This window comes from Streptomyces sp. NPDC050263 (assembly GCF_040655955.1).
GTDB lineage: Bacteria > Actinomycetota > Actinomycetes > Streptomycetales > Streptomycetaceae > Streptomyces.
Genome location: NZ_JBFAKW010000046.1, coordinates 1 through 55752 on the forward strand (window position 1 = coordinate 1; position 55752 = coordinate 55752).

The window sequence follows — 55752 nt, forward strand, 5'->3', positions numbered from 1 at the left end:
GCCCGTGGCAGATTCGCCACGGGCAGAGGGTGTGCCCCGGTCCTTCTTTTTCCTCGGGCGAGCGATGAGTTCCGGGGGCGGGAGCGGTCGACACTGATGACCGCGTTCCACGCCCAGGAGGTACTCATGACCACCGACGGATTCACCGCGTCTCTCTGGTTCGACGGCCAGGCCGAGGAAGCCGCCCACCACTACGTCTCGATCTTCAAGAACTCCAGCGTCGGCAGGATCAGCCGCTACAACGAGGCCGGACCCGGCGTTGCAGGCTCCGTGCTGGCCGTGGAGTTCACGGCCAACGGGCAGCGGTTCGTCGGCATCAACGGCGGCCCGCACTTCACGTTCAGCGAGGCGATCTCCTTCCAGATCCTCTGCGCGGACCAGGAGGAGATCGACTACTACTGGACCAGGCTCACCGAGAACGGCGGCGAGCCCGGTCCCTGCGGCTGGCTCAAGGACAAGTACGGGCTGTCCTGGCAGGTCGTCCCCGAGGGCCTGATCGACATGGTCACCGACGCCGACGCCGAGAAGGCAGTCCGCACCACCCAGGCCATGTACGCCATGGGCAAGCTCGACATCGCCGCCCTCAAGAAGGCCTACGAGGGCGAGTAGGACAGGTCCTGGGCCTCGGCCAGAATCTCCTTGATCACATGCCGGGAGTTCTCCGCCAGCGTGGGATTGGTGTCCCAGTAGAACGGCAGCTGGATCAGGGAGATCGACAGTGCCCAGCCCCGGCCGCGCGCCCACTCGGCGTCGTCCGCGCCCACCGCCTCGCGGAAGACGCCGCGGGCCGACGCGGGCAGCAGGTTCCAGGCGACGATCAGGTCGACGGCCGGGTCGCCCACCCCCACACAGCCGAAGTCGATCACCGCGGCGAGCCGTCCGTCCTCGACCAGCACATTGCCGGGCGAGAGGTCCCCATGTGCCCAGGCGGGCGGCTCCGAGCGCCCCGGCACCCGCAGTGCCCTCTCCCAGAGGGCGGTGCCCGCGGCGGTGTCGATCCGCCCCCGCAGCTGGGCGAGGGCGTCGCGCGTGGGGGCGTCCCGCTCGGCCAGCGGCACGCCCCGGGGGTTGGGCGGGCCGTCCTGCGCGTCGATCCCGCGCAGGGCGGCCACGAACGCCCCCAGGTCCGCGGCCAGTCGCTCCGGCTTGGCGAGGGCGCCCGCGACCGGGTTGCGGCCGTCCAGCCACCGGTAGACCGACCAGGGCCACGGGAAGCCCTCGCCGGCCGCGCCGGACGCCAGCGGGACCGGCCCCGCGACCGACAGCATCGGGCCGAGCCGGGCCAGCCAGTGCTGCTCGTGGGCCACGCCGTCCACGGCCCCGGGATGGCGGGGCAGCCGTACCACCATGTCGGCGCCGAGACGGAACATCGCGTTCTCGGTCCCGGCGGACGCCAGCCGCCGCACGGGCAGTCCGGCCCACTGCGGGAACTGGGCGGCGACGAGGCGGCTCACCAGCGGGGCGTCGAGGTCGACCTCGTCCGGACGCATCTTGCGTGTCTTCGCAGCACACATGCGTCCCATTGCACGAGGCCGACCTCCGCGCTGTCCAACGGATTTCAGACGCGGTCCGCCGCGATCAGCAGGTACTGGAAGCTGCCGTTCTTGTAGGCGGTCAGGAACGTCTGCTCGATGCCGGTGACCAGATGGTCGGCCTGGCTGCGCAGCTCCCAGTAGGGCAGGGCCGCCTCCGTCAGGTCCTCCACATGGACCGGCACCAGCCGGTTCGCGGCCATCGCCCGGAAGTACGCCGAGCGCGGATGGATGTCGCAGATGTAGTGGGCGTTGATGAGCGACACCTCACGCGAGGCCTGCCCGTAGGTGTCGTTGTAGCAGCCGGTGACGACGACGTACCGGCCGCCGCGGCGCAACAGCCGGGAGTGCTCGGCGAACAGCAGGTCCAGCTCGACGTACATGGACGACTCGTTGTTCCAGGAGGCCGCGTACGCACCGGACTTGAGGCCGGTGTCGAGCATGTTGCGGTGGTGGTACCGCACCTTGTCGTCGACGCCCCGCTTACGGGCCTGCTCGCCTGCGAACTCGGCCTGTTTGGCGGAGATGGTGACGCCGTCCGTGTGGCAGCCGTGGCGCTGGTTCGCGACGATGCTGCCGCCGCCGCGTCCGCAGCCGGCGTCGAAGACGCGGTCGGCGGGGGTGAGCCGGCCCAGGTGGCCGGCCAGCAGTTCGGCCTGGGCGTGCTCCAGCCGGTGCAGCTCGGCGGTGACGGCCTCGCGGCGCAGATCGGCGTCGGGTTCGTCGAGCACCGACCAGTCGGCGTCGCCGATGCCGTAGTGGTGGTGGTAGAGGTCGTCGATCCTGCCGAGTTCGAGGTTGACCGGGTTCTCCTCGGCGTTCCAGTAGTCCGCGACGCGGTTCTGGTACGTGGACTGGGTGGGCACCGGGACGGTCTTGGTGCCGGCGTCGTGGGCTGTGGTCAACGGTGGCTCCTTGAGCTGCTGGATATGACGGTCTGTCAGCAAAGGCGGTCTGTCGGAAACGACGGTCTGTCGGAAACGACGGTCTGCCGGAAACGACGGTCTGCCGGAAATGGTGGAGAAGCGCTGGTCACCGGTTGCCGGTCACCAGTAGTCGGGCAGGTGGTAGCGGTGGGTGTTGGTGGAGTGCCACTCGTGGTTGCCGGCCACCCAGTCCGACAGCCCCTGGAGATAGCGCGCGACGAGCGGCGAGGTGGCGGCGAGCACGGCCGACTCCTCCTCGAACGTCTCCATGATCTGGTTGTGGATCTCGACCGACCGCAGATAGGCGGTCCGCAGACCGCACCGGTCGTTGGCGGCGACGACCTGCGGCAGATTGAGATGCGTGGGGTCGGAGGCCAGCTCCTTCGTGAAGGAGTACAGGTCGTTGACGATCGTGGTGGCGTTGCAGGCGAGCGCCGTGACCCGCTGGACCTCCGGACGGGCGTAGAGCTGCTCGGGCAGTTCGTAGCCGTCGACCGCGTCGACGATCGACAGACAGGGCCGGAAGTTGTTGAACTGCCGCATCACCAGGTACTCCCAGGTCCGCGGCTTGTACCCGGTCTCGCCCCAGGCCGCCTCGGCGAGGTAGCCGAGGTGCAGCCGGGACATGTCGTGCACGAACCGGTCCGTCTGGCTGGGCGTGGCGACGGCCGCGAAGTCCCTGAGCCCCCAGTAGTAGGAGCGCAGCGGACCGTCGGCCTGCATGCCCTGCTCCCACTGCTCCTGGAAGCCGGGCGGGCCGTGGTAGGGGTCGAGCGCCGACTGGGCGAGGACCAGTCGTCCGGCCAGGCCGCTGCGGGAGGCGCCCCGGCCTTCGTCCTCCTCGCAGTAGCAGCTGTCGACCACGTTCTCCGCCAGCAGCAGCTTGCCGGCCGCCGTCAGCCGGTCCAGGTCGAGCGCGGCCGGATGCTGGAGCACCACGGCACGGCCGACCTGGAACCCCGCGAAGTCCCCGTCCCAGGCCGGCGGGAACAGATCGAGACCGCGCGCCCACTCCTCCAGCCGACGATCGACCTCCGCCGCCTTCTCCGGGTCGGCCGGCGCGACCTGCCGGTGTCTGAGGCCCGGGACCGCCCCGCCGCGCCGGGCCCGCACCCCGCTCGCGAGGTCGGGCGGGCCGGGCATCGTGAACCCGGTGCTCATCGCGAACTTCCCGGCTTCACTCGGCGGTCCTGCCGACCTGGACGTTCTCCAGGACCCCGGCGGCGTCCGGCACCAGGACGGCCATCGAGTAGTAGGCGGTCACGAGGTAGCGGATGATCGAGTTGGCGTCGACCCCCATGAACCGTACGTTCAGGCCGGGCTGGAACTCCTCCGGGATGCCCGTCTGGTACAGGCCGACGACCCCCTGGTCGGCCTCGCCGGTGCGCAGCGCGAGGATGCTGCTGGTGTGCTGGGGGCTGATCGGGATCTTGTTGCACGGGAAGATCGGCACCCCGCGCCAGGCCGGGATCTCATGCCCCTCGACGGTGGCCGTGCCCGGCATCAGACCGCGCCGGTTGCACTGCCGGAAGAAGGCCGCGATCGCCTTGGGATGGGCCAGGAACAGCTTGGTCTTGCGCCGCATCGACAGCAGCTCGTCCATGTCGTCCGGGGTCGGCGGGCCGGTGAACGTGCTGGCGCGCTGCGCGTAGTCGACGTTGTGCAGCAGCCCGAACTCCCTGTTGTTGACCAGCTCCCACTCCTGCCGCTCGCGGATCTCCTCGACGGTGAGGCGGAGTTGCTGCTCGGTCTGGTTCATCGGGTCGTTGTAGAGGTCGGCGACCCGGGTGTGGACCTTCAGCACGGTCTGGGTCAGCGACAGCTCGTATTCGCGCGGGGAGAGTTCGTAGTCGACGAAGCCCGCGCCCAGCGTCGGCTCGCCGACATGACCGGCCCGGATCGGCAGGTCGGCCTCGCCCTTGCGGTTCATCGGCAGCCGCTGCCGGGCGGCGTAGGCCGTCAGATGGGCGGCGAGCGACGGCACGCGGCCCACGAACTCCATCAGCACCTCCCACGGCAGGGCCAGCAGCACGCCCGCGGTGTCCGCGCGCACCGAGCTCAGCCACAGCGGGTCGTCCTGCCCGACGGCCTCGTCGCCGAGCTGGTCGCCGCCGGAGACGACCCCGACGATCTCCTCCTCGCCGTACTTTCCGGCGGTGAAGCGGGTGAAGCGGCCGTGCACGACGAGGTACGTCTCCGTGACCGGTTGCCCGGCCTCGAAGACGACCTGCCCGGCCCGCACCTCGCGCACCTGGAAGCGCGAGGAGAGCTCCGCGAGGGTCCCGTTGTCGGAGTAGCCGCGCAGCACGGGCAGCTCGGTCAGGGTCTCCGGGATGGCCCGCACGTCGTTCGCGCCGTTGTGCTCGAACTGCACCCGCCCCCGGCCGACCTTGAGCTGTAGGCGCCGGTTGACGCGGTACGTGCCGCCCTTGACGTCCACCCAGGGCAGCATCCGCAGCAGCCAGCGCGAGCTGATCGCCTGCATCTGGGGTTCGGACTTGTGGGTCGTGGCGAGCTGGCGGGCGGCCCGGGTGCTGAGGCTGGTGAGCTGCCCGTCGGCGGACGGCTGCGGGGCGGGTTCGTCGAGGGCGGGACCGGTGGCGCTGTCCGGTGTGGACACATTCCCTCCAGGAAGGTGCGCGGAGATGAGCGGACCGACCGTCCCCGAAGATCGGGTCGATGATCCGCGGGGACCAGCCAAACACCGTGAGTGACGGGTGGGGTACGGCGTGAAGGGGGCGACTTTCGTGACGCAGAGGTGTAAACCGGTCGCCTGAGGCGGGCGGCGGTTCGTGGGGATCGGCCGCCGCCTTCGCGCGCTCCCGCGCGCCGGGGCGCTCGGGGGTTGCCGAGGGTTGGCTCCGGATTCGGCGCGCGAGTCGACGGCCGGGTGACTAGCGTGAGAAACCGGACAACTCATCTCATCGGGAGGGCCGTCGTCATGGCAGTGCGACCAGAGGGAACCCCTTGCTGGGCCGACGCGATGTTCAGCGACCTGGAGGGCGCCAAGAGCTTCTACGGCGACGTCCTCGGCTGGACCTTCGGCGAGGCGTCGTCGGAGTACGGGAACTACACACAGGCCTACGCCGACGGCAAGGCCGTCGCCGCCGTCGTCCCGCCCATGCCCGGCCAGGAGGGCCAGTCGCAGTGGTGCCTGTACTTCGCCTCGCCGGACGCCGCCGCGACCGCCGGCAAGATCCGTGCCAACGGCGGGGAGGTGCTGATGGAGCCGATGCAGGTCGGCGACTTCGGCACGATGTGCCTGGGGCGCGAGCCCAGCGGCGCGGTGTTCGGCGTGTGGCAGGCGGGCGTCCATGAGGGCTTCGAGGCGCAGTCCGTGCCCGGCGCCTACGGCTGGGCGGAGGTCTTCACCCGCGAGCCCGAGAAGGCGGACCGGTTCCTCACGGCCGTGTTCCCGTACACCGCGCAGCAGATGGAGGACGACGCGATCGACTTCCGCATGTTCAACGTCGGCGACGAGACCGTGCTGGGCCGGATGAAGATGACGGAGGAGTTCCCGCCCGAGGTGCCGTCCTACGTCAACCTGTACTTCGTCGTCGCCGACTGCGACGACGCCGTCGCCAAGGCGACCAAGCTCGGCGCGGTCCTGCGCTTCGGGCCGATGAGCAGCCCGTTCGGCCGGTTCGCGGCCCTCACCGACCCGCAGGGCGCGAACTTCTCGGTGATCGACCTCACGACCACCGAGGGCGAGGTCCCCAGGACCACGCCCGTCTGAGCGGGGCGCACGCGCGGCCATGGCATGATCGTGCGCATGCGTGAACGAGTGGTGGCCGCGTGCGACGGGGCTTCGAAGGGAAACCCCGGGCCGGCGGCCTGGGCGTGGGTGGTCGCGGACGACACGGAGGCGCCGGCCCGCTGGGAGGCGGGCCCGCTCGGCAAGGCCACCAACAACGTCGCCGAACTCACCGCCCTGGAACGCCTGTTGGCGGCGACCGACCCGGCCGTGCCGCTCGAGGTCCGGATGGACTCGCAGTACGCCATGAAGGCCGTCACCACCTGGCTGCCCGGCTGGAAGCGCAACGGCTGGAAGACCAGCGGCGGGAAGCCGGTGGCCAACCAGGAGCTGGTCGTCCGCATCGACGAGCTGCTGGTCGGCCGCTCGGTCGACTTCCGCTACGTGCCCGCCCACCAGGTCGACGGCGACCCGCTGAACGACTTCGCCGACCGCGCCGCCAGCCAGGCGGCGATCGTGCAGCAGCCGGCCGGCAGCGACCAGGGCTCCCCGGAGCCGCCGGCCTCGCCGGACACCCCGAAGGCGAAGTCCGGGGCGAAGTCCGCCCGCTCCGCCGGGGCCAAGTCGCCCCGGCGCGGCGGTGGTTCGTCGTCCCGCACGATCAAGGCCAAGTTCCCCGGCCGCTGTGTGTGCGGCCGCCCGTACGCGGCCGGTGAGGACATCGCCAAGAACGCGCAGGGCTGGGGGCACCCGGAGTGCCGTACGGCGGACGCCGACGCGAGCTGACCGCCGGGGCGACGATCAGTCGGCGTCGAACGTGTAGTGGGCGGTGTGATCGAGAAGGTCCGCCGGCGTGGTGTCGTTCCAGGGCTTCATCGTCTCGTGGAGGTCGACGACGTCCGGCGTCCCGCCGCCCGGGAGGTACGCGGAACCGGGGTGCCGGCGCTGCCACCGGGCCCACAGCTTGTCCACGTAGGCGTGGTGCAGCCAGAACACCGGGTCGTTGGGGGAGACCCCGGACGCCATCTGCCCGCCGACCCACACATGGACCCGGTTGTGCAGATTGACCCCGCGCCAGCCCTCCAGGTGGTTGCGGAAGCCGTCGGAGGCGCTGTTCCAGGGGGCCGTGTCGTACGTCGGCATCGCCAGCACCGACTCGACCTCGGCGCGGGAGGGCAGCTCGCGGATGCTCGCCCCGAGCGAGCGCCGCAGGTAAGTGCGGCCGTCCACCCGGACGTCGACGGGCCAGTCTCCCGCTGCCGCGGCGAACGGCCCGTCCATCACCCGGCCGTCCCGGCTGCGCCCGCTGCCGCCGAGGAAGTCCGGCGCCCACAACGTCGAACGCGTCGAACGGTCGGCGGACCAGTCCCAGTACGGCAGCGCCACCGACGCGCCCACCGACTGGAGCGCCCGCTCGAACTCCAGCAGGAATCTGCGGTGCCACGGCAGGAAGGACGGCGAACGGTGGCCGGTGCGCTCGCCGTTGTCGGTGTCGCCGAGGATGAACGCGTTGTGCGTGGTGACGAAGGCGTCGTAGCGGCCGGTGCGCTTGAGTTCGAGGACGGCGGCGACGAACCGCCGCTTCTCGTCGGCGGTCAGGGACGCCTGGTTCTTGCGGACGGTCATGTGCGGTGCTCCAAAGGTGCGCTGAAGTAGGACGTCGGCTTGTCAGTTGGCGGGGAACGGGACGAGCCGGGCGCCCTGGAGCTCGTCCACGGCGGCCCGGGCGGCGGCGCGTGGAGTGGGCGCCGGGTCGTAGTGACTGACCACGCTGATCCAGGTGCCGTCGGCGTTCCGCATCACATGCAGCTCGACCCCGTCGATGTGCACGGCGTAGCCGCCGCCGTGGTGATGACCGCCTCCCGCGGTGGGCCGGCCCTGTATCCGGCGTCCCTGGTAGACCTCGTCGAAGGAGTCGGGGGAAGGGGATGGGCCCGGGTGGCGGTCGGCTGCCTGGGCGGCGGCCGGTGGGGAGCCTGCGGCGAGGACGGCTGCCGCGGTGAGTGCGCGACGACGGCTGAGTTCCGGCATGCGGGACCTCCTGGGGTGCGTTCGGTTGACGACCCCGCATGCCTGTCGACCGGGAGGAGAAGGGGAGAAATCGCCCGTGACCGGTTGGCTGCGATCCGGACATTCGATTACATGTCGTGCAATCTTGAACGAAGATGATCTTGCCGCGGGCGGGGCTCGCGCGGGGCGGAAGCGGCAATTCCTTTCCGTCCGGCCGCTGCTTCCGGTGGTCTTTTGCGTACCGGTGCGGCCTCGGTGGTGTGGCTCACGTGCGGAAAGCGGCGCGAACGGGCAGGTGGGGCGTCGGCCGAGGGGCGTCGAGCCCTGCTACCCTGCGTCGTCAATCGAACACGTCTGGTAACTCCTGGGAGTGCGCGTGAAGGTCGCCTGTGTCGGCGGCGGGCCCGCCGGCCTCTACCTCTCGATCCTGCTCAAGCGGCAGGACCCGTCCCACGACATCACCGTCCACGAGCGCAACCCCGAGGGCTCGACCTACGGCTGGGGCGTCACCTACTGGCGGGCGCTCCTCGACAGACTCCACGTCTGCGACCCCGAGTCGGCGCGGGCGATCGAGGAGAACTCCGTCCGCTGGAACCAGGGCGTCGCCCACGTACGGGACCTCGCGACCCGTCGGCCCGGCGACGAGGGGCACGGCATCGGCCGGCACAAGCTGCTGGAGATCCTCGCCGACCGCGCCCGCGCACTCGGCGTACGACTGGAGTTCGAAAGCGAGATCACCGCCGAGCGACTGCCGGACGCCGACCTCGTCGTGGCCGGCGACGGGGTCCACAGCGCCCTGCGCACCCACCACGCCGACGACTTCGGGGCCGAACTCACCCCCGGCCGCAACTCCTACGTCTGGCTCGGCACCACCAAGGTCTTCGACTCCTTCACCTTCGCCTTCGTGGAGACCGGGCACGGCTGGATCTGGTGCTACGGCTACCCCTTCAGCGCCGAGCGGAGCACCTGCGTGATCGAGTGCGCGCCCGAGACCCTGGCCGGGCTCGGCCTGGACCGGGCGAGCGAGGCCGACGGCCTGGCCGACCTGGAGAAACTGTTCGCGCACATCCTCGACGGCCACCCTCTGACCGGCCGCGCGACGGCGGCCGACGGCGGCTCCCCGTGGCTGACCTTCCGCACGCTCACCAACCGCACCTGGCACCGCGACAACCTCGTCCTCCTCGGCGACGCCGCCCACACCACCCACTACTCGATCGGCGCCGGCACCACCCTCGCCCTGGAGGACGCCATCGCCCTCGCCGAGGCGCTGCGGGAGTGCGCCGACCTCCCGGACGCCCTCGCCCGCTACGAACGCGAACGCAAGTCCGCCCTGCTGACCCCGCAGAGCGCCGCCCGCTACAGCGCCCAGTGGTACGAGAACCTCGCCCGCTACATCCACCTCCCCCCGGAGCGGATGTTCGCCCTGCTCGGCCAGCGTCACTCGCCCCTGCTGCCTTATGTCCCGCCCCAGCTCTACTACCGGCTCGACAAGGCCGCCGGGCAACTGGAAGCCCTGCGCCGGTTCAAGCGCTGGCTGGGGCCGAAACTGGCCCGCGGCGCGCACACAAGGGCGCTGACCTCGCGCGACTAGCCGAGCGAACCTTGGGTGAATGACAATTCACCGCTACGGTGAATTGTCATTCACCCATTTTCGTGTCGCACCGGCCGCTGGAGTGTCCATGGCGTCGCCCGCTCCGATACCCGCCCCGACCAGGGGAGGCACAGGTCTGCGGACCCGGCTCACCATCCCGGTCCTGGCGTACTGCGGCATCCTCATGGCGGTCATGCAGACCGTCGTCGTGCCCCTGTTGCCCGATCTGCCCCGGCTGACCGGCGCCTCGGCGGGCGCGGTCTCCTGGATGGTGACCGCCTCGCTGCTGTCCGGCGCGGTCCTCACCCCGGTCCTCGGCCGGGCCGGCGACATGTACGGCAAGCGGCGCGTGCTGCTCCTGTCGTTCGGCCTGATGGCCGCCGGCTCGGTGATCTGCGCCCTCACCTCCGACATCCGGGTACTGATCGCGGCCCGCGCGCTCCAGGGCGCCGCCTCCTCCGTCGTCCCGCTGTCCATCAGCATCCTGCGCGACGAACTGCCGCTGGAGCGCCGGGGTTCCGCCGTGGCGCTGATGAGCTCCACCGTCGGGATCGGCGCGGCGCTGGGGCTGCCCGCGGCGGCCGTGGTCGTGCAGTACGCGAACTGGCACGTGATGTTCTGGGTGACCGCCGTCCTCGGCGCGACCGGCGTCGCGCTGATCCGGTGGGCGGTTCCGGAGTCACCGGTGCGCGAGCCGGGCCGGTTCGACGTGACGGGCGCGCTCGGGCTGGCCGCCGGGCTGATCTGCCTGCTCCTCGCGGTGTCCCAGGGCGGCCAGTGGGGCTGGACGAGCGCCCGGATCGTCGCTCTGTTCGGCGGTTCCGCGGTGGTTCTCGGCCTGTGGTGGTGGCAGCAGCTGCGCTCCGAACGGCCGCTGGTCGACCTGCGGTTGGTCTCCCGGCCCAGGGTCGGCCTGTCCCACGTGGCCGCGCTCCTGACCGGCTTCGCCTTCTACGCCAACTCGCTGGTCACCGCCCAGTTGGTGCAGGCCCCGGAGGAGAGCGGGTACGGGCTCGGGCTGTCCATCGTCCAGACGGGGCTGTGTCTGCTCCCCGGCGGCATCACCATGCTGCTGTTCTCGCCGCTCTCCGCGCGTATCTCCGAGGCGCGCGGTCCGCGGATCACCCTCGCCCTGGGGGCCGCCGTCATCGCCTCCGGGTACGCCCTGCGCGTCGTCGACAGCCACGAACTGTGGATGATCATGGTGGGCGCGACGGTCGTGGCGACCGGTACCACGCTCGCCTACTCGGCGCTGCCCGCGCTGATCCTGCGGGCCGTCCCGGCCGGGCAGACCGCCTCGGCCAACGGCGTCAACGTCCTGATGCGCACGATCGGACAGGCCGTCTCCAGCGCCGCCGTGGCCGCCGTTCTCGTGCACCACACCAGCCTGGTCGGTGGGGCCCCGGTGCCGACGCTGCACGGCTATCTGCTGGCCTTCGGCGTCGCGGGCGCGGTGGCCCTGGCCGCGTGCGCCGTGGCGCTCACCATCCCCGGCGACGCCGGCCCGGACGACGGCCCGGACGACGGCCCGCAGGACACGCGGCGTGGCCAGGGCCGGACCACCCGGTCCGTGAGCGGCGGGGTGATGGAGGGAGCATGAGCACCGTGAGCACTCCACCCGACGCCTCGGCCGTGAGCAACCCTCCGGCCCCCGCCCGGCGCGACGCCGAGGCGACCAAGACGGCCATCCTGCGCGCCGCCCGGTACCTCCTCGCCCGTCAGGCGCACGCCGACATCACCCTCAAGGCCGTCGCGGAGCGCGCCGGGGTGAGCGCGCCGCTGGTCCTGAAGTACTTCGGCAACAAGGACGCCCTGTTCGCCCGTGTGATGTCCTTCCAGGAGGACGCCGACGCCCTGCTGGACGCCCCGCTGGACGAGCTGGGCCGGCACATGGTCCGGCATGTGCTGGTCAGTCAGCGCGAGCGCGGCGCCGACCCGGTCCTGCGCATCGCGTTCGCGCCCCTGCACGGCGACCACGGCGATGTCCTGCGCGCCAACTTCCGCGCCCAGGTGACCGATCGCCTCGCCGCGCGGCTCACCGGCCCCGAGGCGGGCGTCCGCGCCGAGCTCGCCGTGGCCGCCCTGCTCGGCCTCGGCGTGATGTTCGGCATCGCCCGCGGGAGCGAACTGCGGGCGCTGCCGGTCGAACAGATCGTCGACCGGTACGCGCCGACGGTGCAGACACACCTGGACGGCCGGGACCCGGCCCAGGACGTGTCCTAGGAGAACAACCGCCCGTGCAGGGGCGCGCGGAACACCCGGTGCGGGTCCAGCCGTCGCAGTACGTCCGCCGCCTCGTCCCACGCGTCGCCGAAGGACTCCGGGACCACGGTCCCGAGCACCTCGTCGTCGCTCCCCGCGGCCTCGTCGGTGTACCCCCAGCCCTTCGACCACTCCACCCGGGTCAGGCCGAGGGCGCCCTCGTACGTCGTGAGCAGGAAGCCTTCCAGCTCACGGTAGAACGCGGCGGCGTGCTCAGTCCCCGGCAGCGTCAGGACGTCCAGCCAGACGGCCGTGTCCCACTCGGGGTGGTCCGGGTCGGGCCGCAGCGCGGAGAGCGACGGCGGCCGGGCGCCGTCGAGTTCGGTCTCCGCGGGATCGTCGAGACCGGTCACCCAGATCTCCACCGACCCGTTGACGGGGAAGCGTCCCAGAGCCGCGTACGCGGCCAGCCGCTCCCGGTAGAAGGCGGTGAACTCGGCCACGACGCGTTGCACTCGGTCCCGGCGGGTCAGGGCCCGCGGTGTCGACGAGCAGGACGGGCGTGTCCGACGGCGTGTCCTGCGGGACGGTGAGCGGCGACCAGCCGTGCGACGCGCCCCGGGGCCGGACCGTCCAGCCGTGCCGCCAGGCTCAGTCGACGACGTCGACGACCTGGTCCGGGTTTGCGGGCGCGCAGGCCCACAGGCCGGTCACGGTGATCTCGCCGTCCCAGTTCCGGTACCCCGTACGGGACAGGGACACCTCCGGGGGGAAGTCCGGCAGTCGCTCCGCCGCGACGGCCGGATCGGCGGCCACCAGGACGGGTCCGGCGGCCAGGGCGGCGGCCGTGGTGCGCAGGAAGCCGCGGCGGGTCCAGGAGCGGGTCCAGGAGGGGTCTCCCGGCTGATGGTTGCTCGGTGAACTACCAGTCACGCACTCACGCTGGGGGTCGGTTGGCATGTACGCCCGCCCTGTCGAACGGCATCACCCTTGTGGGTGAACGATTCACAGGTGGCGGCTCCGGAGCGGCCCGTTCCGCGGCACGCTGCGGCGGATGACAGACTGACGCCATGGACGAGCGCGAATTCGGTAGGTCTGGTCAGCACGCATCCGTCGTCGGTCTCGGCACCTGGCAGTTGGGGGCCGACTGGGGAGACGTCGACGACAAGGAGGCCCTGGCGGTTCTGGAGGCGGCGGCCGAGTCGGGAGTGACCTTCTTCGACACCGCCGACGTCTACGGAGACGGACGCAGCGAGCAGACCATCGCCACGTTCCTCGCCGGCCGGCCCGATCTGCATGTGCTGGTCGCCACCAAGATGGGCCGCCGCCTCGACCAGATCCCCGAGAACTACGTCCTGGACAACTTCCGGGCCTGGAACGACCGCTCCCGCCGCAACCTCGGCGTCGACCGCATCGACCTGGTCCAGCTGCACTGCCCGCCCACCCCCGTCTACTCCGGCGACGAGGTGTTCGACGCCCTCGACACGCTCGTCGAGGAGGAGCGCATCGCGCGGTACGGCGTCAGTGTCGAGACCTGCGCCGAGGCCCTCACCGCGATCGCCCGGCCGGGCGTGGCGAGCGTCCAGATCATCCTCAACCCGTTCCGGCTGAAGCCCCTGTACGAGGTGCTTCCGGCGGCCCGCGAGGCGGGCGTCGGCATCATCGCCAGGGTCCCGCTCGCCTCCGGCCTGCTCTCCGGCAAGTACACCAAGGACACCGTCTTCCCGGAGAACGACCACCGCACCTACAACCGGCACGGCGAGTCCTTCGACCAGGGCGAGACCTTCTCCGGCGTCGACTACGCCACCGGCGTCGAGGCCGCCGTCGAGTTCGCGGCCCTCGCCCCCGAGGGATGCACCCCGGCCCAGCTGGCGCTGCGCTGGATCGTCCAGCAGCCCGGCGTGACCACGGTGATCCCGGGCGCCCGCTCGCCCGAGCAGGCCCGGGCCAACGCGGCCGCTGCCAGGCTCCCGGAGCTCTCCGCCGAGACCCTCGCGGCCGTCCGCGACCTCTACGACCGGCGGATCAAGGAGCAGGTCGAGGGACGCTGGTAGGCCTACCGGGGCGGTGATCGCGGGACGCTCGCCGCCCACGGGGTACTCGGCCGGGGGGAGAGGGACCGAAGGTCCCTCGCACCGGGCGGAGGAGGCCACGTGACGGACACGGCGGGAGCCGAAGAACGCAAGGGGCGTGACGAGACCGAGGAGGAGAGAGCCGACCGCATGTGGGGGGAGCTCATCCAGGAGATCCGGGTCGCGCAGACGGGCGTGCAGATCCTCTTCGGCTTCCTGCTGACCGTCGTGTTCACCCCGCGCTACGCGGACCTGCGCGACTCCGACCAGGTCATCTACATCGTGACCGTCGTGCTGGGCGCCTGCGCGACCGGCGCCCTCATCGGTCCCGTCTCCCTGCACCGCCTGGTCTCCGGGCGCCAGGTGAAACCGCAGGCGGTGCGATGGGCGTCCCGGCTGACCCTCGTCGGCCTCCTGTTGCTGCTCGCCACCATGACGTCCTCACTGCTGCTGATCCTGCGGGTGGCCACCGACGACGACTACGTGCCGTGGTTGGTCGCCGCAGTGGTCATGTGGTACGGGCTGTGCTGGTTGGCAGTGCCGCTGTGGACCCGGTGGCGCTATACGACGGAATGACGACGGCTTCGGCGCCGGCGCGGGTCGCCTGCAGTGCCGTGAGCTGCCGGTCGTGCACCCGGCTCAGCAGCAGGACCGACACCGTGGCGCCGATCAGCGCGCAGAACATGTCCCACTGCGTGTCCCACACATCGCCCTGGGTGGCCAGGAACGCGTCCGCAGCCTGACCGCCGATCACGGCCGCCGCCCACTCGAACATCTCGAACACCGCGCTGAACGCCAGACACGCGCACACGGTCAGCGGGGCCAGCCAACGGCTGCCGCGCAGCGGCGACGTGCGGCTGAGCAGCTCCCGCACCAGGATCGCCGGCACGAACCCCTGCATGAGGTGGCCGAACCGGTCGTACGGATTGCGCTCCAGGCCGAACGTGTCCCGCACCCAGTCGCCGAGCGGCACCCGTGCGTACGTGTAGTGGCCGCCCAGCGCCAGCACCAGCGCGTGGAACGCGAGCAGACAGCACAGCAGACCGGTGAGCGGGAAGCGCCGCCAGGTCAGCACGATCACCGGCAGGCCCACCAGCGCCCACACCGTCTCCAGGAGCCAGGTGGTCGGGTCGTACGCGTGCCAGGCCGACAGGGCCAGGCCCACGACCACCAGCCCGGCGCACACGACGGGCAGCGAACCGCGCGGTGCGGGACGTACAGCGGACATCGGGGCGCTCCTTGAAAGATGAACGTCTTGGGAGCCCCCATCGTCCGGCCGTGCGCCGGGCGGTGGCATGAGTACGGCTACTCAGCCCCGGCTGCGTTGCCGCGCGCACCCCGCAGCGCGGAGATACAGCTGCCGATCGCCTGCTGGAGTTCCTCCAACTGCTGCACCATGTCGTCCTCGTAGAACTCCTGCGCGTCGTCGAAGGTGAGCTCCTCGAACACCTTCGTCGCCCGCGACAGGCTGCTGTAGAACTTCGTGCGCCGCTCCTGGACGCGCAGCTCGGGATCGGCCTCCACCGTCTCGACGACCAGGTTCTTCATCGTGTCGTAGGCCTCGGTCGCCCACTCGCCGGCGTCCTCGCCTTCGTCCAGCTCGTCGAGCAGGGACAGATGGCGTTCGGCCTCCTGGCGCAGCTCGACCGGCGCGTCCACCGTCTGCCCGGCGGGCGTCTTGATCTGGCCGGACTCGGCGATCTGCCGCACATACCCGATCCGGTCGGCCGAGCGGCTCTCGCTGGCCACGGCCTTCTTCAGGTCGTCGGTGCGCACGACGTCCCGGGCCAGCTCGGTCTGGAGGTCCGGGTCCTCCTTGATGCGGTCCAGCAGGGCGGCGCGGGCCGCGCGGGCGGTCGAGGGGTCGGCGAGGATCGCGGCGCGCAGGGCGGTGGGGTTCTCCGCGACCTCCAGCGCCTTCGTCGGGCGGATGCCCTCCGCCTCGGCGGCCTCCGCGATCGCGGTGCCGCGCTCGGAGGTCGCGCTGGAGCGGGAGACGTAGAACGTCAGCCACACGTCGGCGTCCGGCAGTTCGACCTCCTGACCCGGCGCCAGCTCCTCGAAGTGCGGGACGAGGCCGTCGTCGGCGGCCCGGTCCCACGCCTTGTAGTAGCGCATGACGCGCTCGGGGGAGCAGCCGGCCAGTTCGGCGAACTCCTTCGCCGACACCTTCGGCGTCTCGTCCGCGCTCTGCCCGCCGGGCCGGACGCTGCGCGCCACCATCAGGCCGAAGGCCCACCCGCCGGTCCGCGCGTAGACGCCGAACTCGCGCGCGTCCCGCGCCACGAGGTCGGACAGGGGCACGACGACGAAGTCCTCGGCGGAGGTCTCGGCGGGCGTCTCGGGCAGGTCGATCGCCAGGGTCACGGGATGACGCTCCTCTGCGGGCTGCGGGCTGCGGGCTGCGGGCTGCTGGACATGGGATCAGCACTGCGAAAGTGCAGACCGGCAGCCTATCCGCGCCCGCCCGCGCGCTTTGACAGGCCCGCGCGGGGGCGAGGGAGGATACGGGCATGAGCCTGCGCCCGCTGCCTTCGAGCACCCCGTCCGCCCAAGGCGTCGACGCCCGCGGCGTCCTCGCCTTCCTCGACGCCGTCGAGTCCGCCGCGAACGTCGAGCCGCACAGCCTGATGATCCTGCGCCACGGCCGGCTCGTCGCCGCCGGCTGGTGGGCGCCGTACACCCCCGACCGGCTCCACCTGCTGTACTCGCTCAGCAAGAGTTTCACGGCCACGGCCGCCGGGTTCGCCCTCGCCGAGGGGCTGATCGGCCTCGACGACCCCGTGCTCTCGTACTTCCCGGAGCTCGACGCGGACATCACCGACCCGCGCAGCCGGGCGATGCTGGTGCGGCACGTGGCGGCGATGGCGAGCGGCCATGAGGCCGAGACCTACGAGCGGGCGCACGCCCTCGACCCCGACGACCTCGTCCGCGGCTTCCTGCTGCTGCCGCCGGACCGCGACCCGGGAACCGTGTTCGCCTACAACCAGCCCGCCACCTACACCCTCGCGGCGATCCTGCGGCGCGTCACCGGCCAGCCGCTCACCGCGTACCTGCGGCCGCGCCTGCTCGACCCGCTCGGCATCGGCGAGGTCGCCTGGCAGACCGGCCGCTCCGGCCACGAGCTCGGCTTCAGCGGGCTGCACGCCACCACCGACGCGATCGCCCGGCTGGGGCAGCTGTACCTGGACGAGGGCGTCTGGGAGGGCGAGCGGCTGCTGTCGCCGGAGTGGGTCGCAGAGGCGACGCGCGCGCACATAGCGACGGCGTCCGGCACGCCGGACGACGCCGACCGCCCGGACTGGGCCCGCGGCTACGGCTTCCAGTTCTGGCGCTCCCGGCACGGCTACCGCGGCGACGGGGCCTACGGGCAGTTCTGCCTGGTCCTGCCCGAGCAGGATGCCGTGATCGCCGCGACCGGGGCGACGCAGGACATGCAGGCCATGCTCGACCTCGTCTGGGAGCACCTGGTGCCCGCGTTCCGGCCCGGGCCGCTGACCGGCCGCGAGGACGCCGACGCGGCCCTCGCGGAGCGCCTGACGCGGCTCGCGCTTCCCCCGGCCCCCGGAAAGCCCGCGCCGCCGGAGCGGGACGGGGAGTGGACGGGCGCCGGGTTCACCCCCTCCGGCGGCGTCTGCGCCGACCGGCCGGGGCTGACCGGCGTCACCGTCACCGGGGACGCCGACGGCTGGACGCTGAGCCTCGCCGAGGAGGGCCGGGACCTGGCGCTGCCCCTGGGGTCCGGCGGCTGGCAGGTGACCGACGGGCCGCTGCCCATCGCGGTCAGCGGCGGCTGGACCGACGGCGCCACGCTCGCCGCGCACGTCGCGTTCCTGGAGACCCCGCACCGACTGCGGGTGACCTGCTCCCTCGACGACCGGACCTTCACCGCCCGCTGGGACACCGAGCCACTGCACGGCGGCCCGCTGCACTCGGTGCGCGCACCGCGTCGCTCACCCGGGTCAGGTGGCTGAACCCGGGCGGAAGGTCGCCAGGAACGTGTCCAGGGCCTCCTCGCTGGCGTCCTCGTCCCAGTCCGCGACCGGCGTGGTCCAGCGCAGGGAGAAGCTGCGGTGCCCGCCGAGGAGGAACCCGCGCCCGAACGTACGCACCTGGGTGCCGTCGGCGTCCACGAGCCACTCCATGTCGGCGGCCTTGTATCCCTGGTACGTCGTCGCCGAGATCGCGCCGATCCGCTGAAAACCGGCGTCCTTTTTGAGAGCGGGCTCGACGTCGTTCCGCCAGACGGCGACCGGGTCCGATCCGGCGCTCTCGCTGTAGGTCACCGCGAGGGTGCGCGGATCGCCGGCCGCCCCGAAGGTGACGCGGTACGAGTTGTCGGCCCCTTTCGTGGTGTCCAGCCGCTTCCAGCCCTTGGGCAGGGCGACCGAGAAGCCCTCGGACGCCCGGTAGACGCGGTAGCCGTCCGGGAGGCCGCCGGCGGAGGCGGAGGGCGACGGGGAGGCGCTCGGGGACGGGCTGCTCGGCGCGGTCGCGGTCGGGGTCGGTGTGGGGAGCGCCGTCACGGTGTCTCTTCCGCCGGCGGCGTCCTCACCGGGCACCGTGGGGGGCGCGGACGGCGTGGCCTGCGCGCCGCCCGCCGCCGTGTCCTCGGTGCCGGGCAGCTGGTGGGTCACGGCGAGGGCGGCGACCGCCACGGTGACGACGGCCAGCGCCGTCCCGGCCGCCATGGCCCGGCCGCTCCACTGCGGGCCGGCATACCGGGCGGCGGCGCGGACCCGCTGTAACCGGGGCGCGGGCGTCGCGGAGTGCGGATCCTCCTCCAGCACCCGGGTGAGGGACTGGCGTACGACCGTCCGGGTCAGCCGATCGCGGGAGTCCTTGCGCAGCAGCCCCTGCACGGTCGGGGTGAGCGAACCGGCCCGCAGCGGGGCGCGCAGCGGCAGCCGGTCCACCCCCTTCAGCGTGCTCTCGGGCCGGTCCCGGTCCCGGTACGGCGGCCGCCCCTCGACCATCGCGTACAGCATCGCGCCCAGCGCCCACATGTCGGCCGCCGGACCGATCCGCTCGTCACGGGCCTGCTCGGGCGAGGCGTACGACGGCGCTGCCACGCGCGGCGCGAGCGTCGCGCCCGCCAGTCCGAACCCGGTGAGGACGAGCGGGCCCCCGGTTCGCAGGAAGACCTGGCCGGGGCTCAGCTCGCCGTGGGTGATGCCCTCACCGTGCGCGGCCTCGAGCACATCGAGCAGTTGCAGCCCGATCGACGCGGCCTTGGCCGTGCTGAACGCGCCCTTCTGGGAGAGAAGTTGGCCCAGCGGGAGACCGTCGATCCACTCGGTGACGGTCCACAGGGAGCCTTCCTCCTGGACGGCGTCGACGACCGCGGCGATCCGGCCCGGGCACAGGCCGGCCATCGTCTCCGACACCCGCAGCACCCGGTCGGCGGCCTGGCGGGCCTTCTCCTCGCCCTGGTCGACGGGCAGCCCGATCCTGGTGACCAGGCACGGCCGGGCCGCCCCGGTGTCCTCGACGTACTCGCCGTACCAGCTGACGCGGTTCGTCTCCCGGTGGACGACGTCGAGCAGCCGGTACCTCCCGGCGACCAACTCGTGCGTGGAGACGTGCGTCTTGACCATGGTCATCCCTCGCTGAACCGCTGGTACTCACCTTTCCCAGTGGTACGACCGGTGCGAGGGGGTCCGTTCAATTGGGCGGCAACTCCGTCGTGATTTCTGTCTTTCATTCAAAGAGTCGCCGGTTTGGCGTGACGTTTCGGCGCGCGCATGTACGAGAAAAGGGAATTGCCGGGGCTTGTCGGGAGTTCGCGACCGGGGTCCCGCCCTGCGGTGTAACCAGCGGTAAGAGGATCCGCCGAGGGTCTGCCGAGGCTCATTGGGGATCTCGAAAACGACCTTCTCGACCCTGGTTCATTCCTGCTCGGAGGCTCTCTCGACGGATTTCCCTAACCGATCGCGAACTGATCCGTCCAAGCTGTCATGTCCGCGATCGTCGCGTTGCCCCCGCAGACCACCAGTCCCAGCCGTGCGCCGTCCCCCACCCGTGCCACGACCTCCCGCGCCGCGGGCAGGAGACAGCCGGCCGCCGGTTCGGTCCACAGCTTGGCGTGCTCGGCGAGGTCCAGGGAGCCCCGGACGGCCTCCCGGTCGGGAACCACCAGCACCTCGGTGACCAGAGCGGAGACATGGTCGTACGTCAACTGCGAGACGCTGGGCGCGCTGAGGGTGGAGACGATCGACGACAGCGCCACCCGGACCGGGCCGCCCGCCGCCAACGCCTCCGACATCGCCTGCGCGCCCTCGGTCTCCACACCCCAGATCCGCAGGTCCGGGCGGCGGGCGTGCAGGGCCGCGGCGACACCGGCGATCAGCCCGCCGCCCCCGACGCTGACCAGCACGTCCGTCAGCTCACCGGCGTCGGAGGCCAGCTCCAGGCCGACCGTGCCCTGCCCGGCGACGACCACCGGATCGTCGAACGGGTGCACCAGCGTGAAGCCCTCGTCCCGCAACCGATCCGCCAGCGAGAACGCGCCGTCCATGGTGTCGGTGAGCCGCACCGAGGCGCCGGCCGCCTCCGCGATCTCCACGGCACGGGCGGGCGCCGAACGCGGCATCACGACCGTGGCCTTCACCTCCAGCGCCGCCGCCATGGCCGCGAGCGCGATCCCGTGGTTCCCGCCGCTCACCGCCACGACCCCGGCGGCCCGCTCGGCCTCGCTCAACGACAACAGCTTCGCCGCCACCCCGCGCGCCTTGAACGAACCGGTGCGTTGGAGGAGTTCCAGCTTCGTGGTCACGGGGACACCGAGCAGCGCGGTCAGGCCGGGGCTGGGCACGGTCGGGGTACGGACCACATGTCCGGCGATCCGCTCGGAGGCGGCTTCGATGTCCGTGATGCCGATCAAGGCAGTCACCCTTCTTTCCGGTTGCGTCATCAGTATCGGGGCAGGTCGGGGCAGGTCGGGGCCGGGGCGGGTCAGGCGCCGAAGAGCTGGGTCCAGTACGTGCCCGACGGGCCGCCGCCCGCGAAGCCGACTCCTATGTGGGTGAAGGCGGGCTTGAGGATGTTGGCGCGGTGACCTGGGCTGTTCATCCAGCCCTCGACCACCTCGGCGGCGGAGCGCTGGCCGCAGGCGATGTTCTCGCCGATGGTCCGCCGGGTGCTGCCCGCGGCCGCGGCCCGGTCCCACGGCCGGCTCCCCTCGGGCGAGGTGTGGGAGTAGAAGGCGCGCGCTGCCATGTCCGCGCTGTACGCCTGGGCGGCGGTGGCGAGCAGCCGGTCGACGGCGAGCGGGCGCAGCCCGGTCCGGGCCCGCTCGCGGTTGGTGAGATCGACGACCTCGGCGGCCGTCCGCGCCAGTCCGTCCGGCGTGAGCGGGCTCGCCCACACGGCGGTCCAGTAGGCGGTGCCGCGATGATCGGTGACGTGCGCCAGGGCGGTGTGGGTGAACGCCGGTTCGAGCAGGGTGCGGCGGGCCTGGTCGGTGCGCAGGCAGTAGTCGATGAACCCGGCGGGCGTGCGGGGACCGGAGACCAGGTGCTCGCCCACGGCGAGATACCGGTATCCGGCGGCCGTGACCCGTTGGTGGAGCGAGACGCCGTCCCGGCCCTCGATGCCCAGGCGTCCGGCGGCGGCCATGGCGGCGGCGTGCCCCGCGGCGGCGGCGGCGAGCCGTGCGTCCAGCGAGACGGCCGGCGAACCGGCGGCGGCACGGGCGGGGTTGACGAGGGCGAGGACGCCGTCGGGGTCGGATGGCGCGGGAGGCGAGGCGGGACGCGCGGGCAGGATGCCGGAGCGGACGCCACGGGGGCCGGGGCCGGGCGGCGAGGCAGGGCGCGCGTGCGGGACGGAGGGTGGCCGGCCACCGGCGGTGGGGCCGGGCGGCGCGGAGGCTGCGGGCTGCCGCTGCGGCCGGCCGGCGACCCGTGCGCGACCATCGCGCTGTGGGTCGGCAGGGGTTCGGTCGGCTGCCGTGGCCGCCGTGCTGTCCTCGGCGACGTCCACCCCGAAGTCCCTGGCCAGGCCCGCCAGTCCGTCCGCGTACCCCTGGCCGAGCGCCCGCAGTTTCCAGCCGTCGCCCCGCCGGTAGAGCTCCGCGAGCAGCAGGACCGTCTCGGCTCGCGAGGGCGGCGGTGTGAACCGGGCCAGCGTGCGGCCGTGCGGGTCGGTGACGTGGAGCGTGGGAACGGGCAGGCGGGCCACAGGCGTGCCCGGCTCGGCGGCGCTGACGACCACCGTGACCCGGGTGGCGCCGGCCCGCAGCCTGCCGGGTTCCAGCGTCAGCGTGTCGCCCTGGAGCCGGGCCCCCGGCGCCGTCGGCTGGTTGTAGAACACGAAGTCGGCGTCGCCCCGGACGCGGCCGCTGTCGTCGGTCACGAGCGCACAGACGTCGAAGGGGCCGGGTACCCGGACGGCCAGGGCGCCGCCCGGGAGGGGCAGGTTGCCCCCGGGGACCAACTCGCTCATCCTGCCGTCCTGGTGTCGTCGTACGGGCCCCGCCGCGGGCCTGCCCGGACAACGGGCCGCAGCCCCCGAGGGTTCCCGGAGCGCGGGCGCGGCCGGTCCGCGGCGCGGGCCCGCCCGACCGAGGGCCGTGCGGTCGCGGTCGAGGGCCGGCGGCCGGCGCAGCCGCCCCCGGACGTGATCGGATCAGTCCGACGCGCCGGGCTCCGGTGCGAGGAGTCGCTCCCGGTGGGCGATCGCCACGGCCTCCGTGCGGCTCGCCGCGCCGAGCTTGGCGAGGATGTTGGAGACGTGGACGCTCGCCGTCTTGCCGCTGATGAACAGCTCCTCGCCGATCTGCCGGTTGCTGCGGCCGAGCGCGAGGAGCCGCAGGACGTCCTGTTCCCGGGCCGTCAGCGTGACCGAGCGGTCCCCGGCGGTGGACGACGGCTGCGGTGCGAGCCGCCCGCGCCGGATCAAGGCGTCCGCCCGCTCCAGCAGCGGCGCGGCGCCCAGCCGTACCGCCGTCTCCCGGGCGGCGCGGGCCTCGGCGGCCGCCTCCCCGCGCCGGTCGGCCGCCAGCAGGGCCTGCGCGTACCGCAGTCGGCACCGGGCGAGCTCGTACACGTCGCCGAAGTCGAACGCCGCCACCGTTGCCTCCCAGGCCGCCGGGTCCGGTCCCGTGGTGGCCCACGCCCACTCGGCCTCGGCGCGGGCCAGCCAGGCGCGCCCCTCGGGGCCCTGCGGCACGCCGGTCTGGCCGCGCCGGGCCACCGCCCGGGCCGGTTCCAGGAGTTCGGTCGCGACGGCCGACCAGCGGCGGGCCGCCGGCTCGTCACCGGTGAGCTGGGCCCCGGCGGCCGCGTCGGCCACCGCGGCGAGGGTGAGCGCGGTGAGCCGGACCGTGACGTCCGGACGCGATCCCGCGTCGTCTATGAGGGACTCGATCGAGGACCGCAACTGGGCCACCGCCGCCTCGGCGTCGCCGCTCAGCGCGGCCGCGTCGGTCAGGACGATGCCCGCGACGAGCGCCGCCATCCAGTCGAAGCGCCCCTCCGACAGGGCCCGGACCCGCTCGACGACGCCCTTCTCGCCGCGCGCGAGAGCCACGTACAGGGCGGGACCCACCGCGAACCCGCCCGACGACGGCAGCACCGCCAGATCGGTCGCCGCCGTCCGCAGACACTCGTCCCAGCGGCCCAGCGTGTAGAGCACCAGCAGCTGGAGATAGCGCATCTCCAGCGGATACGGCGAGGACAGCAGCCCCGCGCGGCGGGCGCGCTCCAGGCCCTCGGCGAGCCAGGGCAGACACTCCGCCAGCTCCCCGGCCTCGTAGGCGCCGATGGCCAGGGTGAACAGGGCCCGCATCTCCACCGGGGCGTTGCCCGCGCGACGGGCCAGGTCCCGGGCCTCCTGAAGGCGCGCGCGGCCCTCGGGGGAGCGGCGGCCCTCGCCCTCCAGGTTGGCCAGCGAGACCAGCAGGTCGGCGCGCGCGTCCGTCAGATCGAGCTGCTCGGCGATGCCCAGAGCCTGCCGGGCGACGCGCAGGGCGGTGTCGTTGTCGCCGATGTGACGGGCCGCCAGGACGTGGGTGGCGGCGGCCCACACCCAGGTCGGTGACGGCGGTTCGGCCGGGATCATCGCCAGCGCCTCGCTGCTGTAGGCGAAGGCGGCCGTCAGGCTGTCGACGTTCATGAGGGTGCCCGCCAGCGTGTACCGCACGCGCGCGGCCAGTTCGGAGTCGGCGTCCTGGCCGACGCCGGCGAGGGCGGCCCGGGTCAACGAGACCGCGCGGTGCGCCTCCCCGGCGTGCGCTGCCGCCGCCGAGGCGCGCAGCATCAGCGCGACCCGGTCGCTCCCCTCGCCCGACGGCAGGGCGGAGGCGGGCACCGACTCCCAGAGGTCGAGGACGGCTTCCAGATGGTGCAGTTCCTCGGCGGGCGCCCCCACGCGCTGGGCGTGGTCGGCGGCCTCCAGCGAGGCGGCGAGGGCCTCGCCCAGGTCATGGCTCTCGCGGTAGTGATGGGCGCGCTCCGCCGCGGTCTCGGCGCGGTGGCCCCGGTCGGCCAGCAGACGGGCGAACGCGCCGTGCAGCCGCGACCGCTCGCCGGGGAGCAGATCGGCGTAGACCGCCTCGCGCGCGAGGGCGTGCCGGAAGGCGTAGGCGCCGTCGTCGCCCGCGACCAGCAGCTGTCGGCCCACGGCCTCCCGCAGGGCCGACTCCAGCTCGTCCTCGGGAAGCCCCACCGCCTCCCGCAGCAGGTCGTGCTCCACGCGCCGGCCGGCGACGGCGGCGGTGCGCAGGACCTGCTGGGCCGGGTCGGGGAGTTGCTCGACGCGGATGAGCAGGAGGTCGGCCAGTCCGCTGGGCATTCCGCCGGCCTCCGTGTCGGTGGCCGCGAGCAGTTCCTCCGCGTAGAAGGCGTTGCCCTCCGCGCGTTCCACGATCCGGCGCACGGTGGCCTCCGGCAGCGGACGGTCCTCCAGGGCGCGCACCAGGCGGGCCACCTCGGCGTCCGCCAGCGGGCGCAACTCCAGCCGGTCCACGGCCGACAGCCGCACCAGCTCGGCCAGCAGGGGGCGCAGCGGGTGCCGGCGGTGCAGGTCGTCCGCGCGGTAGGAGGCCAGCACCGCCAGCCGGTGACCGGAGCCGTTGCCCGCCGCCCGCTGGAGGAAGCCCCGACTGAGCAGGAAGCGCAACAGGTCCCGGGAGGACTGGTCGGCCCAGTGCAGGTCCTCCAGGACGAGCAGCAGCGGCGTCACCTCCGACAGGTCGGCGAGCAGCGCCGCCAGCCCCTCGAACAGCCTCAGCCGCCCGCCCACGTCCCCTCGCGACGCGTCCGTGCCCGCGCCCAGCAGCCGGTCGACCACCGGGTGCGCGGCGAGTGCGGCGGCGAACCGGTCGTCGGCGGCGAGCACGCCGAGGATCTCCGTGAACGGCAGATACGGCAGGCCCACGTCACCGAGGTCCACGCAGTGGCCGGTGACCACGGTCATGCCCGAGTGCGCGGCCCGTGCCGCGATCTCGCCCAGCATCCGCGTCTTGCCCACTCCCGCGTCCCCGGCGACCAGCACCGCGCGTCCCTCACCGCCCCGGGCGCGCTCCAGCACGAGGGAGAGCCGGGCGAGCTCTTCTTCCCGGCCGATGAACGGGGTGGCGAACACGGTCTGCGACACGGCTCCATCCTGGCACGTGCCACCGACAACACGGCCCACGACCAGGAACGGAGCCCTGCGGGGGCTGCGTCGGCCCCACGGTCTCAGCGGTGCAGCGACCGGGCCCAGTCCTCCGGCACCCGCCCGGCCGGTCCCGGCACCGGCTGGTCCTCGGGATGGCTGACCGGAGGGGCCAGTTCCGGTCCGGACTCGTACAGCTCGTCGCCGGAGTAGTCCCAGAACCACTCCTCGTCCGGCTCGAAGCTGCGCACCAGCGGATGCCCGGTCGCCTTGTAGTGCGCGGTGGCGTGCTGCGCGGGCGAGGAGTCGCAGCAGCCGATGTGCCCGCAGGTCGCGCAGCGCCGCAGATGGAACCACCAGCCGCCCGCGGCGTCGCAGTCGGCGCAGCCCGCGCCGCTGGGCGGGACGTCCGGGCGGATGGCGTCGGTGTCGGTCATACGGGCTCCTCGGCGGGCTCGGCGTCCTGGTCGCTCTCGGGGGCGGGGGCGGGGGCGGTCAGCGGCAGCAGCACCTGGAAGCGGGTGTCGCCCGGCGCGGACTCCACGTGCAGGCTGCCGTGGTGCTTGTTCACGACGATCCGCCAGGAGATGTCCAGGCCGAGTCCGGTGCCCTCGCCCACCGGCTTGGTGGTGAAGAACGGGTCGAAGATACGGCTGCGGATGTCCGGCGGGATGCCGGGCCCGGTGTCCCGGAACTCCACCAGCAGCCGGTCGCCCTCGCGCGTCGTCCGCACGGTCAACGTGCCTTCCCCGCCGGTGCTGTCGACGGCGAAGACGGCGTTGTCGACGAGGTTCGTCCACACCTGGTTGAGCTCGGCCGGGTAGGCCGGGATCTGCGGGAGCGTCCGGTCGTAGTCCTTGACGACCTCGATGCGCTGACCGATCTTGCCGGACAGCATCAGCAGGGTGCTGTCGAGGAGTTCGTGCACGTCGACGACCCGGTAGGGGGCGCGGTCGAGCTGCGAGTACTGCTTGGCGGCGTCGACGAGATGGGAGATGCGGTTGGTGGAGTCGTCGATCTCGTCCATCAACAGCTCTGTCTCGACGGTGTAGTTGAGCCAGCCGACCGCGCCGGGGAGGATGTCCTCGGGCACGGCGGCCGCGACCTGCTCCAGCCAGTCCACGTCGAGTCCGGCCTGCACGAAGGTCGGCGCGATCCGCCATCCCTCGACGATGTCGTGGTCGTCCAGCCAGTCGGTCAGCGCGTCCTCCCGGTCGGAGGCCTCCAACGGGCTCAACGCCGGTGCCTTGGCGACCAGTTCGGCCGTGCGCTCCTGGATCTCGATCAGCCGGGTCAGCGCCTCCGGATCGTAGGCGCCCGACGCGATGACGGCGAGCTTGTGCCGCATCTTCGCCACCCGCTCCCGCAGGGTGGCCGTGGCCCGCACCGCCGCCGCGGCCGGGTTGTTCAGCTCGTGCGTGAGACCCGCCGACAACGAGCCCAGGGCCAGCAGCCGTTCCCGCTGGCCGACGGCCCGCTGGGTGTTCTTCGAGCCGAAGAACAGCCCCTCCAGCAGGTGGGACGCCATCGGGAACCACTCCCGCATGATGTCCGAGAACGACTGCGCGGGCAGCACGAAGAACCGGGTCTGCTCGGTCACCCGCATCGAGTTGTTGTAGACCTGCGGCACCTGGTCGCCCAGGTACGCCTGCATGGCCCCGGCGTAGACCCCTCGCTGGGAGGTCCGGCTGACCTCGACGTCGTCCCCGCCGACCCGGCGGTAGAGCACGACCGTGCCCTCGATCATCACGTAGAAGCAGGTCGCCGGATCGCCCTCGGCGTACACGGGACCGGGTTCGAACCGCTCCACCCGCCCCTCGCCGCACAGCCGTCCCAGCTGCTCGGGGGAGAGCTTCTCGAACAGGAAGAGCGAGCTGATCTCGCCCGGGCTGCACGGCATCGGCTGCCCGCTCATGACTGCTCCAGATACCGGTGGACGAGCATCACGGCCATGGCTCCCTCTCCGACGGCGGACGCGACGCGCTTGGCGGACTCCGCGCGCGCGTCTCCGGCCACGAACACGCCGGGAATGTTGGTCTCCAGGTGGTACGGCGGCCGGTCCAGCTCCCAGCTCGCCGGCGGCCGCCCGTCCGCCGTGAGGTCGGGACCGGCGAGGATGAACCCGCGCTCGTCGCGCAGCACCGTCTCGTCCAGCCAGTCGGTCAGCGGGGCCGCCCCGATGAACACGAACAGCCACTGCGCGTCGACGAGTTCGGTCTCCCCGCTCGCCAGGTCCCGCAGCGTCAGCTGCTCGAGGCGCCCCTCCCCGTGCGCGGCCTCGACGACCGTGCCGGGGCGCACCGAGATGTTGGGCGCCTCTTCGATCTGCTGGATCAGGTAGTGCGACATCGACGCCGCGAGGGACTCGCCGCGCACCAGCAGCGTGACCGACTTGGCGCCTCTGGCCAGGTACATCGCCGCCTGTCCGGCCGAGTTGGCGCCGCCGACGATGTACACGTCGTGTCCCTGGCAGGCGGCCGCCTCGGTGAGCGCCGAGCCGTAGAACACGCCGCAGCCGGTGAGGTCGTCGCAGCCGGGGGCCGCCAACTGCCGGTAGGACACGCCGGTCGCGAGGATCACGCTGTGCGCGGCGACCGCCGAGCCGTCCGAGAAGCGGACGACCCGCGCGGACCCGTTGACCTCGAGACCGGTCACCTCGCGCGCGGTGAGGATCTCCGCGCCGAACTTGGCGGCCTGCCGCCGCGCCCGCTCGGTGAGCTGGCCCCCGGACACGCCGTCGGGGAAGCCCAGGTAGTTCTCGATCCGGGAACTCTGCCCGGCCTGTCCGCCGGTCGCCGACCGCTCCACGAGCACGGTCCGCAGTCCTTCGGAGGCCCCGTACACGGCCGCGCCGAGCCCGGCCGGACCGCCGCCGATCACCACGAGGTCGTAGAACTCGGCCGTGGGCGTCGTGGCCAGCCCCACGTGCGCGGCCAGTTCGGGCGCGTCCGGCTCGACCAGGGGAGTGCCCTCCGCGGTGACCACCAGCGGCAGCCGCTGTCCGTCGACCCCGGCGGCGGCCAGCAGCCGCTGCCCCTCGGGCTCGTCGGCGGAGTACCAGCGGTAGGGCACCTGGTTGCGGGCCAGGAACTCCCGCACGTCCGAGGAGCGCGCCGACCAGCGGTGTCCGACCACCTTCGTGGCGGGCACCGGCCGGTGGTCGCTGCACCGCCAGGCCTCCAGCAGGTCGTCCAGGACCGGGTAGAGCTTCTCCTCCGGCGGGTCCCACGGCTTGAGCAGATAGTGGTCGAGGTCGACGACGTTGATCGCGTCGATCGCCGCGCTCGTGTCCGCGTACGCGGTCAGCAGGACGCGCCGGGCGCCCGGATACACGTCCAGGGCCTGTTCGAGGAACTCGATGCCGTTCATCTGCGGCATCCGGTAGTCGGCCAGGATGACGGCCACCAGGTCGCCGCGCAGCTTCAGCTCGCGCAGCGCCTCCAGCGCGGACTCCCCGGACTCGGCGCGCACGATTCGGTACGAGGCGCCGTAACGGCGCCGCAGATCACGGGCGACGGCTCGGGACACCCCCGGGTCGTCGTCCACGGTCAGGATGACGGTCCGCGCGGTATCGGCGGCCTGTGCCATACGTCTCCCACCCCGAGAGCGGTCGGTACTCGACTCACGGCGCGCGGCGAACCCCCGCGCCGACTTCGCCCATCGTATGTTCGATCGCCGCCGTTCGCCCGGGTCCGCCGCAGACAGCCGAAGATCGTGCACTCCCGGAGCAGCGCCGGGCGCGGCCGGTCCAGGTCGCGTCCGGTCAGGATCGCTCCCGCGCCCGCAGCACGCAGAACTCGTTCCCCTCCGGATCGGCCAGCGTCACCCACGACTGCTCGCCCTGGCCGACGTCCGCGTGGCGCGCGCCCAGGGACAGCAGCCGGGCCACCTCGGCATCCCGGTCGTCCGGGCGGAAGTCCAGGTGGAGCCGGTTCTTGACCGACTTGCCCTCCGGGACCGGCACGAAGAGCAGACCGGGGAGCCGGTCCCACGCCGGCCTGATCTCGTACTCGTCGGCGGCGGCGTTGATCACGACCCACCCGAGAGCCGCGGCCCACCAGCGGCCCAGCGCCACCGGATCGGCCGAGTCGACGACCACCTGCTCCCACTCCAAGGCCATACCGGCAGCGTAGTGAAGACTGGGCCCGACGGTTGTGAGTTCGACACGAGGAGGCGGCGGGATGACGGGCCCGATCACGGCAGGGGTCGACGGGACGGACGAGAGCCTCGCGGCACTCTCCTGGGCGGCCCGCGAGGCCGTCCGGCGCGACCTGGAACTGCGGGTGGTGCACGCCTGGCGGTTCCAGCCGAACGCGGCGGCCGAGGTGGCGGACCGGGACGCGCAGGAGCGCTGGGTGCGCGAGGCGGCCGAGCGGTCGGTCGCGACGGTCGCCGAGCGGCACCCGGGACTGACCGTCACGACCGAGATCCGGGAGGGCGGCCCGGTCGAGACGCTGGTCGCCGCCGCGGCGGACGCGGAACTGCTGGTGCTGGGCTCACGCGGGCACGCGGCGGTCGTCGGGTTCCTGCTGGGCTCGGTCGGTCAGCAGGTGATCGCCGAGGCGGCCCGCCCGGTCGTGCTGGTCCGGGCCGGTGACCAGCCGGCCATCGAGGCGGCCGGGCACGAGATCGTCGTCGGCCAGCAGGGCGAGGCGGACGACAGCGCCCCCGCCCTGCGCCTCGCCTTCGAGACGGCGGCCGCTCGCGGCGCGAGCGTGCGCGCCGTGCGGGCCTGGACGCTGCCGCCGGTGTTCGCCTACAGCCCCGGCTCGATGAAGCTCCTCGACGAGGCCGGCGGCCTGGAGCCGTACGAGACGAAGGCGCTGGCCGAGGCGCTCGAGCCGTGGCGGGAGCGGTTCCCGGACGTGCCGGTGGTGGAGCACGTGGAGATGGGCAGCGCGGGACAGGTGCTGCTGTCGGTCGCCGGGCGGGCGCAGCTGATGGTGGTCGGCCGGCGCGCCCGCCGCACCGCCGTGGGCGCCCGGATCGGGTCCGTCGCGCACGGCGTCCTGCACCACGCGGACTGCCCCGTCGCCGTCGTGCCCCACGACTGACGCACACCGCGAGGCACAGCACGGCCCTGCCGACCGATCTCACCCGGGAACGGTCGGCTCCAGGGTCTCCCGCGCCTTGGGCAGGATGTTCTTGATGTACGCCTCGACCGCCGTGTCGAGCCCGATGTCGTGCTGCGCGCGCTCCGACAGGTACCAGCGGTGCTCCAGGAGCTCGTGGTAGATCTCCGCGGCGTCCATGGAGCCGCGCAGCTCGAGCGGCACCGCGCGCACGGTGGGCCGGAAGACGTCCCGCACCCAGCGGTGCGCCAGCACCTCCGGGCGGGCGGCGAGGGGGTCGCCCGGGGCGTAGTCGTCCTGGGTGGCCATCCAGCTCTCCAGGTCGTTCAGCAGCCGCCGGGCCTGGTTCTCCTCGGTGTCCAGGCCGGTCAGGCGCAGCAGCTGACGCTGGTGGTGACCGGCGTCGACGACCTTCGGCACGAAGGTGACCGAGTCGCCGTTGGAGGAGTGCTGGATCTGCATCTCGGCGACGTCGAAACCGAGCTCGTTGAGCCGCCGGATCCGGCGCTCGATGTAGTGGTACTTGCCCGCCGGATAGACCGAGGTGTGCGTCAGCTCGTCCCACAGCGCCCCGTAGCGGGCGCAGATCTCCGTGCCGAACTCGATCGCGTCCACCGACGGGTGCAGCGCCCCGGAGGCCTCCAGGTCGAGCAGCTCGCCGCTGATGTTGACGCGGGCGAGGTCGAGGTCGTACTCGCGCTGGCCGGGGCTCAGCCGGGGGTGCAGATCGCCGGTCTCGGCGTCCACGAGGTAGGCGGCGTAAGCGCCCGCGTCCCGCCGGAACAGCGTGTTGGACAGCGAGCAGTCGCCCCACGCGAACCCGGCCAGGTGCAGCCGCACCAGCAGCACGGCGAGGGCGTCCATCAGCCGGTGCATGGTCGCCGGCCGCATCGTCGTCTCGAACATCGACCGGTACGGCATCGAACCGCCCAGGTGCCGGGTGACCAGCACCGACTCCAGCGGTTCGCCGGCGTCGTCGGCGCGGCCGGTGAGCACGGCCAGCGGGTCGACGGCGGGGATGCCGAGCCGGTCCAGGTCCCGCAGCAGCTCGTACTCGCGCAGCGCGGGCCGTTCGGCGAGCTCCTTGACGGCGATCACCTCGTCGCCGGCCTGCGCGTAGCGCACCACGTGGCGGGAGATGCCTCGCGGCAACGGGACGAGGACCTCCTCGGGCCACTCCTCCAAGGGGAGGTGCCAGGGCAGCTCCAGCAGGAGTGCCGGGTGCTCCGGGTTGGTGGCGCTGATCTGCAAAGCCATGGCTAGACCTTAGACGGCGCGTTCGCGGGCCTGCCGCGCCGCCTCCTTCACGGAGCCCTGGTGGAGCGGGCCGTGCCCGGGCAGCAGCAGGTCGGCCGCGAGCCCCTCGATCACGTCCAGCGACGCCACCGCGCGGGCGCGCTCGTGGTGGAACATGTCCGGCAGCAGCTGCGGCCCCCGCACGCGCGAGGTGGCGTGGCCGCTCACCAGGGCGTCCCCGGAGACGACGATCCCGGCCTCCGGGAGGTGGAAGACCGCGTGGCCGTCGGTGTGGCCGGGGGTGTGCACCGGCACGGGCCGGCCGGGCAGGTCGAGCGGGCCGACGGCGGCCGGGAACGCCTCCGGCGCGGTGACCGGGTGCTGCTCGGTGCCGCCGGAGCGCAGCACGTGCACCAGCCACGGCAGGACACCGGGCCGCCAGAGGTTCTTCAGGACCGCGCCGACGGACACCTGCTGGAGGAACTCCCGGCGGGCGTGCGGCACTTCGGCCTCGTGCAGATAGACCGGGGTGCCGTACGTCGAGCGCAGGTACTCGGCGGAGCCCAGGTGGTCGTTGTGCGCGTGGGTGATCAGCACGGCCGTGACCGCCTCCGGCGAACTGCCCACGGCGGCGAGGGAGCTCAGGACCAGCTCACGGTCTCCCGGGTAGCCGGTGTCGATCAGCGTGACGGCGTCCCCTTCGGTGAGGATCACCCAGTTGGTGTTGCTGCCGTGCACCAGGTAGGTGCCGTCCGCCACTTGCCGTACGTCTGCCTGCATGGGGACAGCAAAGCAGATCATCGGGCCGAACCGGAGGGCGGGGTTCAGCCGTTGAGCGTCACGATCACGACGAGCGCGGCGACGACGACGTCGAGCACGAGGCAGAACTCGGCGTACGGGCGGACCACCACCCGGTCGATCCGGTGGTGCCGGGCGTCCCAGAGCGCGTGGCCGAGAAGTCCGCCGGCCACCAGGTACGCGGCCGCGTCGCCGCCGAGGCCCAGCGCGAGGGCGGCCGCGCCGCCGAAGACGACCATCGCGGCGATCCGGAGGGGCAGGCCGCCGGGTGCGTGCAGGGCGCCGGGCCGCAGGGAGTACGCCGGCAGCGGGGCGGCGAGCGTGAGCAGGACCCAGGTCGGGTCGACGTCGCCGCCGCCCAGCAGCTCCGTCGCGAAGATGACGACGCAGGCCGCGACGAACAGCGGCCAGGACTGGACGCCCTGCGCAGTGCGGCGGCGCCGAAGCAGACGAAGGCGGAGGCCGCGAGCGCGGGCGTCAGGTCGACGCCGTCCTCCATGCCGAAGGCGATCAGCGCGGCCGCTCCGCCCGCGGCGAAGGCGGGCCACAGGCGTAGGACTCCGGGCCGGGGCGCGGCCGCGGACACAGGTTCCGGTGGGTTCGTCATGGCATCGACTTACATACCCCTCAGGGGTATTGGCACAGGTATCGGGGACTCCGCTTCACCGCACTCCGCGAGGGCGGAACTGGACGCTGATCCGCGGTCCGGCGGCGCGGGACGACTTGGGGACGCAGTGCTCCCAGGTCCGCTGGCAGGAGCCGCCCATCACGATCAGGTCGCCGTGCCCCAGCGGGCGCCGTACGGTCCCGCCGCCGCCGCCGCCGCCGCCGCCGCCGCCGCCTCCTCCTCCTCCTCCGGCCGGGCGCAGCAGCAGGTCGCGCGGGGAGCCCACGGAGAGGATCGCGACCATCGTGTCCTCCCGGGCGCCGCGGCCGATCCGGTCGCCGTGCCAGGCGACGCTGTCCCGGCCGTCGCGGTACCGGCACAGCCCGGCGGTCACAAAAGGCTCGCCCAACTCCTGCGTGTAGTGCGCGGACAGGGCCCGCCGCGCCTCCTCCAGCACCGGGTGGGGGAGTTCGTCGTGCGCGTCGTAGAACGCCAGCAGGCGCGGTACGGCGACGACGTGGTCGTACATCGTGCGGCGCTCGGCGCGCCACGGGACCTCGCTCGCCAGGTGTTCGAACAGCGCGTCCGATCCGGTGAGCCAGCCGGGCAGTACGTCGATCCAGGCCCCCGCGTCGAGACGGGTGCGGCCGATGCCGGTCAGGGGGCCGAGGCGTGGCTTTGTCGTCTGGTCGAAGAGGGAGCCCTGGAGGTGGTGCGCGGTCATGCCGACAGCGTACGCCTTAATCGAAAATATGTTCGGCGATCGTGTGCGGCGGGCGTGGGCTGCCCTGCTCTTTCGATACACCGGTGTATCCGATACATTCACGCATCGAACGGAGGTGCGTCATGGCAGAGGCGCGGGTCACCCGGCGCCGGGGCCGCACGCGGGCCAGGCTGCTCGACGCCGCCTTCGCGGTGTTCGCCGCCAAGGGCTTCGGCCGGGTCTCCATCGAGGAGGTCTGCGACGCCGCCGGCTACAGCCGGGGAGCCTTCTACTCCAACTTCGCCACCCTGGACGAACTGTTCTTCGCGCTCTACCGGGAACGCGCCGACCTCATCGCCCGGCAGGTGGCCGAGGCCCTTGCCGGGGACGGGCCCGACCTGGACGTACCGGCTTCCGTGGACCGGGTCACCGAGGTGCTGCTCCTCGACCTCGACTGGCTCCAGGTGAAGACCGACTTCCTGGTGCACGCCGCCCGTGACCCGGTCGTCGCCCAGACCCTGCTGGAGCACCGGGCCAGACTGCGCGGTGCGATCGCCGACCGGCTGGCCCGGACCCGCGGCCACACCGCCCTGCCCGCCGTCCTCGGCGACACCGACTCCGCCGCCCACGCGGTGGTCGCCGCGTACGACGGCGTCACCGCCCAACTCCTGCTGGACAAGGACGTGGACAACGCCCGCGCCTGGCTCAAGCAACTGCTCACCGCGCTGCTGACCGACGGCAGTGCCCACCCCGAATGAGAAAGGCAACGGTCGCCATGGACGCGGACGTCATCGTCGTCGGAGCGGGCCTCGCCGGCCTGGTCGCGGCGCACGAACTCACCAGCAGGGGCCGGCGGGTCGCCCTGGTCGACCAGGAGAACGCCGCCAACCTCGGCGGCCAGGCGTTCTGGTCCTTCGGCGGGCTCTTCCTCGTCGACTCCCCGGAGCAGCGCCGCCTCGGCATCAAGGACTCCTTCGACCTCGCCTGGAACGACTGGCAGGGCAGCGCGCAGTTCGACCGGACCGAGGACGAGGACTCCTGGGCGGTGCGCTGGGCCCGCGCCTACGTCGAGTGGGCGGCGGGGGAGAAGCGGACCTGGCTCGCCGGGCACGGGATCTCCTTCGTCCCGACCGTCGGCTGGGCCGAGCGCGGCGATCTGCGCGCCGACGGACACGGCAACTCCGTGCCACGCTTCCACGTGGCCTGGGGCACCGGCACGGGTGTCGTCGAGCCGTTCGTCCGCTACGCCAAGCAGGCCGCGAAGGACGGGCTGCTGACCTTCTACCACCGTCATCAGGTGGACGAGCTGGTCGTCGAGGACGGCGCCGCCCGCGGCGTGCGCGGCACGGTCCTCGCCCCCGACGACTCCGCGCGCGGCGTCGCCTCCAACCGCGACCGGATCGGCGACTTCGAACTCACCGCCCAGGCCGTGGTCGTCACCAGCGGCGGCATCGGCGCCGACCACGAGATCGTGCGCCGCTACTGGCCCGAGCGGCTGGGCACCCCGCCCGCCGAGATGGTCACCGGCGTGCCCGCCTACGTCGACGGCCGCATGCTCGACATCAGCGCCGAGGCCGGCGTCCGGCTGGTCAACCGCGACCGCATGTGGCACTACACGGAGGGCCTCCAGAACTGGGACCCGATCTGGCCCGGCCACGGCATCCGCATCCTCGCCGGTCCGTCCTCGCTGTGGTTCGACGCCCTCGGTCGCCGGCTGCCCGACCCGTGCCTGCCCGCCTACGACACCCTCGGCACGCTCAAGTACCTGCGGACCACCGAGGACATCGCCGGGCACGACCACTCCTGGTTCATCCTCACGCGGAAGATCGTCGAGAAGGAGTTCCTGCTGTCGGGCTCCGAGCAGAACCCCGAGATCACCGCCAAGGACCGCAAGGCCGTCCTGCGCGAGCGGCTGCTCGGCAAGGGCGCCCCGGCCCCGGTGCAGGCGTTCCTCGACCACGGCGCGGACTTCGTCGTCGCCGACACGCTCGAGAAGCTCGTCGAGAAGATGAACGGGCTGACCGACAAGGCGCTGCTCGACGTCGACGGACTGCGCCGGCAGATCGAGGCCCGCGACCTCCAGCTCGCCAACGCGTACAGCAAGGACTCCCAGGTCCAGGGCATCCGCAACGCCCGCCGCTATATCGGCGACCGGCTCGGCCGCGTGGCCAACCCGCACCGCGTCCTCGATCCCGAGGCCGGCCCGCTGATCGCGGTCAAGCTGCACATCCTCACCCGCAAGACCCTCGGCGGCATCCAGACCGACCTCGACTCGCGCGCGCTCGGCGCCGACGGGCAGCCGGTGGAGGGGCTGTACGCGGCGGGCGAGGTCGCCGGCTTCGGCGGCGGCGGCGTCCACGGCTACAACGCGCTGGAAGGCACCTTCCTCGGCGGCTGCCTCTTCTCCGGGCGGGCCGCCGGCCGGGCGGCGGCCCAGCAGACGGGCTGACGGCGGACGGACCGACAGCAGATGGATCGACAGCGGACGGATCGAAGCGGACAAAGCGATCCTCAGCGCTGGTCCGCCTCCAGCAGGCGGACCAGCACCGCCGCGTGGCTCTGCTCCGGCGACTTCGCCGAGGTCAGCAGCGTCACCGGCCCCTTGCACGTCAACTCACGCACATGGTCGAGGAGTTCGGCCGCCTCCGGGGCGGTCAGCTCCGCCTCGTAGCGGCGCGCGAACTCCTCGTACGCCCCCTCGCCCGCGTGGTACCAGCGGCGCAGCTCGGTGGACGGGGTGAGGCCCTTGGGCCATTCGTCGACGCGGGCCGCCGCCTTCGACAGGCCGCGCGGCCACAGCCGGTCGACGAGGACCCGCACACCGTCCTCGGGCTCGGGCGGATCGTAGACGCGACGCACGCGGACACTCATGGGCCGTCCTCTGGTTGGCGGGTCGTGTCGAGCGTAGGCACGCCCCGCCCCTCGACACCGCTCGGCTTGACCTGAACGAGGGGGAAATCCGGGGCGTCCAGTCCCCGCGATCCCTAGTCTGAGGATGTTTGATCACACGCCACCCCCCCCCACAGGAGCGCACGTGACCCACCCCCGCAGACGCGCCACCACCCTCCTCGGCCGCCGAGCCGTCGCCGCCACCGTCCCCGTCGCCGTGGCCGCGCTGCTCACGGCGGCCGGGCCCGCCACCGCCGCCGGCCCGACGGGCGCCTCCGGCGTCGGCGACCCCTACTTCCCGCTGGCCGGCAACGGCGGCTACCACGTGGCCCACTACGACCTGACCCTCCGTTACGACCCGGCGACCCGTCACCTCGACGGCGAGGCGGTCCTCACGGCCCGTGCCACCCAGCGGCTCACCCGCTTCGACCTCGACTTCCACGGCCTGAAGATCACCGCGCTGACCGTCGGCCACGCCAAGGCCGACTACCGGCGCGACGGCCAGGAACTCGTCGTCACGCCCGAGCGCGCCCTGCGCAAGGGCGAGGAGTTCCGCGTCACCGTCGCCTACAACGGCACCCCCGCCCCGGTCACCGACCCCGACGGCTCCCTCGACGGCTGGATCCCCACCGACGACGGGGCCTTCGTCGCCGGTGAACCGCAGGGCGCGATGACCTGGTTCCCCGCCGACAACCACCCCCTCGACAAGTCCTCCTACGACTTCACGATCACCGTCCCCGCGGACCGCACCGCCGTCGCCAACGGCGTCCTGCTCGGACAGCGCACCGCGAAGGGCAGAACCACCTTCCGCTGGCGGCAGTCGGAGCCCATGGCCGCCTACCTCGCCACCGCGACCGTGGGGAAGTTCCAGGTCAAGCAGTACACGACCCGCGACGGCCTCAAGGTCTACGACGCCGTCGACCCGCGCGAGGCCACCGCCGCGGCGCCCGTCCTCAAGCAACTGCCGTCCGTGCTGGAGTGGGAGAGCAGACTGTTCGGGCCGTACCCGTTCCGGGCCGCCGGCTCCATCGTCGACCGGGCCCCGAACGTCGGCTACGCCCTGGAGACCCAGACGCGGCCCGTCTACGACCGCGCCCCCGACCTGAGCACCCTGGTCCACGAGAGCGCCCACCAGTGGTTCGGCGACTCCGTCTCCCTCACCTCCTGGAAGGACATCTGGCTCAACGAGGGCTTCGCCACCTACGCCGAGTGGCTCTACGCCGAACAGCACGGTGGCGACAGCGCCCAGCAGACCTTCGACAGCCTGTACGCCACCCCCGCGGACGACGGCCTCTGGGAGTTCCCGCCCGGCGATCCCGGCAGCGGCGCGAACATCTTCGGCACCCCCGTCTACGCCCGCGGCGCCATGACCCTGCACGTCCTGCGCACCACCGTCGGCGACCGCGCCTTCTTCCGCGTCCTGCGCGCCTGGGCGGCCGCGCACCGCTACGGCAACGGCACCACCGCCCAGTTCGAGCGCCTCGCGGAACGGGAGTCCGGGCAGGACCTGGGCGCCCTGTTCCAGACCTGGCTGTACGGCCGGGGCAAGCCCGGCGGGCCCAGCGGTTCATAGAATCCGAACAGGCCCCGGAACCTGACAAGTTCCAAACACCCGTCGGTCATGGTCGACCCGTGATCACGCACCGACCCCGTGCCGCGCCGAAGGAACTGCTCGTCCTCGACCCCGCGCGGCACCCGGCGGTCGCCATGGGCGACCATGCCTGTCTGGCCCGCTGAGAAGACGGAGTTGTCGCGTGTGCGCTCATGTACTGGTCGCGGAGGACGACGCCATGCAGGCCGAACTCATCCGCCGCTCGCTGCTCGCCGAGGGCCACACGGCCACCGTCGTGCACGACGGCTCGGCCGCGCTGGACGCGGTCCGGCGGGACCGCCCGGACCTCGTGGTCCTCGACCTGATGCTGCCGGTCATCGACGGGTTCGGCGTGTGCCGGGTGCTGCGCCGGGGCGACGACATCCCCGTGCTGATGCTGACCGCCCGCGCCGCCGAGGACGACGTGCTGCGCGGCCTGGAACTGGGCGCCGACGACTACATGACCAAGCCGTACAGCCCGCGCGAGCTGATGGCCCGTATCCGCACCGTCCTGCGCCGCAGCGGAGGGGCCGGCGCCGACCGGCGCGACGATCCCGTCGTCCGCGCGGCGGGCCTCGCCGTCGATCCGGAACGGCACGAGGTGCGGTGCGACGGCGAACCGGTGGACTGCACCCCGGCCGAGTTCCAGATCCTGCTGGCGATGGCCGCCGAACCCGAACGGGTCTTCACCCGGCGGCAGTTGCTGCAGTGCACCCGGGGCTTCGACCGCGCCTCCACCGAACGGGCCGTGGACGTGCACATCATGAACCTGCGCCGCAAGATCGAGCCCGACCCGCGCAGACCCGTGCGGCTGCTGACCGTGTTCGGCGTCGGCTACAAGCTCAGCGGCGGCCGCGCGTGAACCGTGCCCGCATACCGCTGCGCAAGCGTCTGCTCGTCCGGCTGCTGAGCGCGTCCGTGCTGATCGCCCTGTGCTCGGTGGCCGCCACCGCATGGCTGGCGGTCGCCACCACCACCCGCGCCCTGCGGGAGGAACAGGGGCAGGCCCTCGCCGACGACGACGCCATCCTCGCGCAGCTCAGCGGCTACGCGGCCACCCACCCGGAGTGGACGGGCGTCCAGGCCGTCATTGCCGACCTGTCCGCGAGGACCGACAGACGCATCGCCCTGACCGCCCCCGACCGCACACTCCTCGCCGACTCCGCACCGCGCGGCACATCCCTGCCGCCGCACGCCGCGGCCACCGTCGACCCGCTGCACACCGACACCTACAGCGAGCCCGGCGCCCAGCTCAGCGGCACCGACCCGCGGGCGGTGGGCCCCTACCGGCTCACGGCGAAGGAACGCACGAAGCTGGACGAGGTCGCCCGCGCACGGCAGGCCTGCTTCACCCGGTACGGCGTCGACATGACCCTCACGTGGACCCCGAGCGGCCGTGCCGTCCTCACGGACACGGACGCCCGAGTGTCCGCCGACGACAGGTCCGAGCCGTGCGCCGACGGGCAGCTCGGCACCCCGACGCCCACGGAGGAGAAGGCGCTGACCGCGCTGCAGAAGCAGGCCGGCGGCTGTCTGGCCCGGGCCGGTGTGGATCTCGACACCCCGCAGCTCCTCGAAACCGGCCTCGGCCCCGCCGGCCTCGTCGGCCTCGTCGGCCTGTCCGGCCGGGACGCGCCCCCGGCGCCCCTGTTCGTCGAGGCGGTCGGCGGCAAGACCGCCCTGCGCGCGACCCAGACCTGCCTGGAGGACGCCCGCCGCGTGCAGCTCGACCCGTATGTGGCCCCGGTGGCCGAGCTGTTCCTCGGGGGCGGGGACAGCGGCGGAGGGCCCCGCTGGAACCTGTCTTCGGCCAACAAGGCGAAGGTCGTCGGCGCGGCAGGCCTGGTGCTGGCCGTCACCGTCGCCGTGAGCGCCGTCGTCGCCACCCGTCTGGTCCGGCCTCTGCGCGCCCTCACCGAAGCCGCACAGCAGCCGCCGGACCTGCACGCGCGCGTACCCGTCACGACCCACGACGAGACCGGGATCCTCGCGGAGGCGTTCAACGACCTCGCCGAGCGCCGGGAGCGACTGGAGGCCCAACGCAAGGCCCTGGTCAGCGACGTGGCCCATGAACTGCGCAGTCCGCTCACCAATATCCGCGGCTGGCTGGAGGTCACCCGCGACGGCCTCGTCGAACCCGACGCGGAACTGCTCGGCGCCCTGCACGACGAGGCCCTGGTCCTCCAGCGCGTCATCGACGACCTGCGCGATCTCGCCGCCGCCGACGCCGGCACCCTGCTGCTGCACCGCGAACCGGTGGCCGCCGACGACCTGCTCGCCCAGGTCGCCGCCGCCCACCGGGTCGCCGCCGACACGGCCGGAGTCGCCCTGCGCACCGAGACCGACGGCGCCCTCTGGCTGGACGCCGACCCGCTTCGGCTGCGTCAGGTGTTGGGCAACCTGGTCACCAACGCCGTACGCCACACCCCGGCGTACGGCACGGTCACGCTGACCGCCCGGGGCGACGGCGCGGAGGTCGTCCTGGAGGTCGCCGACACCGGCTCGGGCATCGAGCCGGAGGATCTGCCGCACGTCTTCGAGCGGTTCTGGCGAGCGGAGAAGTCACGCAGCCGACGCACCGGCGGCAGCGGCCTCGGTCTGCCGATCGTCCGCCAGCTGACGGCCGCCCACGGCGGCACGGTGGCAGCGGCCAGCACCCCTGGGACCGGCAGCGTCTTCACCCTGAGACTGCCCGCCGCGGCGGTGCCCGAGGACGGCTGAGGAGGGCCCCCATCGGCCCCGGGGACCGGCGCGAGCCCTGCTGACGAACCGCGTCGGGCCCGGACACGACGCCTGAGGGCCCGACGTTCCGTCTCGCTCGAGCCGCCCCAGATCCCGAGGCTCTGATCGGTCTCCATGGCCCGGTCCAGGCACTGTTCCCGCACAGGGCGGCGTCGGCAGACCGCCTTCGCCCGTTCCGTCCGGAGCAGCGCCGGGCCCGAGGCGCCGATCGGCGCTCACTGCTCCCGCAGGCCCCACGGGGAGCCGTACGCCGTCAGCAGGTCGAGGAACGGACGGGCCGGGAAGGCCTCGGGCCCGAGGACGCCGGCCCCGGACCACGCGCCCGTGGCGAGCAGTTCGAGGGCGACCACCGGGTTGACGGCCGTCTGCCACACCACGGCCTGGCTGCCGTACTCGGCCATCGACCACTGGTTGTCGACCACGTGGTACAGGTACACCTCGCGCGGCGCACCGTCCTTGACGCCGCGCACCCAGGTGCCCGCGCACGTCTTGCCGTGCATGAGCGTGCCCAGGGTCGCCGGGTCGGGCAGACAGGCGGCCACCACGTCCCGGGGCGAGACCGGCACCGGTCCGTGCGCGCTCGGCACGGTCACCGGCGCGGTGCGGTCCAGTTCCAGCCGGTGCAGCGTCTTCAGCGTCTCGACGAACTCCCGGCCCAGGCCGTACTTGAAGGTGACCCGGCGCGCCTGCACCCAGCGCGGCACGAGCAGCACCTCCTCGTGCTCGACGTTCACGCACTCCACCGGACCGATGCCCTCGGGGAAGTCGAACACCTCGGGCTCGCTGAAGGGCGCGGTGGTGAACCAGCCGCGGTCGGCCTCGTAGACCACCGGAGGGTTCAGGCACTCCTCGATCGTGGTCCAGATGCTGAAGGAGGGCGCGAAGTCATGGCCCTCGACGGTGAGGTTCGCGCCGTCACGGATGCCGATCTCCTCGATCTCGTCGAAGAGTTCGTCGGCCGCGTACCGGGCGAAGACGTCCGACAGTCCCGGCTCGACCCCCATGCCCACCAGGGCCAGAGCGCCCGCCTCGGCCCAGTCGTCGGCCTCGGCGAACTGCGCGTCGCCCAGCCGGACCCCGCACTCCTCGTAGGGCCGCTCCGGATGCGGTCGGGACAACGACATCGCCATGTCGACATAGGTGGCCCCGGCGGCGCGTGCCGCGTGGAACAGGGGCATCACGAACCGCGGGTCGGTGGCGTTGAGCAGCACGTCACAGCGGTGCCGGGCGAGCAGAGCGGCCACAGCCGCCTCGTCGCCGGCGTCCACGCGCTCGGTGTGGAACCGGTCGTCGCCGTCGAGCGCGGCGACGGCGGCCGCGGCCCGGGCGATGTCGTAGTCGGCGACCACCATCGCCTCGAAGAACGGACGCCGGGCGGCGATCCGGGTGAGGGCGGTGCCGACACCGCCGGCGCCCACGAGCAGGACACGCATGACGAGAACTCCCTCGGCTGAGACTGCGAACGAAACGGTGCGGAGCAAGGTGCGAAAGGGGGCCCTACGGGAGATGGAACGCCCCGCGCTCGCTTAAGGTCAATGGTGTTGGCATAAGCGTGCGAGGGCGGGAAGACACGCGAGGGTGAGCGAGAGCGAGAGGGCAGGAGGCGGGCGCCGTGGCCAAACCGGTGGTACCCGAGGAGAAGCGGCGTCGACGCCGGCCCACCAAGGGCGGCACCGTGCTGTCCGAGCGGACCATCGTCGAGACCGCGCTGCGCCTGCTGCGCGAACACGGCAGCACCGGCCTCAGCGCCCGCCGTCTCGGCCTCGCCCTCGACTGCGACCCCAGCACCCTCTACCGGTACTTCCGGGGGATGGACGAGCTGACCCTCGCCATCGGCGACGCGCTCATCGGCGAGGCGCTGCGCGGCTGGCGGCCGACGGGGGAGTGGCGGGCGGACCTGCACGCCATCGGGCTGCGCATCCACGCCGCCTACGTCGCCCACCCGCAGGCCGCCCAGCTCACCGCGAGCCGGGTGACCGGCCGGGCCAACGAACTCGCCGCCGACGAGGCCGTCCTGGAAGTGTTGCGCACGGCCGGGTTCCCGCTGCCGGACACCGTGCGGATCTACCACGCCTTCATCGACCAGACCCTGGCCTTCGCCGCCCTGGACGCGGCCGCCCTGGCGCTGCCCCGCGCCGCCCAGCGCGCCGACGACGCGATGTGGCGCTCGACATACGCCCGGCTGCCGGCCGAGACCCACCCGCGCATCGCCGAGGCGGCCTCACTGCTGTCGTCCCGCATGGTGACCAGCGCCTATCCGACGGCGCTGGAGATGCTGCTGGACAGCGCGGCGGCGACGCTGGCCCGGGTCAGGGCCTGAGAGCCCGGGCCGCGGCCGCCGTCACCGCGTCCGCCACGGCCGCCAGCGCGGGCGAGTCGAGCTTCCACTGCTGCCAGTACAGCGGGACGTCCAAGGGGCGGTCCGGGGCGAGGGAGATCAGCCGGCCGGAGCGCAGCAGGGCCTCCGACTGCGCCTCGGGCACCATGCCCCAGCCGAACCCGGCGGCGACCGCGGTGACGAAGCCCTCCGAGGTCGGCACGGCGTGTCGTGCCGGACTCGCGCCGCTCGCGCCCCGCCGCAGTCCGCGTACGAACGCGTCCTGGAGGTCGTCGCTGCGGTCGAAGGTCGTCACGGGCGCCCGGGGCAGTGTCTCGTGGAGCGGACCGTCGGTGAGATGGCGGGCCACGAAGTCCGGGCTCGCGGCGGCCTCGTAACGCATGGTTCCCAGTCGGCGCACGGTACAGCCGGTCACCGGGTCGGGCGACGAGGTCACCGCGGCCATCACCCTCCCCTCCCGCAGGAGCTCCGCCGTGTGGGTCTCGTCCTCGCGGTGCAGCTCGAAACAGAGCGGCGGCTCCTTCGGCACCCGGGTGAGGGCCGGCAGGAACCAGGTGGCGAGGGAGTCCGCGTTCACCGCGACCGTCACCCGTGTCGGCTCGTCCTCGCCGCTCATGCCCAGCTCGGACCGCGTGTCGCGCTCCAGCCGGGCGAGCTGGCGGGCGAACCGCACGACGATCTCGCCGGACTCCGTGGGCCGGACCGGCTTGGTGCGCAGCAGCAGGACCCGGCCCGTGCGCTGCTCCAGTGCCTTGACGCGCTGGCTGACCGCCGACGGCGTCACGTGCAGGGCGGCGGCGGCCGCGTCGAAGGTGCCCTCGTCCACCACGGCGAGCAGGGTCCGCACCTGGTCCAGAGGGAGGTCGGCCATCATCCGATCATCACGAGCGCTAATGATACGTAAAAATCTTTAGCTGTACTCCCTGTGATCGTTTCCCTAGCGTGGACGTCATGTCCAGCTCTCTCGCCGCCGCTGCCGCCGGATTCGGCACCGGTCTCTCGCTCATCGTCGCCATCGGCGCCCAGAACGCCTTCGTCCTGCGGCAGGGGATCCGCCGGGACGCCGTCCTCGCCGTCGTCGGGATCTGCGCCCTGTCCGACGCGCTGCTCATCGCCCTCGGCGTGGGCGGGGTGGGAGCGCTGGTGGTCGCCTGGCCGGGTGCGCTGACCGCGGTCGGCTGGATCGGCGGCGCGTTCCTGCTCGGCTACGGAGCCCTGGCGGCGCGGCGGGTCTTCCGGCCCGGCGGCGCTCTGGCGGCGGAGGGTGAGGGAGCGGGCTCGCTGCGCCGGGCCGTGCTGACCTGTCTGGCGCTGACCTGGCTCAATCCGCACGTCTACCTCGACACCGTCTTCCTGGTCGGTTCGATCGCCGCCGACCGCGGTCCGCTGCGCTGGACCTTCGGCCTCGGCGCCGCGTTCGCCAGCGTCTGCTGGTTCGCCGCCCTGGGCTTCGGGGCCCGGCTGCTCAGCCGCTTCCTGACCCGTCCTGCCGCCTGGCGCGTCCTGGACGGACTCGTCGCCGCCACGATGCTCGTCCTCGGCGTGCTGCTCGTCGCCGGAGCCTGATGTCCGCAATCTGAGATTGCATGTCCAAAAGGGAAGCGAAATCTCAGGCGGTGCTGGGATAGTGTCCCCCGGAATCGAAAGATGTAACGAGCAACCAGGAAGCGCGTGGACACCAGCGAGAGCAGCACCGCACCCGAGTCCGAGTCGGAGGCCGAAGCCGAGGCCGACGACGAGCCGAGTCCGCGAGGCGGGGCCCGGCGCGGCTGGCGTCGCTGGGCGATGGACACCCGCCCCCTGCGTCGGCCGGCCTACCGGCGGCTGTGGTCCTCGACCGTCGTCACGGCCGTGGGCAGCCAGCTCACCGCCGTCGCCGTGCCCAAGCAGATCTACGACATCACCGGCTCCTCCGCCTGGGTCGGCTACGCCAGCCTCGCCGGGCTGCTCCCCATGGTGCTGTTCGCGCTGTGGGGCGGCGCGGTCGCCGACACCGTCGACCGGCGCAAGCTGCTGCTGGTCACCAACAGCGGTATCGCGGTCACCTCGGTGCTGTTCTGGCTCCAGGCGGTCTCCGGAGCCGACTCGGTGGTGGTGCTGATGGTGCTGCTCGCCACCCAGCAGGCGTTCTTCGGCCTCAACGCCCCCGCCCGCACCGCCTCCATCGCCCGCCTGGTCCCGGCGGACGAACTCGCCGCCGCCAACGCCCTCGGCTCGACGGTCATGCAGACCGGCCTGGTCGCGGGCCCGCTGCTGGCGGGCGCCCTGATCCCGGTCATCGGCCTGCCCGAGCTGTACCTCCTCGACGCCGTCGCGCTGTGCGTGACGCTGTGGGCCGTGGCCCGGCTGCCCGCGCTGCCTCCGCCGGCGACCACGACCGCCCGGCGCGCCGGGGTGCGGGAGATCGCCGAGGGGTTCCGTTACATCTCCCGGCACAAGGTCCTGCTGCTGTCCTTCCTCGCCGACGTCATCGCGATGGTCTTCGGCATGCCCCGCGCCCTGTTCCCGCAGCTCGCCGCCGAGACGTACGCCCCCTACGGCGAAGGGCTCGCCCTCGGTCTGCTGTTCGCGGCGATCCCCATCGGCGCGGTGCTGGGCGGACTGTTCTCCGGCACGTTCTCCCGCGCCCGCCGGCACGGCTGGATGGTCATCGGCGCGGTCGTCGCCTGGGGCGTGTCGATCGCGGGCTTCGGACTGAGCGGCAGTCTGTGGCTCGCCGTGGTGTTCCTGGCCTGCGCCGGGGTCGCCGACATGGTCTCCATGGTCTTCCGCGGGGCGATCCTGCTGTCGGCGGCCACCGACGAGATGCGCGGCCGGATGCAGGGCGTGTTCACGGTCGTCGTCGCGGGCGGCCCGCGCCTGGCCGACGTCCTGCACGGCACGGCGGGCGCGGCCTTCGGACCCCGCGCGGCCGTCACGGGCGGTGGGCTGCTCGTCGTGGCCCTGATGCTGGGGCTGGCGGCCGCGGTGCCCGCGCTGCGCCGGTACCGCATCTGAGACGGACGCGACACCGGGCGACCGACACCGGGTACCGGGCACGGGGCGTACCGGGCACGGGGCGTACCGGGAGTGGGACAGGGGGCGGCCGGTGTGTCTACAGCACCCCGCGCCCATGGGTTCCGTACTGCTCCATCAGTCGGCCCCGGGTCATCTCCAGTCGGTGGGCGAGGATTTCGGCCACGATCCGTACCAGGGACATCCCGAGCGCCGGGTCCTCCTCGCACAGCTTGAGGACCGGCTGCGCCCGGAACTCGTAGGCGCGCACCGGGCTGAAGGCCTCGGCGCCGAAGTCCCACTGGTACGGCGGGAACAGCCAAGACCAGCCGAGCATGTCGCCGGAGCCGAGGGTGGCCACGGTCACCCGCCGCAGGGACGTCACCTCCTGGACGAGCGAGACCGCGCCGGATCGGATGACCCAGAAGCGGTCGGCCGTGCCGCCCGCCTCGAAGATCCGGGCGTCCTCGGGGAAGGAGACCTCGTGGGCGAGCCCCATCAGACGCTGACGCTGGGGCGGGGGAAGGGCGGTCAGGAGTTTGGTCGCTTTGGTCATGGCGCGGAGCTCCTCGCCGGCGATCGATGGAGGGGGCTTTCCCCTTCCATTTCAGCCGCTGCCGACGCCCAGGGCACCTCGACGGACCGTACTTTCCGTACGGGCGCATGGAAAAGCCCTGGCTGGACGGGGGAAGCCAGCCAGGGCGGTAAAGGGTGGTGAACGGAGGAGGGGCAGCCTCGACCCCGCCCACCACGTATGAATGAACCGTAAACCATTCACGGAGATTTCACGCATACCAAACCCGGTCAAGTGACCGGTTTCACTTCCGTCCTGTTGCGGCCGGGCGCCACGATCTCGTCCAGCACCCTCAGCACGGCCTCGTAGGCGAGCGCCCGCACCTGTGCGTCGCGCGCCCCGTCCGGGTCGGTCCGCCCCGGATCAGCGCTGCGCCCCCGCCAGACCTGCAGTTCCTCCCGGGCGAAGGCCCTGGCCCGCTGGATGCGCCGCAGCAGTTCGTCCGAGTCCACGACATCGGTCATGTACTTCACGTACCCACATCGGCGACTTTCGCGCAGCCGGAGTTTGCTCCTTCAGGTGTCGGGCAGACGGAGGTTCGAGCTTCGGACCGGAGGCGCGCCGAGGGGAGCGGTATGTCCGCCCCGGGGGCCGCACGAACCCCGGGGCGCAGGAGCCCTCCCGCCGACTGTCCCTGAAACCACTCTTCGGGAGCGATTTCGCATGCCCATCGACATGTCGACAAGCCGTCCCAACGCAAACAGCACCCGCCCGGCACGCACCTCACCCACCGCACGCACCTCACCCACCGCACCGCCACGACGCGCCCACGACGACGCCCCCGACACCCTGAGCCGGTTCGTCCGGCTGGTGGCCCTGGAGGCGGGGCCGGAGCGGGACGCCGTGCGCGAGGAGATCGTCACCGCCTGGTTACCCATGGCGCACCGGATCGCCGGCCGGTTCCGCGACCGCGGCGAGACGGTCGAGGACCTGCGGCAGGTGGCGGCCCTCGGACTCGTCAAGGCCGTCGACCGCTTCGACCCCGAGCGCGGCGCCTTCGAGAGCTATGCGGTGCCCACCATCACCGGGGAGGTCAAGCGGCACTTCCGGGACCGTATGTGGGCGCTGCGCGTGCCCCGGCGTGTGCAGGAACTGCGCAACAAGGTGCGCATCGCCCGCCGGGAGCTCGTCCAGCAGCCGGGCGCCGCCGAGCCCTCGGCCGCCGATCTCGCCGCCCGCACCGGCCTCACCGAGGACGAGGTGACGGCCGGTCTGGAGGCCCTGGAGAGCTTCAGCACCCTCTCGCTGGACGCCGAGCCCCCGACCGGCGACGACGGCTACAGCCTCGCCGACACCCTCGGCGCCGCCGACTCCTCCTTCGACGTCGTGGTCGACCGCGAGTCCGCGAGGGAGAGCCTGCGCCGGCTGCCGGAACGCGAGCGTGCCATCCTCTACATGCGCTTCTTCGAGGACATGACACAGAGCAGGATCGCCGACCGGCTGGGCATCTCCCAGATGCACGTCTCCCGGCTCATCAGCCGCAGCTGCGCCCGGGTGCGCGAGGAAGCGCTGCGATGACGGGTCTGTTGACTGCACCAAGTCGGTGATCGCTGGTGTTCCGGCTGGTGGGTGCCGAGGATCTCGGCATGTCCTCGTTTCATGGAATGTCCTCCGTACATCGGGATCTGATGGATGGCTGCGGTCGGTTGCCGTCGGTCGGTGCGGTGGTGAACCGGTGGATGCGGCTGCGCGAGATCCTCACCGCCGCCCAGGCCGTCGAACCCGGTGAGCGGTTCACCGCAGCCGGCGCACAGTGGCAACGCACCGCCAGCGAGTACGACCTCAAGCGCGCCAAGACCGAGAAGTCCTTCCCCGTTCGGGCGATCAACCGCGACACCGGCGAGCTGGTCGCCGTCACCCGGGACGAGACCGCGGCCTTCTGGGGCTGGGCCGTCGTCGAAGTGCTCCGGCACGCCGGCCTGCGGATCGAGGAGTTGACCGAGCTGACCCACTTGAGCGTCCGCAACTACCAGCGTCCCAACGGCGAGGTCGTCGCGCTCCTGGTCGTCACTCCCTCCAAGACGGACCGCGAGCGGGTGATCCCGATGTCCGCCGAACTGTTCCACGTCATCGCTCAGGTCATTCGCCGGCACCGCGGCACCTACGGCACGGTGCCGATCGCGAGCCGGTACGACGTCCACGAGAAGGTGTGGTGCCCACCCCTGCCCTACCTCTTCCAGACCCAGACCGGCCTGGAGCGACAGGCGATGAGCACCAGCACGATCTGGCGCCGCCTGCGCAAGTGCTGCACCGATCTGGCCAAGACCCACCCGGAGTTCGTCGGGACGACGTTCTCCGCCCATGACTTCCGCAGGATCTTCGCCACGGACTTGGTCAACTCGGGGCTGCCCATCCACATTGGTGCCGCTTTGCTCGGCCACCTGAATATCCAGACCACTCGTGGCTGCGTCGCGGTCTTCGACGACGACATTGTGCGGCATTACCAGCAGTTCCTCGACCAGCGTCGCCAGCTGCGGCCGGAGGAGGAGTACCGGGACCCCACATCGGAGGAGTGGTCGGAGTTCCAGGAGCACTTCGACAAGAGGAAGGTCGAGCTGGGCTCCTGCGGGCGCCCTTACGGAACGCCGTGCGCGCATGAGCACGCCTGCATCAGATGCCCGATGCTCTCGGTCAACCCGGCGATGCTGCCCCGGCTGGATGAGCTGGAGGACGACCTGATCGCCCGCCGTCAGCACGCTCTCGCCCAGGGCTGGAAGGGCGAGGTCGAAGGCATCGAGCTGACATTGACGTTCCTGGGCTCCAAGCGGTCCCAGGCTCACCGGTCGCAGCAGCTGCCCACGGTAAACCTGGGCATTCCTGCTGTCCCTCACAGCCGCCTTACAACCGAATGATCAGCAGCGCAGATACCAGACGAGCGGTATCGAGTCCCGGGGCCTCGCCCCCGAAGTGTGCCTCCGGACGGGAGGTGCGCGCCGTGGGGGCACATTCACACGTCGCGGCGCCTCACAACGAGCACGGCGAGTGCGACCGTGATCAGCGGCCAGAGCGCGTACACGATCCAGGAGCCCGGGACCGTGGCGGTGTAGCCCAGGGATCCGGGATCCGGCTCCCAGGTTTGGACCAGGCGATTCCAGGCGGCCGACACCAGTGAGTGTTTGATGTCCGCCGACCAGCGGTTGCTCTCCGAGAACATGGTGGGCAGCATCAGCAGGGTGAAGACGCTGGTGACCATGGTCCCGGCGGCATGCCGGAGCAGAACGCCAAGGCCCAGACCGACCAGGGCACAGACCGGAGCCAGCAACGCGGATGCCACCAGCGCCCGGAACACCCCGGGGTGGGTGATCGGAACGCCGGCATGGTGCCCGTCCAGGATGGCCTGGGAGACCAGGAAGGAACCGGTGGAGGCGACCGTGCCGACCACGGTCCACAGCGCGGCGGTGACGGCCGCCTTGGCCAGCACCACCGAGCCGCGGGCCGGGACGGCCACGGTGGTGGTGCGGATCAGCCCGCTGCTGTACTCGCTTACGACGGAGAGGGCCCCCATGCTGCTGGCGACGAGCATCAGCGTCCAGTAGCCGGCCGCCGGGTAGGCGTCGTAGGGGAGGAAATCGGCGGGGCCGGAGCCCGCGGCCTTGTCCGTCAGTGTGGCCACGGCGGCGGACCCGATGACGAACAGGACGGTGAGTCCGATCGTCCACGGGGTGGAGCGCAGGGACCGTATCTTGATCCACTCGGAGGCGAGCAGGTCGCGGAAGCGGGCAGCCGGTACGGCGACGGGGGTGGTCGGGGGGACGGAGGCGAGTGTGGTCATCGGGGCTGTCCTGCCAGGTATTCGACGCTGTCGGCGGTGAGTTCCATGAAGGCCGCCTCCAGTGAGGCGGTGCGGGTGGTCAGCTCGTCCAGCCGGATGCGGTTCTCGAAGGCGAGCGCGCCGATTCGGTCCGCCGGGAGCCCGGTCACGGCGAGCTTCTCGGCGCCAGCCGATCCCTCCGGCTCGACCGAGGCGCCTGCCGCGGTCAGTACTGCTGCCAGCTCGGCGGCCTGCGGTGTCCCCACCACGACGCTGCTACGGGTGCTACGGGCCGCGAAGTCCCGTAGCGGCTCGGCGGCGATGAGGCGGCCCCGGCCGATGACAACCAGTTGGTCGGCGGTGCTCTCCATCTCCGACATCAGGTGGCTGGATAGGAAGACCGTGCGCCCCTCGGCGGCCAGGCGCCGGAAGAGTCGGCGTACCCAGAGCACGCCCTCCGGGTCCATGCCGTTGATCGGCTCGTCGAACATGAGCACGGGCGGGTCGCCGAGCAGGGCGGTGGCGATCCCCAGCCGCTGTTTCATGCCGAGGGAGAATCCGCCGATGCGGCGGTTCGCCGCCTCGGCCAGCCCCACTTCCTGGAGCACCTCGTCCACCCGGCGCCGCGGGATGCCGTTGCTGCGGGCCAGGGCGGACAGGTGGGCGGCGGCGCTGCGTCCGCCGTGGACCTGTCCGGCGTCGAGGAGGGCGCCGACGTGCCGCAGTCCGCGCGGTTGGTTGTGGAAGGGGACGCCGCTGACGGTGGCGGCGCCGGTGGTGGGAGCGTCCAGGCCGAGGATCATCCGCAGGGTGGTGGACTTGCCGGCTCCGTTGGGGCCGAGGAATCCGGTGACCTGGCCGGGCCGCACGGTGAAGGACAGATGGTCGACGGCCGTCTTGCTGCCGTAACGCTTGGTGAGTTCGTTGACTTCGATCACGGCACCCACATTGCCGAGAGGACCCCCGTCCGGACATGGGGCCGTGGGCGGCAATCGTGCGGCCGCATTGGCCCGTGGGCGTACGTCCCCGGGCTAATGCCGCGCGGGCGGCGGCCGGTTAGTCTCGCGGCGTGAACCCCATGACGATCACTTCGTTGCCTGCGCGCGTCGCGCACCGCAGTGTTGTTCCCGGGAGGGAATGCCGCCGATGACGAGAACCAAGGCCGTGGCCTGGGTGGGCAGTGCCTCTTACCTCCTCGTGGTGGGTCTGCTGGTGGGGGGCGCGCCGCGGGCGTCGGGGTCGGTCGACGGTGTCGGGGCACTGCTGGCCGTGAGTCTGCTCGTCGGCGTGGTGCGACGGATGCCGCTGCTGGCTTTGGCCATGGCACTCTTCGGATCCACTGCCGTGGTGGTGGGCCCTCCGAGCTCCGTCCATGAGGGCCTGGCGGCCTCCTATCAGGGCCAGTTCCTGTCGTATCTGGCGGTGGACCTTGTCCTGGGCTTCATCGTCGCCACCTGCACATGGCGCGCTTCGATCGTCGCGGTGGCCGTGTCCTTCGTCGTGCAGCTGCTGGTGATCGGCGTCTTCGCGCACGGGGACAACCTGACCATCAACGGGGTGATCGGACTCCTGGCGATGGCCGCATCCTGCATGGCCGGTCTGCTGAGTCGCGAGCGCCGCGAGCACGCGGTGGCGCTGCGTGCACAGGAGGTGGCCGAGGCCATGACAGCCGAACGGCTGCGGATCGCACGGGAGCTGCACGACATGGTCGCGCACAGCATCGGCATCATCGCCATCCAGGCCGGTGTGGGCAGCCGGGTCATCCAGACCCAGCCAGCGGAGGCGCGCGAAGCCCTGCGCGCCATCGAGGCCACCAGCAGAGAGACCCTGTCGGGCCTTCGGCGCACGCTGGTGTCGCTCCGTCAGGCCGACCGGGGCGCGACCGCTTCGGAACAGTCATCGCTCGCACCCTCGCCGGGGCTGGCGGACGTCGAACGGCTGACGGCGGCGACCGCGGACGCGGGGGTACGCGTCGACGTACGCCGCAGCGGAGAGCAGCGTCCGCTGCCGGCCGACATCGACCTGTCCGCCTATCGCATCGTGCAGGAGGCGCTGACCAACGTGGTCCGGCACGCGGGCGCCGAGCGTTGCCGGGTGGCCATCGACTACGGAGACGAGGAGCTGTCCGTGGAGGTCGTCGACGACGGGCGCGGCGCCACCGGGAACGGCTCGGCCCACGGCTTCGGCATCATCGGGATGCGGGAACGGGTCGGCCTGCTGCACGGCCACCTCAGCGCCGGGCCGCGTCCCGAGGGCGGCTTCCGGGTGGCGGCCCGGCTGCCGCTGCCCACACCCGTCGGAGTTCCGGTGGAGACCCGATGACCGTCCGCGTGGTGCTCGCCGACGACCAACCGCTGGTGCGGTCCGGCCTGCGCGTACTCATGGCCGACCACTCCGACCTGGAAGTCATCGGTGAAGCCGCCACCGGTGCCGAGGCCGTCCAACTGGTCAGGGACGTCAGCCCCGACGTCGTGGTGATGGACATCCGGATGCCCGGCATGGACGGGATCGAGGCCACCCGACTGATCACGGCCGACCGGGCCACGACGCGGGTACTCGTCCTGACCACCTTCGACGAGGACGACTACGTCTACGGCGCGCTCCGGGCCGGCGCGAGCGGCTTCGTTGTCAAGGACATGGCTCTGGACGACATCCTCGCGGCGATCCGCGTGGTCGCCGCCGGCGACGCACTGATCGCGCCGGGTGTGACGCGCCGTCTGATCGCCGACTTCATCGGGCGCCCCGCGGCTGTCCCGGAGCGCTCCCCACGGCCGATCGAGGGCATCACCGAGCGGGAACGGGAAGTGCTGACCCTGGTCGGACGCGGCCGGTCGAACACCGAGATCGCCGAGGACCTCTTCATCACAGTGGCCACCGCCAAGTCGCACGTGTCCCGGCTGCTCACCAAACTGGGCGCCCGGGACCGGGTCCAGCTCGTCATCACCGCCTACGAGACAGGGCTCATCACGCCGCCTCGCTGATGGCGACCTGCTCGACGCTCATCACCGGGCACCCCCGGCCACAGCTTGGTGCAGAGAAGCGCGAGGTCTGACGTCCGTCTCCCGGGGAACCCGGTCCAGATGAACGAACCAGAGTTCCCGAGCGACGAGCGGCCCGTGGACATGTACCTCGATCTGCTGCGCGTCCGCATGGACAGCGAGGACTACCGGCTTCTGCTGAGGGTCGTCGCCCCCGCCCTGCGCGCTCTCGACGAACAGCCACCCGAGAATCTCGACTTCGCGCTCGATCCGGAGGACACCGAGCACCTGCCCCAGGAGATACGCGACGAGGCCGCCCTGGTCATCGCCACCGCGGTCACCGGCCGGCTGGACAACCGGCTGGTCGAGATCGACGTCGACGGCACCGGCCCGGTCAGGGTGGTCACCGACGCGGTCACCGCGTCCGATCCCGCCCGGCTCGCCGAGATCGCCGGCATCATCATGCAGCGCCACCGGGACACCGAGGAACTGCGGGGCATCGCGGAGGCGAGCGGTATGCCCACGGACTTCTGAGGCCGACAGGGGCCGCCGGCAGCGCTCTCACTTCGGGGGCGGCACCGCCGGAGCGACCCGCACCCCGAGCGGGCGGGCGAGGCCGACCACCGCCTCGTCCAGGCGCTGTAGATGCCGTAGCACCCGGTCGGTCACCCGGCCGTAGCGCGGGGTGCCCGCCCCGCCAGGCTTCAGCAGAGCGGCGATGCTCGGCCCGGTCAGTACGTCGGCGGTGCTCCGCTCGTCCGCGACGCGCGCGGCGAGGGCCCCGATGTTGTGCAGGATGCGCTGCCCGGCCCGGCGCAGCCGCGGGTCCGCCGCGATCGACGGATGCGTCGGCAGCAGCTCCGCCGTGGCCGCCAGGGAGCGGGCGTGGTACGCGCAGGTCTCCAGCAGCGCGACGACGTACTGGGCCGTGTCCCGCCGTGTGCGCAGCGGGGTGACCGGATGGGTCAGGGGCTGCGTGGCGGCCCGCAGATCGGCCAGCGACTGATCCAGATCGCGGGCCCGGTCCAGCAGCTCCGCCGGGGGCCCGCCGCTGAGCTGCTCCACGGCCGCCTCGGTGACCTCGGTCAGCCGGTCCAGCACGGTCCCGAGCAGTTCGTTGGTCCGCCGGTCCGTGTGCACCGGCAGCACCAGCGCCGCCGCGACGATCCCGCAGGCCGCCCCGAGCGCAGTCTCCTCGATCCGCAGCACCAGCACCGACAGGCTGTAGGTGTGCAGCAGCGTGTAGAGCACGCCCAGCGCGGCCGTCACGAAGAACGACATCAGCGTGTACGACAGCGGCGCCGTGTAGAACATCGCGAACACGCACAGCAGCACCACCGCGAACGCCGTCCAGGTGTGGTGTCCGACCAGTCCCGCCAGCACGATGCCCGCGACCACGCCGAGCGCCGTGCCCAGCAGCCGTCGGTAGCCCTTGACCAGGATCTCCCCGGTGGAGGCGGTGTTGAGGAAGACGATCCAGCAGGTCAGCACCGCCCAGTACCAGCGGTGCGAGGAGAGCAGCTCGCCGCCGACGATGGCCAGCGACGACCCGACGGCGACCTGCACCGCGGCCCGGGTCGTCGGCCGCCGCAACCCCGTGGCCTGCTCCGCCGTGCCCTCGTCCTCCTCGGCCACGCCGATCGAGGCGTCCTCCGCGTCCAGTTCCTCGCGGGAGCGGGCCGTCTCGGGGCTGTCGTCGGACTCGTCCTGCGGCCCGTCGAGCGCGATCCGCAGCCCCAGCACGGCACGCGCCGCCTCGCCGACGCCCCGGAAGACGTCCTGCACGGCGGGCGAGGCCGACGGCAGGTTCTCCTCGTCCCGGTAGCCGAGCAGCCGGTTGCGCACCTGCGACAG

General features: G+C 72.4%; 51 protein-coding genes and 2 pseudogenes (1 of these 53 only partly in view). 23 read left to right on the forward strand and 30 right to left on the reverse strand.

From position 1 onward, the window contains the following. Positions 1-126: 126 nt before the first annotated feature. Positions 127-609 carry a VOC family protein gene (locus AB0J04_RS21435; RefSeq protein ID WP_363170117.1) on the forward strand — a complete coding sequence of 161 codons (483 nt, stop codon included), beginning with the start codon at positions 127-129 and terminating at the stop codon, positions 607-609. Here AB0J04_RS21435 and AB0J04_RS21440 read toward each other — a convergent pair. From AB0J04_RS21440 to AB0J04_RS21455, 4 genes are all read right to left on the reverse strand, one after another. Further along, entirely contained in the window at positions 594-1514 is a 921-nt protein-coding gene (locus AB0J04_RS21440; protein ID WP_363170118.1) for an aminoglycoside phosphotransferase family protein, read from the reverse strand. The genes AB0J04_RS21435 and AB0J04_RS21440 overlap by 16 nt on opposite strands. Positions 1515-1558: 44 nt before the next feature. Beyond that, positions 1559-2437: a geranyl diphosphate 2-C-methyltransferase gene (locus AB0J04_RS21445; protein ID WP_363170119.1), complete on the reverse strand. Its 879-nt coding sequence runs from the start codon at positions 2435-2437 to the stop codon at positions 1559-1561. A 141-nt stretch (positions 2438-2578) separates the two neighbouring features. Then, on the reverse strand, positions 2579-3619 hold the full coding sequence (locus tag AB0J04_RS21450) for a family 2 encapsulin nanocompartment cargo protein terpene cyclase (RefSeq protein ID WP_363170121.1): 1041 nt from the start codon (positions 3617-3619) through the stop codon (positions 2579-2581). 16 nt (positions 3620-3635) lie between these two features. After that, positions 3636-5078, reverse strand: a complete 1443-nt coding sequence (locus tag AB0J04_RS21455) for a family 2B encapsulin nanocompartment shell protein (protein WP_363170122.1) — start codon at positions 5076-5078, stop codon at positions 3636-3638. A 321-nt stretch (positions 5079-5399) separates the two neighbouring features. On the opposite strand from AB0J04_RS21455, the gene AB0J04_RS21460 reads away from it, so the two are divergent. Then, positions 5400-6194, forward strand: coding sequence for a VOC family protein (locus AB0J04_RS21460; RefSeq protein ID WP_363170123.1), 795 nt, complete (start codon positions 5400-5402; stop codon positions 6192-6194). Between the two features lie 24 nt (positions 6195-6218). Continuing rightward, entirely contained in the window at positions 6219-6938 is a 720-nt protein-coding gene (locus tag AB0J04_RS21465; RefSeq protein WP_363170124.1) for a ribonuclease H, read from the forward strand. 15 nt (positions 6939-6953) lie between these two features. Here AB0J04_RS21465 and AB0J04_RS21470 read toward each other — a convergent pair whose 3' ends face one another. Continuing rightward, a complete protein-coding gene (locus AB0J04_RS21470; RefSeq protein WP_363170125.1) occupies positions 6954-7778 on the reverse strand; it encodes a tyrosinase family protein in 825 nt (274 codons plus the stop codon). A 42-nt stretch (positions 7779-7820) separates the two neighbouring features. Then, positions 7821-8183 (reverse strand): tyrosinase cofactor, encoded by a 363-nt coding sequence (locus tag AB0J04_RS21475; RefSeq protein ID WP_363170126.1) that lies wholly within the window; start codon positions 8181-8183, stop codon positions 7821-7823. A gap of 349 nt (positions 8184-8532) precedes the next feature. On the opposite strand from AB0J04_RS21475, the gene AB0J04_RS21480 reads away from it, so the two are divergent. The 3 genes from AB0J04_RS21480 (at position 8533) to AB0J04_RS21490 (ending at position 11976) form a co-directional block, all read left to right on the forward strand. Beyond that, entirely contained in the window at positions 8533-9753 is a 1221-nt protein-coding gene (locus tag AB0J04_RS21480; protein ID WP_363170127.1) for an FAD-dependent monooxygenase, read from the forward strand. Positions 9754-9841: 88 nt separating this feature from the next. Continuing rightward, positions 9842-11353 (forward strand): MFS transporter, encoded by a 1512-nt coding sequence (locus AB0J04_RS21485; RefSeq protein WP_363170128.1) that lies wholly within the window; start codon positions 9842-9844, stop codon positions 11351-11353. After that, positions 11350-11976 (forward strand): TetR family transcriptional regulator, encoded by a 627-nt coding sequence (locus AB0J04_RS21490; RefSeq protein WP_363170129.1) that lies wholly within the window; start codon positions 11350-11352, stop codon positions 11974-11976. The genes AB0J04_RS21485 and AB0J04_RS21490 overlap by 4 nt, the downstream gene beginning before the upstream one ends. Here AB0J04_RS21490 and AB0J04_RS21495 read toward each other — a convergent pair. Beyond that, positions 11973-12915, reverse strand: a pseudogene (locus AB0J04_RS21495) (cholesterol oxidase substrate-binding domain-containing protein). The gene AB0J04_RS21490 and the pseudogene AB0J04_RS21495 overlap by 4 nt on opposite strands. A 110-nt stretch (positions 12916-13025) precedes the next feature. Between AB0J04_RS21495 and AB0J04_RS21500 the strand changes: the two are divergent. Both AB0J04_RS21500 and AB0J04_RS21505 read left to right on the forward strand, forming a co-directional pair. Further along, entirely contained in the window at positions 13026-14009 is a 984-nt protein-coding gene (locus tag AB0J04_RS21500) for an aldo/keto reductase (protein WP_363170130.1), read from the forward strand. Between the two features lie 168 nt (positions 14010-14177). Beyond that, positions 14178-14603 carry a DUF6328 family protein gene (locus tag AB0J04_RS21505; protein ID WP_363170178.1) on the forward strand — a complete coding sequence of 142 codons (426 nt, stop codon included), beginning with the start codon at positions 14178-14180 and terminating at the stop codon, positions 14601-14603. Here the strand turns inward: AB0J04_RS21505 and AB0J04_RS21510 are convergent. Further along, positions 14536-15255 carry a DUF2238 domain-containing protein gene (locus tag AB0J04_RS21510; RefSeq protein WP_363170131.1) on the reverse strand — a complete coding sequence of 240 codons (720 nt, stop codon included), beginning with the start codon at positions 15253-15255 and terminating at the stop codon, positions 14536-14538. The two genes, AB0J04_RS21505 and AB0J04_RS21510, sit on opposite strands and share 68 nt — an antisense overlap. A gap of 77 nt (positions 15256-15332) precedes the next feature. Beyond that, positions 15333-16388: a hypothetical protein gene (locus tag AB0J04_RS21515; RefSeq protein ID WP_363170179.1), complete on the reverse strand. Its 1056-nt coding sequence runs from the start codon at positions 16386-16388 to the stop codon at positions 15333-15335. Positions 16389-16540: 152 nt separating this feature from the next. Between AB0J04_RS21515 and AB0J04_RS21520 the strand changes: the two genes are divergently transcribed. Beyond that, positions 16541-18001, forward strand: coding sequence for a serine hydrolase domain-containing protein (locus tag AB0J04_RS21520; protein ID WP_363170132.1), 1461 nt, complete (start codon positions 16541-16543; stop codon positions 17999-18001). Here AB0J04_RS21520 and AB0J04_RS21525 read toward each other — a convergent pair. The 8 genes from AB0J04_RS21525 to AB0J04_RS21560 form a co-directional block, all read right to left on the reverse strand. Next, entirely contained in the window at positions 17990-19630 is a 1641-nt protein-coding gene (locus tag AB0J04_RS21525) for a serine/threonine-protein kinase (RefSeq protein WP_363170133.1), read from the reverse strand. The genes AB0J04_RS21520 and AB0J04_RS21525 overlap by 12 nt on opposite strands. A 320-nt stretch (positions 19631-19950) precedes the next feature. Then, on the reverse strand, positions 19951-20910 hold the full coding sequence (locus tag AB0J04_RS21530; protein ID WP_363170135.1) for a threonine/serine dehydratase: 960 nt from the start codon (positions 20908-20910) through the stop codon (positions 19951-19953). A gap of 71 nt (positions 20911-20981) precedes the next feature. Continuing rightward, positions 20982-22472 carry a CAP domain-containing protein gene (locus tag AB0J04_RS21535; RefSeq protein ID WP_363170137.1) on the reverse strand — a complete coding sequence of 497 codons (1491 nt, stop codon included), beginning with the start codon at positions 22470-22472 and terminating at the stop codon, positions 20982-20984. Positions 22473-22655: 183 nt separating this feature from the next. After that, positions 22656-25625: an AAA family ATPase gene (locus tag AB0J04_RS21540; RefSeq protein ID WP_363170138.1), complete on the reverse strand. Its 2970-nt coding sequence runs from the start codon at positions 25623-25625 to the stop codon at positions 22656-22658. An 83-nt stretch (positions 25626-25708) separates the two neighbouring features. Next, positions 25709-26062 (reverse strand): UBP-type zinc finger domain-containing protein, encoded by a 354-nt coding sequence (locus AB0J04_RS21545; RefSeq protein ID WP_363170139.1) that lies wholly within the window; start codon positions 26060-26062, stop codon positions 25709-25711. Next, positions 26059-27540: an ATP-binding protein gene (locus AB0J04_RS21550; protein WP_363170140.1), complete on the reverse strand. Its 1482-nt coding sequence runs from the start codon at positions 27538-27540 to the stop codon at positions 26059-26061. The genes AB0J04_RS21545 and AB0J04_RS21550 overlap by 4 nt, the downstream gene beginning before the upstream one ends. After that, positions 27537-29213, reverse strand: coding sequence for an FAD-dependent oxidoreductase (locus AB0J04_RS21555; protein WP_363170141.1), 1677 nt, complete (start codon positions 29211-29213; stop codon positions 27537-27539). Before AB0J04_RS21555 ends, AB0J04_RS21550 begins: the two co-directional genes overlap by 4 nt. 175 nt (positions 29214-29388) lie before the next feature. Then, positions 29389-29745: a VOC family protein gene (locus AB0J04_RS21560; RefSeq protein WP_363170142.1), complete on the reverse strand. Its 357-nt coding sequence runs from the start codon at positions 29743-29745 to the stop codon at positions 29389-29391. A gap of 61 nt (positions 29746-29806) precedes the next feature. Between AB0J04_RS21560 and AB0J04_RS21565 the strand changes: the two genes are divergently transcribed. Beyond that, entirely contained in the window at positions 29807-30679 is an 873-nt protein-coding gene (locus AB0J04_RS21565) for a universal stress protein (RefSeq protein ID WP_363170143.1), read from the forward strand. Positions 30680-30718: 39 nt separating this feature from the next. Here the strand turns inward: AB0J04_RS21565 and AB0J04_RS21570 are convergent, their stop codons facing one another. From AB0J04_RS21570 to AB0J04_RS21585, 4 genes are all read right to left on the reverse strand, one after another. Beyond that, complete coding sequence (locus tag AB0J04_RS21570) at positions 30719-31954, reverse strand: DUF4032 domain-containing protein (RefSeq protein ID WP_363170145.1); 1236 nt, start codon at positions 31952-31954, stop codon at positions 30719-30721. A gap of 9 nt (positions 31955-31963) precedes the next feature. Then, entirely contained in the window at positions 31964-32713 is a 750-nt protein-coding gene (locus AB0J04_RS21575) for an MBL fold metallo-hydrolase (protein ID WP_363170146.1), read from the reverse strand. A 44-nt stretch (positions 32714-32757) separates the two neighbouring features. Then, positions 32758-33279, reverse strand: coding sequence for a hypothetical protein (locus tag AB0J04_RS21580; RefSeq protein ID WP_363170147.1), 522 nt, complete (start codon positions 33277-33279; stop codon positions 32758-32760). Positions 33280-33393: 114 nt separating this feature from the next. Then, positions 33394-34062 (reverse strand): alpha-ketoglutarate-dependent dioxygenase AlkB, encoded by a 669-nt coding sequence (locus AB0J04_RS21585; RefSeq protein WP_363170148.1) that lies wholly within the window; start codon positions 34060-34062, stop codon positions 33394-33396. A 122-nt stretch (positions 34063-34184) separates the two neighbouring features. Between AB0J04_RS21585 and AB0J04_RS21590 the strand changes: the two genes are divergently transcribed. Together AB0J04_RS21590 and AB0J04_RS21595 are read left to right on the forward strand one after the other, a co-directional pair. Further along, entirely contained in the window at positions 34185-34799 is a 615-nt protein-coding gene (locus AB0J04_RS21590) for a helix-turn-helix domain-containing protein (protein WP_363170149.1), read from the forward strand. Between the two features lie 17 nt (positions 34800-34816). Beyond that, positions 34817-36490: an FAD-binding dehydrogenase gene (locus AB0J04_RS21595; protein WP_363170180.1), complete on the forward strand. Its 1674-nt coding sequence runs from the start codon at positions 34817-34819 to the stop codon at positions 36488-36490. A 62-nt stretch (positions 36491-36552) separates the two neighbouring features. Here the strand turns inward: AB0J04_RS21595 and AB0J04_RS21600 are convergent, their stop codons facing one another. Continuing rightward, positions 36553-36912 (reverse strand): DUF488 family protein, encoded by a 360-nt coding sequence (locus AB0J04_RS21600; RefSeq protein WP_363170150.1) that lies wholly within the window; start codon positions 36910-36912, stop codon positions 36553-36555. A 163-nt stretch (positions 36913-37075) separates the two neighbouring features. On the opposite strand from AB0J04_RS21600, the gene AB0J04_RS21605 reads away from it, so the two are divergent. From AB0J04_RS21605 to AB0J04_RS21615, 3 genes are all read left to right on the forward strand, one after another. After that, positions 37076-38503 (forward strand): M1 family metallopeptidase, encoded by a 1428-nt coding sequence (locus AB0J04_RS21605; RefSeq protein ID WP_363170151.1) that lies wholly within the window; start codon positions 37076-37078, stop codon positions 38501-38503. A 181-nt stretch (positions 38504-38684) separates the two neighbouring features. Beyond that, a complete protein-coding gene (locus tag AB0J04_RS21610; protein WP_363170152.1) occupies positions 38685-39383 on the forward strand; it encodes a response regulator transcription factor in 699 nt (232 codons plus the stop codon). After that, entirely contained in the window at positions 39380-41242 is a 1863-nt protein-coding gene (locus AB0J04_RS21615; protein ID WP_363170153.1) for a HAMP domain-containing sensor histidine kinase, read from the forward strand. Before AB0J04_RS21610 ends, AB0J04_RS21615 begins: the two co-directional genes overlap by 4 nt. Before the next feature lie 44 nt (positions 41243-41286). Here the strand turns inward: AB0J04_RS21615 and AB0J04_RS21620 are convergent. Together AB0J04_RS21620 and AB0J04_RS21625 are read right to left on the reverse strand one after the other, a co-directional pair. Continuing rightward, positions 41287-41472: pseudogene (locus AB0J04_RS21620) on the reverse strand (WhiB family transcriptional regulator); the annotation flags it as partial. A 6-nt stretch (positions 41473-41478) separates the two neighbouring features. Next, complete coding sequence (locus AB0J04_RS21625; protein ID WP_363170154.1) at positions 41479-42696, reverse strand: saccharopine dehydrogenase C-terminal domain-containing protein; 1218 nt, start codon at positions 42694-42696, stop codon at positions 41479-41481. A 179-nt stretch (positions 42697-42875) separates the two neighbouring features. On the opposite strand from AB0J04_RS21625, the gene AB0J04_RS21630 reads away from it, so the two are divergent. Further along, positions 42876-43583: a TetR/AcrR family transcriptional regulator gene (locus AB0J04_RS21630; RefSeq protein ID WP_363170155.1), complete on the forward strand. Its 708-nt coding sequence runs from the start codon at positions 42876-42878 to the stop codon at positions 43581-43583. Here AB0J04_RS21630 and AB0J04_RS21635 read toward each other — a convergent pair. Continuing rightward, positions 43573-44475, reverse strand: coding sequence for a LysR family transcriptional regulator ArgP (locus AB0J04_RS21635; RefSeq protein WP_363170156.1), 903 nt, complete (start codon positions 44473-44475; stop codon positions 43573-43575). The two genes, AB0J04_RS21630 and AB0J04_RS21635, sit on opposite strands and share 11 nt — an antisense overlap. A 77-nt stretch (positions 44476-44552) precedes the next feature. On the opposite strand from AB0J04_RS21635, the gene AB0J04_RS21640 reads away from it, so the two are divergent. Together AB0J04_RS21640 and AB0J04_RS21645 are read left to right on the forward strand one after the other, a co-directional pair. Continuing rightward, entirely contained in the window at positions 44553-45167 is a 615-nt protein-coding gene (locus AB0J04_RS21640; protein WP_363170157.1) for a LysE/ArgO family amino acid transporter, read from the forward strand. A gap of 105 nt (positions 45168-45272) precedes the next feature. Further along, complete coding sequence (locus AB0J04_RS21645; RefSeq protein WP_363170158.1) at positions 45273-46598, forward strand: MFS transporter; 1326 nt, start codon at positions 45273-45275, stop codon at positions 46596-46598. 97 nt (positions 46599-46695) lie between these two features. On the opposite strand, the gene AB0J04_RS21650 is transcribed toward AB0J04_RS21645, so the two are convergent. Both AB0J04_RS21650 and AB0J04_RS21655 read right to left on the reverse strand, forming a co-directional pair. Further along, entirely contained in the window at positions 46696-47151 is a 456-nt protein-coding gene (locus tag AB0J04_RS21650) for a cyclic nucleotide-binding domain-containing protein (protein ID WP_363170159.1), read from the reverse strand. Between the two features lie 248 nt (positions 47152-47399). After that, the gene (locus AB0J04_RS21655; protein ID WP_363170160.1) at positions 47400-47633 is read right to left on the reverse strand and encodes a hypothetical protein; all 234 of its coding nucleotides are present in this window, start codon (positions 47631-47633) and stop codon (positions 47400-47402) included. Positions 47634-47832: 199 nt separating this feature from the next. Here AB0J04_RS21655 and AB0J04_RS21660 point away from each other — a divergent pair, with 199 nt between their 5' ends. Together AB0J04_RS21660 and AB0J04_RS21665 are read left to right on the forward strand one after the other, a co-directional pair. Beyond that, on the forward strand, positions 47833-48687 hold the full coding sequence (locus tag AB0J04_RS21660) for a SigB/SigF/SigG family RNA polymerase sigma factor (protein ID WP_363170161.1): 855 nt from the start codon (positions 47833-47835) through the stop codon (positions 48685-48687). A gap of 149 nt (positions 48688-48836) precedes the next feature. Then, on the forward strand, positions 48837-50021 hold the full coding sequence (locus tag AB0J04_RS21665) for a site-specific integrase (RefSeq protein ID WP_363170162.1): 1185 nt from the start codon (positions 48837-48839) through the stop codon (positions 50019-50021). 95 nt (positions 50022-50116) lie between these two features. On the opposite strand, the gene AB0J04_RS21670 is transcribed toward AB0J04_RS21665, so the two are convergent. Next, positions 50117-50941, reverse strand: coding sequence for an ABC transporter permease (locus tag AB0J04_RS21670; RefSeq protein ID WP_363170163.1), 825 nt, complete (start codon positions 50939-50941; stop codon positions 50117-50119). Further along, entirely contained in the window at positions 50938-51858 is a 921-nt protein-coding gene (locus AB0J04_RS21675; RefSeq protein WP_363170164.1) for an ATP-binding cassette domain-containing protein, read from the reverse strand. Before AB0J04_RS21675 ends, AB0J04_RS21670 begins: the two co-directional genes overlap by 4 nt. Positions 51859-52066: 208 nt before the next feature. On the opposite strand from AB0J04_RS21675, the gene AB0J04_RS21680 reads away from it, so the two are divergent. The 3 genes from AB0J04_RS21680 to AB0J04_RS21690 all read left to right on the forward strand — a co-directional run bounded on the left by AB0J04_RS21680 (position 52067) and on the right by AB0J04_RS21690 (position 54432). Further along, complete coding sequence (locus AB0J04_RS21680; RefSeq protein WP_363170165.1) at positions 52067-53242, forward strand: sensor histidine kinase; 1176 nt, start codon at positions 52067-52069, stop codon at positions 53240-53242. Beyond that, positions 53239-53901, forward strand: coding sequence for a response regulator transcription factor (locus tag AB0J04_RS21685; protein WP_363170166.1), 663 nt, complete (start codon positions 53239-53241; stop codon positions 53899-53901). The genes AB0J04_RS21680 and AB0J04_RS21685 overlap by 4 nt, the downstream gene beginning before the upstream one ends. Before the next feature lie 99 nt (positions 53902-54000). Further along, on the forward strand, positions 54001-54432 hold the full coding sequence (locus AB0J04_RS21690; protein ID WP_363170167.1) for a hypothetical protein: 432 nt from the start codon (positions 54001-54003) through the stop codon (positions 54430-54432). 27 nt (positions 54433-54459) lie between these two features. On the opposite strand, the gene AB0J04_RS21695 is transcribed toward AB0J04_RS21690, so the two are convergent. Continuing rightward, positions 54460-55752 carry the 3' portion of an FUSC family protein gene (locus AB0J04_RS21695; protein ID WP_363170168.1) on the reverse strand. It continues 966 nt past the right edge of the window, so the window shows 1293 of its 2259 coding nt (coding positions 967-2259); its start codon lies beyond the right edge, outside the window; its stop codon occupies positions 54460-54462.

Excerpts from the sequence above, each read along its gene's own strand:
- AB0J04_RS21435 (WP_363170117.1), top strand. The coding sequence starts at position 127 with ATGACCACCGACGGATTCACCGCGTCTCTCTGGTTCGACGGCCAGGCC.
- AB0J04_RS21440 (WP_363170118.1), bottom strand. The coding sequence starts at position 1,514 with ATGTGTGCTGCGAAGACACGCAAGATGCGTCCGGACGAGGTCGACCTC.
- AB0J04_RS21450 (WP_363170121.1), bottom strand. The coding sequence starts at position 3,619 with ATGAGCACCGGGTTCACGATGCCCGGCCCGCCCGACCTCGCGAGCGGG.
- AB0J04_RS21460 (WP_363170123.1), top strand. The coding sequence starts at position 5,400 with ATGGCAGTGCGACCAGAGGGAACCCCTTGCTGGGCCGACGCGATGTTC.
- AB0J04_RS21465 (WP_363170124.1), top strand. The coding sequence starts at position 6,219 with ATGATCGTGCGCATGCGTGAACGAGTGGTGGCCGCGTGCGACGGGGCT.
- AB0J04_RS21470 (WP_363170125.1), bottom strand. The coding sequence starts at position 7,778 with ATGACCGTCCGCAAGAACCAGGCGTCCCTGACCGCCGACGAGAAGCGG.
- AB0J04_RS21475 (WP_363170126.1), bottom strand. The coding sequence starts at position 8,183 with ATGCCGGAACTCAGCCGTCGTCGCGCACTCACCGCGGCAGCCGTCCTC.
- AB0J04_RS21485 (WP_363170128.1), top strand. The coding sequence starts at position 9,842 with ATGGCGTCGCCCGCTCCGATACCCGCCCCGACCAGGGGAGGCACAGGT.
- AB0J04_RS21490 (WP_363170129.1), top strand. The coding sequence starts at position 11,350 with ATGAGCACCGTGAGCACTCCACCCGACGCCTCGGCCGTGAGCAACCCT.
- AB0J04_RS21500 (WP_363170130.1), top strand. The coding sequence starts at position 13,026 with ATGGACGAGCGCGAATTCGGTAGGTCTGGTCAGCACGCATCCGTCGTC.
- AB0J04_RS21505 (WP_363170178.1), top strand. The coding sequence starts at position 14,178 with ATGTGGGGGGAGCTCATCCAGGAGATCCGGGTCGCGCAGACGGGCGTG.
- AB0J04_RS21510 (WP_363170131.1), bottom strand. The coding sequence starts at position 15,255 with ATGTCCGCTGTACGTCCCGCACCGCGCGGTTCGCTGCCCGTCGTGTGC.
- AB0J04_RS21520 (WP_363170132.1), top strand. The coding sequence starts at position 16,541 with ATGAGCCTGCGCCCGCTGCCTTCGAGCACCCCGTCCGCCCAAGGCGTC.
- AB0J04_RS21525 (WP_363170133.1), bottom strand. The coding sequence starts at position 19,630 with ATGACCATGGTCAAGACGCACGTCTCCACGCACGAGTTGGTCGCCGGG.
- AB0J04_RS21535 (WP_363170137.1), bottom strand. The coding sequence starts at position 22,472 with ATGAGCGAGTTGGTCCCCGGGGGCAACCTGCCCCTCCCGGGCGGCGCC.
- AB0J04_RS21545 (WP_363170139.1), bottom strand. The coding sequence starts at position 26,062 with ATGACCGACACCGACGCCATCCGCCCGGACGTCCCGCCCAGCGGCGCG.
- AB0J04_RS21550 (WP_363170140.1), bottom strand. The coding sequence starts at position 27,540 with ATGAGCGGGCAGCCGATGCCGTGCAGCCCGGGCGAGATCAGCTCGCTC.
- AB0J04_RS21555 (WP_363170141.1), bottom strand. The coding sequence starts at position 29,213 with ATGGCACAGGCCGCCGATACCGCGCGGACCGTCATCCTGACCGTGGAC.
- AB0J04_RS21560 (WP_363170142.1), bottom strand. The coding sequence starts at position 29,745 with ATGGCCTTGGAGTGGGAGCAGGTGGTCGTCGACTCGGCCGATCCGGTG.
- AB0J04_RS21565 (WP_363170143.1), top strand. The coding sequence starts at position 29,807 with ATGACGGGCCCGATCACGGCAGGGGTCGACGGGACGGACGAGAGCCTC.
- AB0J04_RS21570 (WP_363170145.1), bottom strand. The coding sequence starts at position 31,954 with ATGGCTTTGCAGATCAGCGCCACCAACCCGGAGCACCCGGCACTCCTG.
- AB0J04_RS21575 (WP_363170146.1), bottom strand. The coding sequence starts at position 32,713 with ATGCAGGCAGACGTACGGCAAGTGGCGGACGGCACCTACCTGGTGCAC.
- AB0J04_RS21585 (WP_363170148.1), bottom strand. The coding sequence starts at position 34,062 with ATGACCGCGCACCACCTCCAGGGCTCCCTCTTCGACCAGACGACAAAG.
- AB0J04_RS21590 (WP_363170149.1), top strand. The coding sequence starts at position 34,185 with ATGGCAGAGGCGCGGGTCACCCGGCGCCGGGGCCGCACGCGGGCCAGG.
- AB0J04_RS21595 (WP_363170180.1), top strand. The coding sequence starts at position 34,817 with ATGGACGCGGACGTCATCGTCGTCGGAGCGGGCCTCGCCGGCCTGGTC.
- AB0J04_RS21600 (WP_363170150.1), bottom strand. The coding sequence starts at position 36,912 with ATGAGTGTCCGCGTGCGTCGCGTCTACGATCCGCCCGAGCCCGAGGAC.
- AB0J04_RS21625 (WP_363170154.1), bottom strand. The coding sequence starts at position 42,696 with ATGCGTGTCCTGCTCGTGGGCGCCGGCGGTGTCGGCACCGCCCTCACC.
- AB0J04_RS21635 (WP_363170156.1), bottom strand. The coding sequence starts at position 44,475 with ATGATGGCCGACCTCCCTCTGGACCAGGTGCGGACCCTGCTCGCCGTG.
- AB0J04_RS21640 (WP_363170157.1), top strand. The coding sequence starts at position 44,553 with ATGTCCAGCTCTCTCGCCGCCGCTGCCGCCGGATTCGGCACCGGTCTC.
- AB0J04_RS21650 (WP_363170159.1), bottom strand. The coding sequence starts at position 47,151 with ATGACCAAAGCGACCAAACTCCTGACCGCCCTTCCCCCGCCCCAGCGT.
- AB0J04_RS21655 (WP_363170160.1), bottom strand. The coding sequence starts at position 47,633 with ATGACCGATGTCGTGGACTCGGACGAACTGCTGCGGCGCATCCAGCGG.
- AB0J04_RS21660 (WP_363170161.1), top strand. The coding sequence starts at position 47,833 with ATGCCCATCGACATGTCGACAAGCCGTCCCAACGCAAACAGCACCCGC.
- AB0J04_RS21670 (WP_363170163.1), bottom strand. The coding sequence starts at position 50,941 with ATGACCACACTCGCCTCCGTCCCCCCGACCACCCCCGTCGCCGTACCG.
- AB0J04_RS21680 (WP_363170165.1), top strand. The coding sequence starts at position 52,067 with ATGACGAGAACCAAGGCCGTGGCCTGGGTGGGCAGTGCCTCTTACCTC.
- AB0J04_RS21685 (WP_363170166.1), top strand. The coding sequence starts at position 53,239 with ATGACCGTCCGCGTGGTGCTCGCCGACGACCAACCGCTGGTGCGGTCC.
- AB0J04_RS21690 (WP_363170167.1), top strand. The coding sequence starts at position 54,001 with ATGAACGAACCAGAGTTCCCGAGCGACGAGCGGCCCGTGGACATGTAC.